Origin of the sequence: Amycolatopsis bullii (assembly GCF_014654205.1) — a bacterium.
Lineage (GTDB): Bacteria > Actinomycetota > Actinomycetes > Mycobacteriales > Pseudonocardiaceae > Amycolatopsis > Amycolatopsis plumensis.
This window is the reverse complement of the sequence record NZ_BNAW01000062.1, coordinates 1-51,474: the sequence shown is the minus strand read 5'-3', so window position 1 is coordinate 51,474 and position 51,474 is coordinate 1. Positions and strand designations below refer to the sequence as shown.

General features: G+C 72.0%; 53 protein-coding genes and 1 pseudogene. 39 read left to right on the top strand and 15 right to left on the bottom strand.

Translation table 11 applies throughout. The features are described 5' to 3' along the window. From mltG to IE317_RS39625, 4 genes and pseudogenes are all read left to right on the top strand, one after another. The coding region (gene mltG / locus IE317_RS39640) for an endolytic transglycosylase MltG (protein WP_373309229.1) at nucleotides 1-1,415 on the top strand (1,415 nt) is incomplete at its 5' end. A gap of 16 nt (nucleotides 1,416-1,431) precedes the next feature. Continuing rightward, nucleotides 1,432-2,259, top strand: a complete 828-nt coding sequence (locus IE317_RS39635) for a shikimate dehydrogenase (protein ID WP_229903162.1) — start codon at nucleotides 1,432-1,434, stop codon at nucleotides 2,257-2,259. Nucleotides 2,260-2,316: 57 nt separating this feature from the next. Continuing rightward, nucleotides 2,317-2,898, top strand: a pseudogene (locus IE317_RS39630) (GrpB family protein); the annotation flags it as partial. Between the two features lie 73 nt (nucleotides 2,899-2,971). Beyond that, complete coding sequence (locus IE317_RS39625) at nucleotides 2,972-3,184, top strand: hypothetical protein (RefSeq protein WP_229903158.1); 213 nt, start codon at nucleotides 2,972-2,974, stop codon at nucleotides 3,182-3,184. Nucleotides 3,185-3,208: 24 nt separating this feature from the next. Here the strand turns inward: IE317_RS39625 and IE317_RS39620 are convergent, their stop codons facing one another. The 3 genes from IE317_RS39620 to IE317_RS39610 are packed head-to-tail and all read right to left on the bottom strand — an operon-like array spanning nucleotide 3,209 to nucleotide 5,594. Then, a complete protein-coding gene (locus IE317_RS39620) occupies nucleotides 3,209-3,868 on the bottom strand; it encodes a TetR/AcrR family transcriptional regulator (protein WP_191316506.1) in 660 nt (219 codons plus the stop codon). 19 nt (nucleotides 3,869-3,887) lie between these two features. Next, the gene (locus tag IE317_RS39615) at nucleotides 3,888-4,301 is read right to left on the bottom strand and encodes a hypothetical protein (protein ID WP_191316505.1); all 414 of its coding nucleotides are present in this window, start codon (nucleotides 4,299-4,301) and stop codon (nucleotides 3,888-3,890) included. A gap of 57 nt (nucleotides 4,302-4,358) precedes the next feature. Next, nucleotides 4,359-5,594 (bottom strand): alpha/beta hydrolase, encoded by a 1,236-nt coding sequence (locus tag IE317_RS39610; RefSeq protein WP_191316504.1) that lies wholly within the window; start codon nucleotides 5,592-5,594, stop codon nucleotides 4,359-4,361. Between the two features lie 59 nt (nucleotides 5,595-5,653). Between IE317_RS39610 and IE317_RS39605 the strand changes: the two genes are divergently transcribed. Next, entirely contained in the window at nucleotides 5,654-6,193 is a 540-nt protein-coding gene (locus IE317_RS39605; RefSeq protein ID WP_191316503.1) for a helix-turn-helix domain-containing protein, read from the top strand. Nucleotides 6,194-6,214: 21 nt separating this feature from the next. Further along, the gene (locus IE317_RS39600) at nucleotides 6,215-7,147 is read left to right on the top strand and encodes a D-2-hydroxyacid dehydrogenase family protein (protein ID WP_191316502.1); all 933 of its coding nucleotides are present in this window, start codon (nucleotides 6,215-6,217) and stop codon (nucleotides 7,145-7,147) included. Nucleotides 7,148-7,348: 201 nt separating this feature from the next. Here IE317_RS39600 and IE317_RS45230 read toward each other — a convergent pair whose 3' ends face one another. The 5 genes from IE317_RS45230 to IE317_RS39575 form a co-directional block, all read right to left on the bottom strand. After that, a complete protein-coding gene (locus IE317_RS45230) occupies nucleotides 7,349-8,143 on the bottom strand; it encodes an alpha/beta hydrolase (protein WP_268246959.1) in 795 nt (264 codons plus the stop codon). A 681-nt stretch (nucleotides 8,144-8,824) separates the two neighbouring features. Beyond that, complete coding sequence (locus IE317_RS39590; RefSeq protein WP_191316501.1) at nucleotides 8,825-9,640, bottom strand: serine hydrolase domain-containing protein; 816 nt, start codon at nucleotides 9,638-9,640, stop codon at nucleotides 8,825-8,827. Nucleotides 9,641-9,713: 73 nt separating this feature from the next. Then, nucleotides 9,714-9,980, bottom strand: a complete 267-nt coding sequence (locus IE317_RS39585) for an HPr family phosphocarrier protein (RefSeq protein WP_191316500.1) — start codon at nucleotides 9,978-9,980, stop codon at nucleotides 9,714-9,716. A 41-nt stretch (nucleotides 9,981-10,021) separates the two neighbouring features. Further along, nucleotides 10,022-11,254, bottom strand: coding sequence for a PTS transporter subunit EIIC (locus IE317_RS39580; RefSeq protein ID WP_191316499.1), 1,233 nt, complete (start codon nucleotides 11,252-11,254; stop codon nucleotides 10,022-10,024). Next, nucleotides 11,251-12,039: a GntR family transcriptional regulator gene (locus tag IE317_RS39575; protein WP_191316498.1), complete on the bottom strand. Its 789-nt coding sequence runs from the start codon at nucleotides 12,037-12,039 to the stop codon at nucleotides 11,251-11,253. The genes IE317_RS39580 and IE317_RS39575 overlap by 4 nt, the downstream gene beginning before the upstream one ends. Nucleotides 12,040-12,131: 92 nt before the next feature. On the opposite strand from IE317_RS39575, the gene IE317_RS39570 reads away from it, so the two are divergent. Both IE317_RS39570 and IE317_RS39565 read left to right on the top strand, forming a co-directional pair. Then, nucleotides 12,132-12,521 (top strand): PTS glucose/sucrose transporter subunit IIB, encoded by a 390-nt coding sequence (locus IE317_RS39570; RefSeq protein ID WP_308443422.1) that lies wholly within the window; start codon nucleotides 12,132-12,134, stop codon nucleotides 12,519-12,521. After that, a complete protein-coding gene (locus tag IE317_RS39565; protein WP_191316497.1) occupies nucleotides 12,518-12,973 on the top strand; it encodes a PTS sugar transporter subunit IIA in 456 nt (151 codons plus the stop codon). Before IE317_RS39570 ends, IE317_RS39565 begins: the two co-directional genes overlap by 4 nt. Before the next feature lie 70 nt (nucleotides 12,974-13,043). Here IE317_RS39565 and IE317_RS39560 read toward each other — a convergent pair whose 3' ends face one another. Beyond that, nucleotides 13,044-13,481, bottom strand: a complete 438-nt coding sequence (locus IE317_RS39560; RefSeq protein WP_191316496.1) for a QcrA and Rieske domain-containing protein — start codon at nucleotides 13,479-13,481, stop codon at nucleotides 13,044-13,046. Between the two features lie 105 nt (nucleotides 13,482-13,586). Between IE317_RS39560 and IE317_RS39555 the strand changes: the two genes are divergently transcribed. The 9 genes from IE317_RS39555 to IE317_RS39515 all read left to right on the top strand — a co-directional run bounded on the left by IE317_RS39555 (nucleotide 13,587) and on the right by IE317_RS39515 (nucleotide 21,438). Next, nucleotides 13,587-13,955, top strand: coding sequence for a hypothetical protein (locus tag IE317_RS39555; RefSeq protein WP_191316495.1), 369 nt, complete (start codon nucleotides 13,587-13,589; stop codon nucleotides 13,953-13,955). A gap of 9 nt (nucleotides 13,956-13,964) precedes the next feature. After that, nucleotides 13,965-14,477: a sigma-70 family RNA polymerase sigma factor gene (locus IE317_RS39550; RefSeq protein ID WP_191316494.1), complete on the top strand. Its 513-nt coding sequence runs from the start codon at nucleotides 13,965-13,967 to the stop codon at nucleotides 14,475-14,477. Further along, on the top strand, nucleotides 14,474-15,127 hold the full coding sequence (locus IE317_RS39545) for an anti-sigma factor family protein (RefSeq protein WP_191316493.1): 654 nt from the start codon (nucleotides 14,474-14,476) through the stop codon (nucleotides 15,125-15,127). Before IE317_RS39550 ends, IE317_RS39545 begins: the two co-directional genes overlap by 4 nt. Nucleotides 15,128-15,553: 426 nt before the next feature. Continuing rightward, nucleotides 15,554-16,741 (top strand): chorismate synthase, encoded by a 1,188-nt coding sequence (aroC, locus tag IE317_RS39540; RefSeq protein ID WP_191316492.1) that lies wholly within the window; start codon nucleotides 15,554-15,556, stop codon nucleotides 16,739-16,741. Then, on the top strand, nucleotides 16,738-17,262 hold the full coding sequence (locus IE317_RS39535) for a shikimate kinase (RefSeq protein ID WP_191316491.1): 525 nt from the start codon (nucleotides 16,738-16,740) through the stop codon (nucleotides 17,260-17,262). Before aroC ends, IE317_RS39535 begins: the two co-directional genes overlap by 4 nt. Nucleotides 17,263-17,270: 8 nt before the next feature. Beyond that, nucleotides 17,271-18,395, top strand: a complete 1,125-nt coding sequence (aroB, locus tag IE317_RS39530) for a 3-dehydroquinate synthase (protein ID WP_191316490.1) — start codon at nucleotides 17,271-17,273, stop codon at nucleotides 18,393-18,395. After that, complete coding sequence (gene aroQ / locus IE317_RS39525; RefSeq protein ID WP_191316489.1) at nucleotides 18,392-18,823, top strand: type II 3-dehydroquinate dehydratase; 432 nt, start codon at nucleotides 18,392-18,394, stop codon at nucleotides 18,821-18,823. Before aroB ends, aroQ begins: the two co-directional genes overlap by 4 nt. Next, nucleotides 18,820-19,728, top strand: coding sequence for a GNAT family N-acetyltransferase (locus tag IE317_RS39520; RefSeq protein ID WP_191316488.1), 909 nt, complete (start codon nucleotides 18,820-18,822; stop codon nucleotides 19,726-19,728). Before aroQ ends, IE317_RS39520 begins: the two co-directional genes overlap by 4 nt. 231 nt (nucleotides 19,729-19,959) lie before the next feature. Then, nucleotides 19,960-21,438 carry a beta-xylosidase gene (locus tag IE317_RS39515; protein ID WP_191316487.1) on the top strand — a complete coding sequence of 493 codons (1,479 nt, stop codon included), beginning with the start codon at nucleotides 19,960-19,962 and terminating at the stop codon, nucleotides 21,436-21,438. 70 nt (nucleotides 21,439-21,508) lie between these two features. Here IE317_RS39515 and IE317_RS39510 read toward each other — a convergent pair whose 3' ends face one another. Then, a complete protein-coding gene (locus IE317_RS39510; protein WP_191316486.1) occupies nucleotides 21,509-21,916 on the bottom strand; it encodes a B-4DMT family transporter in 408 nt (135 codons plus the stop codon). Between the two features lie 62 nt (nucleotides 21,917-21,978). Between IE317_RS39510 and IE317_RS39505 the strand changes: the two genes are divergently transcribed. The 3 genes from IE317_RS39505 to nusB are packed head-to-tail and all read left to right on the top strand — an operon-like array spanning nucleotide 21,979 to nucleotide 24,131. Next, nucleotides 21,979-23,067: a M24 family metallopeptidase gene (locus IE317_RS39505; RefSeq protein WP_191316485.1), complete on the top strand. Its 1,089-nt coding sequence runs from the start codon at nucleotides 21,979-21,981 to the stop codon at nucleotides 23,065-23,067. 45 nt (nucleotides 23,068-23,112) lie between these two features. Next, on the top strand, nucleotides 23,113-23,676 hold the full coding sequence (gene efp / locus IE317_RS39500) for an elongation factor P (RefSeq protein ID WP_191316484.1): 564 nt from the start codon (nucleotides 23,113-23,115) through the stop codon (nucleotides 23,674-23,676). Continuing rightward, nucleotides 23,676-24,131: a transcription antitermination factor NusB gene (gene nusB, locus IE317_RS39495; protein ID WP_003096361.1), complete on the top strand. Its 456-nt coding sequence runs from the start codon at nucleotides 23,676-23,678 to the stop codon at nucleotides 24,129-24,131. The genes efp and nusB overlap by 1 nt, the downstream gene beginning before the upstream one ends. A gap of 122 nt (nucleotides 24,132-24,253) precedes the next feature. On the opposite strand, the gene bldD is transcribed toward nusB, so the two are convergent. Next, nucleotides 24,254-24,742 (bottom strand): transcriptional regulator BldD, encoded by a 489-nt coding sequence (gene bldD / locus IE317_RS39490; RefSeq protein ID WP_003096372.1) that lies wholly within the window; start codon nucleotides 24,740-24,742, stop codon nucleotides 24,254-24,256. A gap of 248 nt (nucleotides 24,743-24,990) precedes the next feature. Here bldD and pyrR point away from each other — a divergent pair, with 248 nt between their 5' ends. The 15 genes from pyrR to IE317_RS39415 all read left to right on the top strand — a co-directional run bounded on the left by pyrR (nucleotide 24,991) and on the right by IE317_RS39415 (nucleotide 41,478). Then, on the top strand, nucleotides 24,991-25,608 hold the full coding sequence (pyrR, locus tag IE317_RS39485; RefSeq protein ID WP_191316483.1) for a bifunctional pyr operon transcriptional regulator/uracil phosphoribosyltransferase PyrR: 618 nt from the start codon (nucleotides 24,991-24,993) through the stop codon (nucleotides 25,606-25,608). Beyond that, a complete protein-coding gene (locus IE317_RS39480) occupies nucleotides 25,605-26,537 on the top strand; it encodes an aspartate carbamoyltransferase catalytic subunit (protein WP_191316482.1) in 933 nt (310 codons plus the stop codon). The genes pyrR and IE317_RS39480 overlap by 4 nt, the downstream gene beginning before the upstream one ends. Continuing rightward, nucleotides 26,534-27,820: a dihydroorotase gene (locus IE317_RS39475; RefSeq protein ID WP_191316481.1), complete on the top strand. Its 1,287-nt coding sequence runs from the start codon at nucleotides 26,534-26,536 to the stop codon at nucleotides 27,818-27,820. The genes IE317_RS39480 and IE317_RS39475 overlap by 4 nt, the downstream gene beginning before the upstream one ends. Then, nucleotides 27,820-28,314, top strand: coding sequence for a PH-like domain-containing protein (locus IE317_RS39470; RefSeq protein ID WP_191316480.1), 495 nt, complete (start codon nucleotides 27,820-27,822; stop codon nucleotides 28,312-28,314). The genes IE317_RS39475 and IE317_RS39470 overlap by 1 nt, the downstream gene beginning before the upstream one ends. After that, nucleotides 28,311-29,432, top strand: a complete 1,122-nt coding sequence (gene carA / locus IE317_RS39465) for a glutamine-hydrolyzing carbamoyl-phosphate synthase small subunit (RefSeq protein WP_191316479.1) — start codon at nucleotides 28,311-28,313, stop codon at nucleotides 29,430-29,432. Before IE317_RS39470 ends, carA begins: the two co-directional genes overlap by 4 nt. Beyond that, the gene (locus IE317_RS39460) at nucleotides 29,429-30,592 is read left to right on the top strand and encodes an AAA family ATPase (protein ID WP_191316478.1); all 1,164 of its coding nucleotides are present in this window, start codon (nucleotides 29,429-29,431) and stop codon (nucleotides 30,590-30,592) included. Before carA ends, IE317_RS39460 begins: the two co-directional genes overlap by 4 nt. After that, the gene (locus IE317_RS39455; RefSeq protein ID WP_229903157.1) at nucleotides 30,589-31,200 is read left to right on the top strand and encodes a DUF4276 family protein; all 612 of its coding nucleotides are present in this window, start codon (nucleotides 30,589-30,591) and stop codon (nucleotides 31,198-31,200) included. Before IE317_RS39460 ends, IE317_RS39455 begins: the two co-directional genes overlap by 4 nt. Next, on the top strand, nucleotides 31,200-34,514 hold the full coding sequence (gene carB / locus IE317_RS39450) for a carbamoyl-phosphate synthase large subunit (protein ID WP_191316477.1): 3,315 nt from the start codon (nucleotides 31,200-31,202) through the stop codon (nucleotides 34,512-34,514). The genes IE317_RS39455 and carB overlap by 1 nt, the downstream gene beginning before the upstream one ends. Next, the gene (pyrF, locus tag IE317_RS39445) at nucleotides 34,511-35,359 is read left to right on the top strand and encodes an orotidine-5'-phosphate decarboxylase (protein WP_191316476.1); all 849 of its coding nucleotides are present in this window, start codon (nucleotides 34,511-34,513) and stop codon (nucleotides 35,357-35,359) included. Before carB ends, pyrF begins: the two co-directional genes overlap by 4 nt. Before the next feature lie 107 nt (nucleotides 35,360-35,466). Then, on the top strand, nucleotides 35,467-35,784 hold the full coding sequence (gene mihF / locus IE317_RS39440) for an integration host factor, actinobacterial type (protein WP_003096398.1): 318 nt from the start codon (nucleotides 35,467-35,469) through the stop codon (nucleotides 35,782-35,784). Beyond that, nucleotides 35,781-36,434 (top strand): guanylate kinase, encoded by a 654-nt coding sequence (gene gmk / locus IE317_RS39435; RefSeq protein ID WP_191316475.1) that lies wholly within the window; start codon nucleotides 35,781-35,783, stop codon nucleotides 36,432-36,434. Before mihF ends, gmk begins: the two co-directional genes overlap by 4 nt. Next, nucleotides 36,431-36,700, top strand: a complete 270-nt coding sequence (gene rpoZ / locus IE317_RS39430; protein WP_072480291.1) for a DNA-directed RNA polymerase subunit omega — start codon at nucleotides 36,431-36,433, stop codon at nucleotides 36,698-36,700. The genes gmk and rpoZ overlap by 4 nt, the downstream gene beginning before the upstream one ends. After that, nucleotides 36,693-37,913 (top strand): bifunctional phosphopantothenoylcysteine decarboxylase/phosphopantothenate--cysteine ligase CoaBC, encoded by a 1,221-nt coding sequence (coaBC, locus tag IE317_RS39425; protein WP_191316474.1) that lies wholly within the window; start codon nucleotides 36,693-36,695, stop codon nucleotides 37,911-37,913. Before rpoZ ends, coaBC begins: the two co-directional genes overlap by 8 nt. A gap of 93 nt (nucleotides 37,914-38,006) precedes the next feature. Continuing rightward, nucleotides 38,007-39,218, top strand: coding sequence for a methionine adenosyltransferase (metK, locus tag IE317_RS39420; protein ID WP_191316512.1), 1,212 nt, complete (start codon nucleotides 38,007-38,009; stop codon nucleotides 39,216-39,218). Nucleotides 39,219-39,381: 163 nt separating this feature from the next. Further along, entirely contained in the window at nucleotides 39,382-41,478 is a 2,097-nt protein-coding gene (locus IE317_RS39415) for a primosomal protein N' (protein ID WP_191316473.1), read from the top strand. Here the strand turns inward: IE317_RS39415 and IE317_RS39410 are convergent. Further along, on the bottom strand, nucleotides 41,475-42,506 hold the full coding sequence (locus IE317_RS39410) for a hypothetical protein (RefSeq protein ID WP_191316472.1): 1,032 nt from the start codon (nucleotides 42,504-42,506) through the stop codon (nucleotides 41,475-41,477). The genes IE317_RS39415 and IE317_RS39410 overlap by 4 nt on opposite strands. A 155-nt stretch (nucleotides 42,507-42,661) precedes the next feature. Between IE317_RS39410 and ggt the strand changes: the two genes are divergently transcribed. The 4 genes from ggt (at nucleotide 42,662) to IE317_RS39390 (ending at nucleotide 47,808) form a co-directional block, all read left to right on the top strand. Further along, the gene (gene ggt / locus IE317_RS39405) at nucleotides 42,662-44,458 is read left to right on the top strand and encodes a gamma-glutamyltransferase (RefSeq protein WP_191316471.1); all 1,797 of its coding nucleotides are present in this window, start codon (nucleotides 42,662-42,664) and stop codon (nucleotides 44,456-44,458) included. Nucleotides 44,459-44,966: 508 nt separating this feature from the next. Then, nucleotides 44,967-45,893: a methionyl-tRNA formyltransferase gene (gene fmt, locus IE317_RS39400; RefSeq protein ID WP_191316470.1), complete on the top strand. Its 927-nt coding sequence runs from the start codon at nucleotides 44,967-44,969 to the stop codon at nucleotides 45,891-45,893. Next, nucleotides 45,890-47,314, top strand: a complete 1,425-nt coding sequence (locus IE317_RS39395) for an RsmB/NOP family class I SAM-dependent RNA methyltransferase (protein ID WP_191316469.1) — start codon at nucleotides 45,890-45,892, stop codon at nucleotides 47,312-47,314. The genes fmt and IE317_RS39395 overlap by 4 nt, the downstream gene beginning before the upstream one ends. Then, a complete protein-coding gene (locus IE317_RS39390; RefSeq protein WP_191316468.1) occupies nucleotides 47,311-47,808 on the top strand; it encodes a flavoprotein in 498 nt (165 codons plus the stop codon). Before IE317_RS39395 ends, IE317_RS39390 begins: the two co-directional genes overlap by 4 nt. Before the next feature lie 147 nt (nucleotides 47,809-47,955). Here IE317_RS39390 and IE317_RS39385 read toward each other — a convergent pair whose 3' ends face one another. The 3 genes from IE317_RS39385 to IE317_RS39375 all read right to left on the bottom strand — a co-directional run bounded on the left by IE317_RS39385 (nucleotide 47,956) and on the right by IE317_RS39375 (nucleotide 51,363). Further along, on the bottom strand, nucleotides 47,956-49,050 hold the full coding sequence (locus IE317_RS39385) for a serine hydrolase domain-containing protein (RefSeq protein WP_229903156.1): 1,095 nt from the start codon (nucleotides 49,048-49,050) through the stop codon (nucleotides 47,956-47,958). A gap of 102 nt (nucleotides 49,051-49,152) precedes the next feature. Next, on the bottom strand, nucleotides 49,153-50,547 hold the full coding sequence (gene phoA, locus IE317_RS39380) for an alkaline phosphatase (RefSeq protein ID WP_191316467.1): 1,395 nt from the start codon (nucleotides 50,545-50,547) through the stop codon (nucleotides 49,153-49,155). Nucleotides 50,548-50,703: 156 nt separating this feature from the next. Next, a complete protein-coding gene (locus IE317_RS39375; protein WP_191316466.1) occupies nucleotides 50,704-51,363 on the bottom strand; it encodes a response regulator transcription factor in 660 nt (219 codons plus the stop codon). Between the last annotated feature and the right edge of the window lie 111 nt (nucleotides 51,364-51,474).

Sequence of the window (51,474 nt, the reverse complement as noted above, 5' to 3'; positions counted from 1 at the left end):
GGCGGCCCGGCCAGCCGGGTGACCGCTCCGCAGGCGTGCCCGAACCCGGCGCCGAGCCGCGCCGCCGCCCGCCCGCCTCGCCCGTGCGCGAGGAGCCGGTGACCGACGTCCTGCCCGCGCTGGCTCCGTCGCCCCCTGCCGAGTCGCCGCGTGCGCCGCAGGAGGAGTCCGAGCTCTTCGCCGAAGACGACGAGTACGCGGACTACGACGAGTACGGCGACTACGAGGACTACGACGAGTCGGAGTACGACGAGGAGTACGACGACTACGACGAAGAGCCCGGACGGCCGCGGAAGAAGAAGGGCAAGCGCGCCCTCGGCTGGATCGCCGCGATCGCGGTGATCGCCCTGCTCGCGGGCGGTGCCTGGTACGGCTTCAACAAGTTCTTCGGCTACGAGGACTTCGACGGGGCCGGCACCGACGATGTGGTGTTCCAGGTCGACGACGGCGACACGACGTCGGCGATCGGCGCGAAGCTCGCCAGCGCGGGCGTGGTCGCCAGCACCAAGGCGTTCGTCAAGGCGGGCGAGGGCAACCCCAAGCTCGCCCGGGTCCAGCACGGCTTCTACGTCATGAAGTCGCACATGTCCGGGGCCAGCGCGGTCGACCGGATCACCGACGCGGCCGCCCGCGTCGGCCAGCTGGAGATCCGGCCGTACACGCAGTTCGACGACATCACCCAGCCCGACGGCAAGGTCACGCCCGGCGTGTACAGCCTGATGGCGAAGGCGTCCTGCGCGCAGCTCAACGGCAAGAGCACCTGCGTCTCGGCGGACGACCTGCGCAAGGCCGTCGACGCGGCGGACCTCAAGCAGCTCGGCGTGCCGGACTGGGCGATCGAGCCCGCGAACAAGGCCGACCGCAAGGACCGCAGGCTGGAGGGCCTGATCGCGCCCGGCGTCTACGACGTCAAGCCCGGGTCCACCGCGCAGGAGATCCTCACGCAGCTGGTGCGCAGCTCGGCCGAGGCGATCCAGAACGCCGGGCTGACCCCGCAGTCGGCCGGTCCCGAGATGACGCCGTACCAGACGCTGATCATCGCCTCGATCATCGAACGCGAGGCGGTGAAGGCCGACTTCGGCAAGCTCTCGCGGGTCATCTACAACCGGCTGAAGATCAACATGCGGCTGCAGATGGACTCGACCGTCAACTACGTGCTGGACCGGCCGACGCTGCTGACCGACGAAGGCGAGCGGGCGAAGTCCGGTGCCTACAACACCTACAAGAACACCGGGCTGCCGCCGACGCCCATCGCGGTGGCGAGCGTGGACGCGATCAAGGCCGCGGTGAAGCCGCCGGACGGCGACTGGGTGTACTTCGTCAAGTGCGAGAAGAACGGCTTGTCCTGCTTCGCGGTCACCAACGACGAGCACAACCGCAACCGCGACCTGGCCCGGCAACGCGGTGTCATCTGAACCCCGCAAGGCCGCCGTGCTCGGGAAGCCGGTGGCGCACTCGCTGTCCCCGGTGCTGCACGGCGCCGCGTTCGCCGCGCTCGGCCTGACCGGCTGGACCTACGAGCGGATCGAGACGAGCGCCGAGGAGCTGCCGGCCCTGGTCGGCGGCCTCGGCCCGGAGTGGGCCGGGGTTTCGGTCACCATGCCGGGCAAGCGCGCGGCACTGGACCACGCGGACGAGGTGACGCCGCGCGCGGCCGCCGTCGGCGCGGCCAACACGCTGGTCCGCACCGCGCGGGGCTGGCTCGCGGACTGCACTGACGTCGAGGGTGTCACCGGCGCGCTGCGTGCCGCGGGCGGCTACGAGCCGTCCCCGGCGGACACCGCGGTGGTGCTCGGCGCGGGCGGCACCGCGGCGGCGGCGGTCGTCGGCCTCGCCTCGCTCGGTGTCCGGCAGGTGCGGCTGGTCGTGCGCGAACCCGCCCGGGCCGGCGAAACCCTCGACGCGGCGAAGCGGGCCGCGCTCGACGTCGACGTCCTGCGCTGGGCCGACACGGACTTCGCGGCCCTGGGGTCCGCGGCGGTGCTGGTGAACACCGTCCCGCCGGACGCGGTCGGGGCGCACGCGGCCGAGCTCGCGGAGGTCGAGCACGTCCTCGACGTCATCTACCACCCGTGGCCGACACCGCTGGCCGAAGCGGTCGCGGCGCGCGGCGGCCGGCTGGCGACCGGGCTGGACATGCTGCTGCACCAGGCGTTCGGCCAGGCCGAGCACTTCACCGGCCGCCCGGCCCCGCGGGCGGCGATGCGCGACGCGCTGCGCGAAGCGACCGGGAACCTGCTGCCGCTGCCGATCGAATAAATCGGTTGCGTGCGTTGATAATCTGGTCGACTGCCTTACTGAAGGGGGTCTACCGGAATGACCAGTCAAGACGCGTTGAGCGACGAAGAGGTCCAGAGTGCGTGGGTCGGCGAAGCACCGAAGCTGAACTCGACCGTCACGCTCGCGGACTACGACCCGGAGTGGCCGCGGCTCTTCGAACGGGAAGCCGAGCGGATCCGGGGGGTGCTGGGGGAGCGGGTGCTCGTGCTGGAGCACGTCGGCTCGACGTCGGTACCCGGCCTGTGCGCCAAGCCGATCGTCGACATCCTGCTGGAGGTCCCCGATTCCGGCGACGAGGACGCCTACGTCCCGGACCTGGAGGCGGCGGGCTACCGGCTCGTCATCCGGGAGCCGGACTGGGAGAAGCACCGCTGCTTCAAGGGCCCGGACACGAACATCAACCTGCACGTCTACTCGCCGGGCAACGGCCAGACCCCGCGCTACCGCCTCTTCCGCGACCGCCTGCGCTCGCACCCGGAGGAGCTGGAGCTGTATGCGGCGAAGAAGCGAGAGCTGGCCGCGAAGACGTGGAAGTACATCCAGCACTACGCCGACGCCAAGACGGAGGTGGTCGAGGAAATCCTCGAACGCGCCCGCGCGGCGCAGCGGGACGGGTTTGAAACCGGGTGATACCGGGCACTCATCCCGCGGTTCTCACTTTCGCGGAACTTTACTGAACTGGGGTGGGTGAATGTCGTCTTTCCGAGTGAAGCCGTCCAAACCCGTGGCGATCTTCGGGGCCGTCTTCGGTGTGGCAATCCTGGTGTTCGGGTTCGTCAACGCGAACAAGTCCGGGGGTTTCATCTGGTTGTGGCTGATTGCCGGGGTGGCGATCATCGGTTTCAACCTGTGGGCCGCGTTCAGCAAGAACGGGGCCACCGAGGTGATTTCCCGCAAGGAATGACGAGCCGGGAAAAGGCCGTGGGGTTCATTCCCGCTTGGCCAGTTCCCGGATCAGGTCGGCGATCTCCCGGCTGACGGGCCGGAACACCCGCAGCCGGGAGAGCGCGGCCAGCCGGGCCAGCAGCGGGACGCTGCGCTCCACCAGCAGCCGGCTGCGTTTCGTGCCGGCCGAGCGATCGTGGACCCAGAACAGCACCACGCCCATCTGGAACAGCCAGAGCAATTCCGGCAGCTGTTTCCGCAGCTCCGGGTCGAGCTTGACGTCGGAGCCCTCGACGACCTCGCGCATGAGGCCGATCGATGCCTCGCGGGCGGGCGCGGAGTCGGCGCTGAACGGGCTCAGCGGCGACTCCGGGTCGGCCGCGTTGACGAAGAACTGCGTGCCGAAGCGGTGGTAGGGCTCGGCGACGTCGAGCCAGCACAGCAGCACGGCCTTCAGCCGGGCCGCGAAGCCGGTTTCGCCGTCCAGCAGCCGCCGGGCCGTCGCCAGGTGCTGCCCGGCCATCTCGTCGTAGAAGCCCTGGATCAGCTGTTCCTTGGACGAGAAGTAGTAGTAGGCGTTCCCGACGGAGACGCCCGCCTCGGCGGCGATCGCGCGCATCGTCGTGCGGTCGTAGCCGTTCTCGGTGAACAGCCGCATCGCGGTCGTGACGATCAGGGACCGCGTTTCCTCGCTCTTGGCCACGCACTGCACGTTAGCGCCGTCAGGGAGCCGGGAAGGGCGGGGCCTGCGGCACGCCCGGGTGGGCGAGCGGCACCGGGGCCGGCTTCGGGGCCAGGTGGCGGCGCCGGATGCCGTTGAACACCAGCACGTTGAACAGGTGCATGACGCCGAGCACCAGCGCGACCGTGCCGATCTTGACCGACAGCATCTCGAAGACGTCCCGGGCGCTGACCACGAAGCTGCTGCTGGTCAGGAAGAGCGTCACGAAGCCGAGGCTGACCAGGTAGAACCCGACGACCAGCAGCTGGTTGACGGCGTTGGCCAGGCCGGGGCTGTCGGCGAAGACCTCGGTGAGGAAGGTGCGGCCGTGCTTGCTCAGCGTCCGGGCCACGAGGACGGTCAGCGGGATGCTGATCAGCAGGTAGAGCGCGTACGCGAGGACTATCGGGTCCATGGTTCCTCCAGTTTTGAACGTGTTCAAGACTGACGGTAGCGCGGTTTTTGAACACGTTCAAGAAATCCAGTCCGCGACGTCGGTCACCACGGCCGGATCGACGTGCTGAGGTGCCTCGTAGGCGGCGGGGGTGGACGGCCCTTCGCCGCGGAAGAAGAGGTGGTCGTCGGCCTCATGGACGCGGATGGTGACGTCGGACCGCCGGGCCAGGCCCGCCCGCCAGCGCGCGAGGTCGCCGGTCACCGTCACCTGGTAGTCCCGGCCGCCCTGCAGGATGAGTATCGGCTTGTCCAGCGCGGCGGCGGTGGCGACCGGGTCGTAGTCGCGCAGGTCCAGCCAGTACGAGGCGGGCCAGCCGAACAGCAGGTCCGCCGCCGGCGACAGGCCGGGGCTTTCGACCAGCGCCGCCTGCCGCGCGACCGACTCGGCCACCGCCGTGGTGGCCGGACCGGGGTCCAGTTCGGCCAGGTAGCGGGCGACCCGGACGGCCGCCTGCGGCAGCGGCAGCGTGTCACCGGCCAGGCTGATCACCCCGGCGATCGACGGCTCGGCGGCCGCGACCCGCGGCGCCGCCTTGCCGCCGCCGCTGAGCCCCAGGACGAACACCCGCGCCGGGTCCACGTCCGGCCGCTCCTGCAGCAGGCGGACGGCGGCGGTCGCGTGCGGCACGTACTCGTCGGCCATCGTGAAGCCGGGTGCGGAACCGGTTTCCGGGTGGACGTGGGTCACCTTGTCGAACCGGGCCACCGCGACGCCCCGGGAAGCCAGCCCCCACGCCAGGTCCCTGAACGGCTTGTTGGGCCCGGTCGTCAGGTCGCGGTCGGCGGGCCCCGACGCCAGCAGCACCAGCCCCGGCCACGGGCCCCGCCCCCGGGGAACGGTGAGCGTGCCGGGTACCGAGAGCGGGCCGGTGCCGACGGTGACCTCGTGCTCGGTGAACCGGTCCGGCTCGGCGTAGGGCGGTGGCTCCCAGGACGTGGCGGACGGCGGCGCGAGCCGCAGGCCGTGCAGCAGGCCGGCGTCGTCCACCGACATGATCACCGTGAGGCCCCCGCGCTCGCAGGTCACCGGCACGCTCACCCGGACCAGTCCCGCCGCGGGCGGCTCGCTCACCGGGGTGCCGACCGCGCGGACCGGCCCGGTTTTCGCGATCTCCGTCTCCCAGCCCACCCGGAGCGTCCCCGCCGACGCCGCCGCCCGCAGCCGCGGCGCGAACCGCTCCTCGACCTCCGTGAAGCGCCCCGCCGCCGTCAGGTCGACGACCGCCCGGGCGACCACTGCTGTGTCCGTCATTTCCGACCCCCACCGTTCTCGTGTTTTGCAAACGGTATCACTTAATGAGAACATTGAGCGTGGACACTTTGGAACTCCTGGGCCACCCGGTGCGGCTGCGGATCGTGCACGCCCTGCGCGGCGAACGGACCCTCACCACCGCCCAGCTCGGCGCGCTCCTGCCGGACGTCTCGAAAGCCATGCTCTACCGGCACGTCGACCTGCTCGCCGCCGCCGAGGTCCTGGAGGTGGCCGAGGAACGCCGGGTCCGCGGCGCGGTCGAGCGCCACTACCGGTTGCGCCGGGACCGGGCGTCGGTCGACCCCGGCACGGTCGCGGCGATGTCGGCCGAGGACCACCGGCGCGGGTTCGCCGTGGCGGTCGCCACCCTGGTCGCCGAGTTCAACGCCTACCTCGACCGCGACGACGCCGACCCCTCGGCCGACCCGGTCGGCTACCAGCAGCACGCGGTCTGGCTGACCCGGGACGAGCTGCTCGCCCTGGTCGGCGAACTGCGGGCCGCGATCCTCCCGCGGCTGGCCAACCCGGCCACCCCCGACCGCACGCGGTACCTGCTCAGCCCCATCCTCTTCCCCGGGGAGCCGCCCGCCGCCGGGTGAGGCAGCCACTACGGTGAGGCCATGCGGATCGCGATTCTCGACGACTACCAGAACGTCGCCCTCACCTTCGGGGACTGGGACTCGCTGAAGGCCGACATCACGGTCTTCACCGAACCCCTCACGGACGTCGTCAAGCAGCTGCAGGGCTTCGATTGCGTCGTCGCGATGCGCGAGCGCACCCGGTTCCCGGCCGAGGTGCTCGGCGCCCTTCCCGATCTGAAGCTGCTGGTCAGCACGGGCAAGCGGAACGCGGCCATCGACGTGGCCGCCGCGCGGCGGGGCGGCATCGTCGTGTCCGCCACCGGCTACATCGGGGAGCCGACCGCCGAGCACACCTGGGCGCTGATCCTGGCCGCGTCGCGGAACCTGCCGCAGGAGTTCCGGTCCATGCGCGAGGGCGGCTGGCAGACCGGCGTCGGCACCATGCTGCACGGCAAGACGCTCGGCCTGCTCGGCCTCGGCAGGCTCGGCGCCGGCGCGGCGAAGATCGGCCAGGTCTTCGGGATGGAGACCATCGCCTGGAGCCAGAACCTGACGCAGGAGAAGGCGGACCCGCACGGCGTCACCGCGGTGACCAAGGACGAGCTCTTCGCGCGCTCGGACGTGCTGTCCGTCCACTTGGTCCTCAGTGAGCGCACCCGCGGCCTGGTCGGCGCGGCCGAACTCGCCGCGATGAAGCCGACGGCGTTGCTGGTGAACACCTCGCGCGGCCCGATCGTCGACGAAGCCGCGCTGGTGGACGCGTTGCGGCGCAAGGAGATCCGCGCCGCCGCGCTGGACGTCTACGACACCGAGCCGTTCCCCGCCGACCATCCACTGCGGACACTCGACAACGCGGTCCTGACGCCGCACATCGGCTTCGTCACCCGGGAGGTCTACGAGATCTTCTACGGCGACGCGGTCGAGGACATCGCCGCCTACCAGGCGGGATCGCCGATCCGCGTCATGGAGTGAAGAAGGCGTGCGGCCCGCCGGGGCCCGAGGTCCCCGCACCGGCCCTGCGGCGGGCCTGCACCCTTCGATGACACCACCCGTGCCCGGCCGTGGGCAGGGTCTTTGGACCCTGCCGGCGGGGTCCGTTCGGCTGAACCCCCTGCCGCGGCTGGTCGTGAGTGAGAAACAGTGTTCCAACCCGGTTTCCCACTCACGAGGGGGTCAGGGGAACGGCAGGGTGTCCGGTGGGCAGGTGGTCCCGGGCGCCGGGGCGGCCAGGTCCGTCAGGTACCGCACCACGGCCGCCGAAGCGCACGCGCTCGGGGCGTCGAGCGAGGTGTGGCCGTAGCCGTCGACGACGAGCACCCGGCCGTCGCCCAGTTCCGCCGCAGTCGCCTCGGCGTTGTGCAGGGGTGTCGCCGGGTCGAACCGGTTGTTCAGCACCAGGACCGGGTTCGTCCGCGGCCGGTTCCACGGCCCGGTGTACCGGTCTTCGTCGCGCGCCGGCCAGCCGACGCACTGCGCCATCGAATAGACCGCGCTCAGCCCGAAATACGGCTGGCGCGCGCTTTCCCGGGCGGCGAGGGCGGCGTAGTCCCCAGGGGACTGCGGGTTGTCGCTGTCGACGCACTGGACGGCCAGGAACCCGGGGGAGTGCGCCGGCACGGCCGGGTCGAGCACCGGCACCGCCGGCCCGGGGTCCGCCGGCATCGCGGCGAGGGTCTGCGCGAGCCGCTTCCACCGGCCGGACTGGTACAGCGCGCTGCCGACCGTCTTCATCAGGGAAGCCACCTCCGGCCCCCGGGACGCGCGGGCGAAGATCCCGGCGAACTTCTGCTTCGGGTCGCCCGCGGAGAAGGCGCACTTCGGCCCGGCCGCGGCGCACACCGCGAAGAACTGGTCCAGCTCCTGCTGCTGGGCCCCGGCGACGTCGGCCCGCACGTCCACCGGCTGCTGCTCCTGCCCCGGCTTCCCGGTGGCGTTGGCGACCAGGTCCAGCGTGCCGTCGAGAGTCATCGCGCGGACCCGGTCCGGGAACAGGTTCGCGTACGTGCCGCCCAGGTACGTGCCGTAGGGAGTAGCCGTAGAAGTTCAGCGAGGCGTCCCCGACGGCCTGGCGCAGCAGCTCCAGATCGCGGGCCACGTTCGCCGTCGAGAGGTGGCTCAGCAGGGCCCCCGAGGCCGCGCAGGCCCGGCCCGTCGCGGCGCTCGCGGCGAAGAACGCGTCCGGGTCCCGCAGCGGCGACCCGGCCGGCGGCAGGTGGTCCGCGCCCGGGCAGCTGATCGGCGCCGACCCGCCGATCCCGCGCGGGTCGAAGCTCACCAGGTCGAACCGGGCCCGCAGCTCCGGCGGGTAGCGGGCGGCGAACCGGGTCAGCTCGCCGACGCCGTCCGTGCCGGGGCCGCCGAAGTTGAAGAACAGCGAGCCGAGCCGCCGTCCCGGGTCGGTCGCCGGCAGCCGGATCACCGACAGCGTGATCGTGGCGCCCTTCGGGTCGCGGTAACTCAGTGGCACCGCCGCGCCCGCGCACTGGAACGACCCGTGGCAGGGCGCCCAGTGCAGCACCGGGACCGCGGCGCCGTTCGTGCCGAGCGCCCGGGGAGCCGCGGGTGCCGGCGGGGACGACGTCGGCGCGGGCGCCGCCCGGGGTGCGCTGCAGGCGGTGAGCAGCAGGAGAGCGGCGAGGAAAGCCCGCTTCACGCGCCGAGGTCCGCCAGGACGGCGTCGGTGTAGCGCGGCCAGACCTCGGCGGCCCACGGGCCGAACGCCCGGTCGGTCAGTGCGACGCAGGCCGCGCCCGCGTCCGGGTCGACCCAGAGGAACGTGCCCGACTGGCCGAAGTGGCCGAACGTCCGCGGCGAGCTCCGCGCACCGGTCCAGTGCGGGCTCTTGTGGTCGCGGATTTCGAAGCCGAGGCCCCAGTCGTTGGGCTTCTGGTGCCCGAACCCGGGGAGCACGCCGGACAGGCCGGGGAACACGACGTCCGTCGCCGCGGCCACGGTGGCCGGGTCCAGCAGCTTCGGAGCCTGCAGTTCGGCGGCGAAGGCGACCAGGTCGTCCACAGTGGACACCGCGCCGGACGCGGGCGAGCCGTCGAGGGCCGTCGAAGTCATGCCGAGCGGGGTGAACAGCGCTTCGGCCTGGTACTGCGCGAAGGGGATGCCGGAGTGCTCGGCCAGCGCGTCGGCCAGCTGCTCGAACCCGGCGTTGGAGTAGAGCCGCCGCGTGCCCGGCGCGGCCATCGCCTTGTGCGCGTCGAAGGCGAGCCCGGAGGTGTGGGCCAGCAGGTGCCGCACGGTCGAGCCCTCGGGCCCGGCCGGGGTGTCGAGCTCGACCACGCCTTCCTCGACCGCGATGAGCGCGGCGTAGGCGGTCAGCGGCTTGGAGACCGAGGCCAGCCGGAACTTCCGCGCGGTGTCGCCGTGGCGGCCCAGGACGCTCCCGTCCGCCGCCACCACGGCCGTCGCGGCGTCGTCCACCGGCCACTCGTCGATCAGGCGCACGCTCTCCATGCGCCCACCCTACGAAACGAAGGCCCCCGCACCGGTGTCGGGGACCGGTGCGGGGGCCTTCGCGGGGTGTTCGTCAGGCGTCGAGGTCGGTGGCGACGAGCTGGGCGACCGCTTCCACGGCCTGCTCGGCGCCGTCGCCCTCGGCGCTGATGATGACCTCGTCACCGTAGCCGGCGGCCAGCGTCATCAGGTTGAGCACGCTGCCGGCGGCCACCGGGTCCCCGCCGGCCTTGGCGATCTGCACCGCGACGGGCTGCGCCGCGGCCGCCTTCGCCACCAGCGCGGCCGGCCGGGCGTGCAGCCCCACCTTGCTGGCCACGGCGACGCGTTTCTCCGGCATGTTCGTCCTCTCGCTCAACAGGTACTACGTCGGTGGGGATGTTACTTCGCGGAAGTCCGCTCGAGGTCCGCCTCGATCGAGTCGTCCTCACGACCCGGCGTGCGCAGGTTCCACTTCGTGATGACGATCCGGAACACGAAGTAGTAGATCACCGCCAGGACCAGGCCGATCGGGATGAGCAGCCACGCCTTGTGCGCGGTGTCCAGGCTCGAGTTGAGCGCGAAGTCGATCGCGCCGCCGGAGAACGAGAAGCCGAGCTTGATGCCCAGGGCGTTCACCACGGCGAGGGTGAGGCCGGTCATGATCGCGTGGAAGATGTACAGCGGCCACGCCACGAACATGAACGAGAACTCGATCGGCTCGGTGACACCGGTGATGAACGAGGTCAGCGCGGCCGCGATCATCACACCGCCGACGACCTTCTTCTGCGCCGGGCGGGCGGTCTGCCAAATCGCCAGCGCGGCGGCGGGCAGGGCGAACATGAACACCGGGAAGAAGCCGGTCATGAACGTGCCCGAGCCCTGCACGTGGTTGAAGAAGTTGGTCAGGTCGCCGCCGCCGAAGATGAACCACACCGGGACGTTGAGCAGCTGGTGCAGACCGACCGGGATGAGCAGGCGGTTCAGGAAGCCGTAGATCCCGCCACCGACGACCGGGGAGCCGACGACGACTTCGCCGATGTTGTGGATGCCCGCGTCGACCCACTTGAAGACGATGCCGAAGACGACACCGAGGATGATCATCGCGAACGCGGTGACGATCGGCACGAACCGGCGGCCGCCGAAGAAGGCCAGCCAGGCGGGCAGCTTGATCCGGTAGAAGCGCTGCCACAGCAGGGCCGCGACGATGCCGGAGACGATGCCGGTCAGGACGCTGTAGGGCCAGTGGATCGGGGCCAGGTCCCAGCCGGGCTTGTAGCCTTCCTGGCTCTTGATCGGGGCGATGGCCTGGATGACCTTGTTGAACACGACCCAGCCGACGGCCGCGGCGACCGCCGTGGAGCCGTCACCCTTGCGGGCGAAGCCGACCGCGATACCGATCGCGAACAGCAGCGGGAGCCAGTCGAAGAGGCCACTGCCCGCCGCACCGATGACATCGGCGACCTTGTCCCAGCCCAGGCCGTCCGCCCCGAGGACGTCCGGCTGGCCCAGCCGGCTGAGCAAGCCGGCCGCCGGGAGGGTGGCGATGGGAAGCATGAGGCTGCGGCCGAAGCGCTGAAGACCGGCGAGGCCTCCGCCGCTCTTCTTCGCCCCCTCCGCGGTGGTGGTGCTCATCTGGTTCCTCCATAGTGGGGTGGTTGACCGGGCTCCGGGGTGTTCCGGTCCAACTGCATGGTCACCTGGTAGTGGTCTCCCCGGTACCAGGACGTGATGTCTTCGATGGGGTCGCCGTTCGCGCTGGAGACCCGCCGGAACACGAGCAGCGGGCTGCCGGCACGCATGCCGAGCAGCCGGGCCGTCTCGCGGTCCGCGCCTTCGGCCCAGACCGTCTGCCACGCCCGGTCGGGACGCACACCGTACGTCTCGGCCAGCTGCGCGTAGATGGACTGGGTCAGGTCGAGCCCGAGCAGGCCGGGGGCCCGGCCCGCGTGGTACCAGCCACGTTCGACGGCCAGTGGCACGCCGTCGGCGTGGCGCAGGCGCACCAGGTGGTGCGCGGACGCGCCCTCGGCCAGGCCGAGGGCGTGCGCCGAGGCGGTGGGCGGCACCTCGGTGGCCGCCGAGACCACCTCGGTCGTCGGGGTCAGCCCCCGCCTCCGCATGTCGTCGGTGAACGACATCAGGTAGAGCTGCAGCTCCATCCGCCGGGCCGCGGTGAAGGTACCCTTGCCGCGGACCCGGGCGAGCAGGCCTTCCTCGACCAGCTTGCCGATCGCCGACCGGACCGTGAGCCGCGACACGCCGTAGCGCTGGGCCAGCTCGCGTTCCGACGGGATCGGCGCACCCGGCGGGAGCTCGCGCTCCACCGTGCGGCGGAGGATTTCCCGCAGCTGGGCGTGCTTGGGCGTGGGCCCGTTGACAACCTTGTCGGGCGGCGGGACGTGCGCGGCCGCGCTCATCGGCGTCACCCTCCTCGTTCTCACGTCACCGGGGACCGGTGCTCGCGTCCGGCCCGGAACATTGGTACGTTCCGGTCTAGACCAATGATCTGATGGGGCAGGATGCTCCGCCGTGCGGACGGGTGTCAACCACCGTTATCCGTTCGTGGCCCGCGGCGGGGTGCATGCCGACGATCGGCGTAGTACAGGTGGACACGCGGTTCGCGTCAGGTTGGGAACAAACAGCGATCAAGGAGACCGCGATGGCGGATGACAGGCCCGAAAAGATCCTGGCGGCACTCGGTGGCGCGGGCAATCTCACCGAGGTCGAGGGCTGCATCACGCGGCTGCGCTGCGAGGTCGAGGACATGAGCCTCGTCGACGAGGGTGCGCTCAAGAAGGCCGGCGCGATGGGCGTGGTCAAGATGGGGTCGACGGCCCTGCAGGTGATCGTCGGGCCGGAGGCGGACACGATCGCCAGCGACATCGAGGACCTGCTGTGAGCTTCGACATCCTCAGCCCGGTCGCCGGGCGCGTGGTGCCGATCACCGAGGTCCCCGACCCGGTGTTCGCGCAGGCCATGGTGGGTCCGGGCATCGCGGTGCAGCCCGCGGGCGGCCGGTCGGACGCGGTCGCGCCGGTCGACGGCACGGTGGCGACGCTGCACCCGCACGCCTACGTCATCGCGACCGAAGACGGCAAGGCCGTGCTGGTCCACCTGGGCATCGACACGGTCAAGGAAAAGGGCGAGGGCTTCACGCTGCACGTCGTCAAGGGCGAGCAGGTGCGGGCCGGCCAGCCGGTCGTCAGCTGGGACCCGGAGGCGGTGACCGCGGCGGGCTACTCGGCGATCGTCCCGGTCGTCGCGCTGGACGCCTCGGCGGAGGTTTTGTCCGGTTTGGACACCGAGCGCGAGGTCGCCGCCGGCGACCGGCTGTTCTCCTGGGACGCCTGAGTTCTCCCCGGCGCGCGAACGGGCCCTTGTGGATCATCGTCCACAAGGGCCCGTTCGTGCGCCCGGCTCGTCAGCCGGTCACGACCTTCCCGTTCTCGACCTTGACCGGCACCGACGGCAGCGGCTTGTTCGCCGGGCCCTGCTTGACCTCGCCGGTGAGGGCGTTGAACACCGAACCGTGGCACGGGCAGACCAGGTCGGCGCCCTTCGGCGTGACGGTGCAGCCCTGGTGCGTGCACACGGCGCTGAACGCGGCGCAGGCCGATTCGGACGTCCGGGCCACGATCACGTCGGAACCGTCCGGGGCCTTCGCGGCCTTCGCCTGCCCGACCGGGACCTCGGCGAGCGCGACCAGCGGCGTCCCGGCGGCGATCGGGGCCTGCGCGGTGCCGGACTTGCCGTTCGAATCCGACGAGCAGGCGGTGAGGGCGACGGCGCCGACGGCGGCACCGGCGACGGCGGCACCGGTGGTCAGGACGGTGCGGCGGGAGTGCAGTTCGGCTGTCATGACCTAAAGAACGAGAGCGCCCCCCGTTCGGTTCAATTTCCGGTGAACCGGATCGCCCCCTGTTCCGTGTATCTACCGGAGTGGGTGTGGAGTGGAGGAACGATCATGGTGAGTTGGGTTCTACGCATCGTCGTGGCGGCCGCGCTGCTCGGCTCGGCGGGCGTGCACTACTTCTTGTGGACGCAGGGGTACTCGGGCATCACCGGCACGCTGTTCCTGCTCGACGCGATCGCCGGGCTGGTGCTCGCGATCGCCGTCCTGGCCTGGCGGCACTGGCTCCCGGCGCTGGGCGCGGTCGGGTTCGGGGCGCTGACGCTCGGCGCGTACGTGCTGGCCGCGACCGTCGGGTTCATGGGCAACCACGACCAGTTCAACAGCCAGCCGGAGTACTGGGGTGTCATCACGGAGGCGGTCTGCATCGTGGGCGGCCTGGCGCTGATGTTCGTGAAGGACCGGCGCCGCGCGACGGTCTGAGGCCCGCCGGTGAAGGACGTCGCCGAAGAGGCGCTCATGCGTGCGCTGCACGAGGAACACGCGGCCGCGCTGTGGTCCTACGCCCTGCACCTGACCGCCGGTGACCGGATCCGCGCCGAGGACGTCGTCCAGGAGACGCTGCTGCGGGCCTGGCGGTCGCCGTCGGTGCTGGACCAGTCGCAGGGCTCGGCGCGGGGGTGGCTGTTCACCGTCGCCCGGCGGATCGCCATCGACGGCTGGCGGTCGGCGTCGGCCCGGTCGGAGGTGCCGACCGACCGGCCGCCGGACCGCGTGGTCGCCGACGGCACCGACCGCGCGGTGCAGGGCTGGCTGGTCGCCGAGGCGCTGGCCGAGCTGTCGGAACGGCACCGCGAGGTGCTGCTGCTGTGCTACTTCCAGGGCTATTCGGTCGCCGACGCGGCGCTGAAGCTGGGGGTGGCCGAAGGGACGGTCAAGTCGCGCACGCACTACGCGTTGCGCGCACTCCGCCTGGTGCTCGAGGAGAGGGGAGTGACCCAGTGAGCGAAGACCCCTTCGCGACGTTCGACGCCGCATACGTGCTCGGGGCGCTCGCCCCCGAAGACCGGCAGCGCTTCGAGGAGCACCTGCGCACGTGCGACCGGTGCGCGGCCTCGGTGCGCGAGCTGGCGGGGCTGCCCGGGCTGCTGGCCAGGGTGGACACGCCGGTTTCGCTGCCGGACGGCGGTCCGCCGCCGCCGGACCTGCTGCCGGCGGTGCTCCGCCGCGTCCGGCGCGGCCGCCGGCTCCGGGTCGCGGTGACGTCCGCGTCGGCCGCCCTGGCGGTGTCGGCCTGCGTGGCGCTGGCGGTGGTGGCCTCGTCCCGGCCGCCCGCGCCGTTGCCCGTGCCGCCGCCCGCGGTGGCGATGACGGCGCTGGGCCAGTTCCCGGTCCGCGCGGACGCCCGCCTGGCGGCGTTCGACTGGGGCACCCAGGTCGACATGTCGTGCAGCTACACCGGCGGCCGCAGCGGCGGGGAGTACCTCCTGGTGGCGATCTCGCGCTCCGGAACGGAGACCCAGCTGGCGACCTGGAAGGCGATCCCGGACAACACGGCCCGCCTTTCGATCGGCACGGCGTTGCGCCAGTCGGACCTGGCGGCCCTGGAAGTCCGGCTGGCGAACGGCCTGCCCCTGCTCCGGCTGAACCTCTGAGCCGGTGGCTCATCCGGGCCGCAGGGGGCCCCGGATGAGCCACCACCCCATGCCCGCCCGGCCCCCGCCCGTGCCCCAAGGGGCATCACCCGTGACTGGAGGGGCATCACCCGTGATTGAGCGGGCATTACCTGTGATTGAGCGGGCATTGGCGTGATGCCCCGCCAATCACGCGTGATGCCCGCCCAATCACGTGAGATGCCCCGCGAATCACGGGAGATGCCTGCCCAATCACGCGGGCCGACCCTCTGGGTACGCAGGCCGACCTTCGGGGTACGCGGGCCGACCCTCTGGGTGCGCAGGCCGACCCTGTGGGTACGTGGGCCGACCCTCTGGGGACGGGAAGGGGGCGGGTGGGTCTTCCGCGGTGCGGGATGAGCGGAGGCATGTCACGGCCCCGACCGCGCCCGTGACAGGATTGAGCCCATGTTGCGCTGGATCACCGCAGGTGAATCGCACGGACCCGCGCTGGCCGCCGTGCTCGAAGGGATGCCCGCGGGCGTTGCCGTCACCACCGCCGACGTCACCGAGCAGCTGGCCCGGCGCCGCCTCGGGTTCGGCCGGAGCCCGCGGATGGGCTTCGAGACCGACCACATCGAGTTCCTCGGCGGCGTCCGGCACGGCCTCACCCAGGGCGGCCCCGTCGCGGTCCACATCGAGAACGCCGAGTGGCCCAAGTGGGAGCAGGTCATGGCGGCCGACCCGGTCGACCCGCAGGTCCTCGAAGGCCTCGCGCGCAACGAACCGCTCACCCGGCCCCGCCCCGGCCACGCGGACCTGCCCGGCATGCAGAAGTACGGCTTCGACGAGGCCCGGCCCATCCTGGAGCGCGCGAGCGCCCGCGAGACGGCGTCGCGGACCGCTCTCGGCACCGTCGCGCGCAACTTCCTCCAGCAGCTGCTCGGCGTCGAGATCCTCAGCCACGTCGTCTCGATCGGCGGCGCGGACGCGCCCGAGGGCCCGCTCCCGCAGCCGGGGGACCTGGCCGCCATCGACGAGAGCCCGGTGCGCTCCTTCAGCCAGGAAGGCACCGACGCGATGGTCGCCGAGGTCGACGCCGTGCGCAAAGCCGGCGACACCGTCGGCGGCGTGATCGAGGTCCTCGCCTACGGCCTCCCGCCGGGCCTCGGCTCGCACGTCCACTGGGACCGCCGGCTCGACGCCCGGCTCGCCGGCGCGCTGATGGGCGTCCAGGCGATGAAAGGCGTCGAGGTCGGTGACGGCTTCACGACCGCACGCCGCTGGGGCAGCCAGGCCCACGACGAGATCGACCGCGGCACCGGCCCCGTCGGCGTCACGCGCCGGTCCAACCGCGCGGGCGGCCTCGAAGGCGGCATCACCAACGGCGAGCCGCTGCGCGTGCGCGTGGCCATGAAGCCGATCTCGACCGTCCCCAAAGCACTGTCCACAGTAGACGTCAAGACCGGCGAGCCCGCGGTGGCCATCCACCAGCGCTCCGACGTCTGCGCGGTGCCCCGCGCCGGGGTCGTGCTCGAGTCCGTCGTCGCACTCGTCCTCGCCGACGCCGCGCTCGAGAAGTTCGGCGGCGACTCGCTCGCCGAGAGCAAGCGCAACGCCGAGGCGTACCTCAAGGCCCTCGAGGAGCGGTGGTGAGTCCTCGCGCGGTGATCGTCGGCCCGCCCGGCTCGGGCAAGAGCACCGTCGGCCCGCTGCTCGCCGAGGCGCTCGGCGTCGCGTTCCGGGACAGTGACGACGACATCGTGGCCCGCGCCGGCCGCAGCATCTCCGACATCTTCGCGGAAGACGGCGAACCCGCTTTCCGTGCCCTGGAAGAAGAAGCGGTCGCCACCGCGCTGGCGGAGCACGAGGGCGTGCTCTCCCTCGGCGGCGGCGCGCCGCTCACCCCGGGCACCCGCGCCCGGCTGGCCGAGCACACCGTCGTGTTCCTCAACGTCGGCCTCGCGGCGGGGGTGCAGCGCACCGGCCTGTCGAGTGCGCGGCCGCTGCTGGCCGGGGTGAACCCCCGCGCCACCTTCAAGAAACTGCTCGACGAGCGGGTGCCCGTCTACCGCGAGGTCGCCACCGTCGAGATCGTCACCGACGACCGGACGCCCCCCGAGATCGTCGCGCACCTCGTGGCGGAGCTCGCCGCTCCCGCCGAAGCCAAGGAGTGAGTCAACCGGTGTTTGATTCGGCGCAGTCGGATCCGGTGCGGATCACCGTCGCCACCGCCCAGCCCTACGACGTCGTGATCGGCCGCGGCCTGCTCGGCGACCTCACCGAGCACCTGGCCGACGCCTCGAAGATCGCGCTGATCCACCCGCCGACGCTGACCGCCACCGCCGAGGCCATCCGCGACGAGCTCAACGCCGCGGGCCTCGACGCCCACCGCGTCGAGATCCCGGACGCCGAAGACGGCAAGGCGCTGACCGTCGCCGGTTTCTGCTGGGAGGTGCTCGGCCGGATCGGGCTGGACCGCCGCGGCGCCGTGGTCGGCCTCGGCGGCGGCGCGGTCACCGACCTCGCCGGGTTCGTCGCCGGCACCTGGATGCGCGGGGTCCGGCTGGTCAACGTGCCGACGACGCTGCTCGGCATGGTCGACGCCGCGGTCGGCGGCAAGACCGGCATCAACACCGAGGCCGGCAAGAACCTCGTCGGGGTGTTCCACGAGCCGAGCGCGGTCTTCGTCGACCTCGCGACGCTGGAGACGCTCCCGCCGAACGAGCTCGTCGCCGGGATGGCCGAGGTCGTCAAGGCCGGCTTCATCGCCGACCCGCGGATCCTCGAGCTGATCGAGGCCGACCCGGCCGCGGCACTCGACCCGGCCGGCGACGTCCTCGCCGAGCTGGTGCGCCGGTCCATCCAGGTCAAGGCCGACGTCGTCGCCGCCGACCTGCGCGAGTCCGACCTGCGGGAAATCCTCAACTACGGCCACACCCTCGGCCACGCCATCGAGCGCCGCGAGCGCTACCGGTGGCGGCACGGCGCCGCGGTCAGCGTCGGCCTGGTGTTCGCCGCCGAGCTGGCGCGGCTGGCCGGGCGCCTCGACGACGCCACGGCCGAGCGCCACGCGGCCGTGCTGAGGCTGCTCGGCCTGCCGACGTCGTACGACGCCGACGCGCTGCCGCAGCTGCTGGAATCCATGAAGGGCGACAAGAAGACCCGCTCCGGGGCGCTGCGGTTCGTCGTCCTCGACGCCCTCGGCAAGCCCGGCCGGCTGGAGGGCCCGGATCCGGCGCTGCTCGCGGCCGCCTACTCGGCGATCGCGGCGGAGCCGACCCCGAGCGGCGGGAGCGTGCTGCTGTGAAGGCGTTCGTGTTCAACGGCCCCAACCTCGGCCGGCTCGGCAAGCGCGAGCCGTCGGTCTACGGCTCGACCACCCACGACGACCTCGTGGCGCTGTGCGTCAAGACCGGCGCCGAGCTGGGGATCGAGGTGGAGGTCCGGCAGACCGACCACGAGGGCGAAATGGTCGGCTGGCTGCACGAAGCCGCCGACGGCGGGCACCCGGTGGTGCTCAACGCCGGCGCGTGGACGCACTACTCGATCGCGGTGCGCGACGCCGCGGCGCAGCTGACCGCGCCGCTGATCGAGCTGCACATCTCCAACGTGCACAAGCGGGAGGAGTTCCGGCACCACAGCGTGCTGTCGGACATCGCGACGGCGGTGATCGCGGGCCTCGGCGTGGACGGCTACCCGCTCGCCCTGCGCTGGCTCGCCACCCACGCGGGATGACCCTGCTCGCGACGGCCCGGCTGACGCTGCGGCCGCTGACCGAGGCCGATCGCGAAGCCGTGGTGAAGGTGTTCGCCGACCCGGCAATGAGCCGGTACTTCGCGGCGGATTTCTCCGACCCGGCCGTGGCGAGCGAGATGGTGGACCGCCGCCTGGCCCACCGCGGCCCCGCGGGCCAGGGCCACTGGGTGATCGAGCGCGACGGCGAGGTGGTCGGCGTCGCGCACCTGCGTCCGTCGTGGGAGCTGCCGGGCGAGGTGCCCGAGCTGGGTTACTACGTCGCGAGCGCGCACGCGGGACAGGGCCTGGCCACCGAGGCGGCCCGCGCGCTGCTGGACCACGGGCTCGGCACGCTCGGGCTCCCGGCGGTGTGGGCGCTGGTCCACGAGCGGAACGCGGCGAGCCGGAAAGTCGCGGAACGCCTGGGTTTCCTCGACGTCGGCAGCGGCGTGCACTACGGCGACCGGCACCGCGTGCTGGTCGCGCTGCCGTCGGTCCACGGGCGGCCGCACCACATCGAGCTGTGGGTGCCGGACCTCGCTGAAGCTTCGCGAAGCTGGGGCTGGCTGCTCGGGGAGCTCGGGTGGCGCGAGTTCCAGCGCTGGCCCGCGGGCGTCAGCTGGCGGCTGGGCGGGACGTATCTGGTGGTCGAGGAGTCACCGGCGCTGAGCGCGGCGGGGCACGAGCGCACGCGACCGGGCCTGAACCACCTGGCGCTGCACGTGGGGACGCGGGCGGAGGTGGACGAGCTGGCGGCCCGGGCGGGGGGCCACGGCTGGCGGCCGCTGTTCGCGGAGAAGTACCCGCACGCGGGCGGCCCCGCCCACTACGCGGCGTACCTGGAGAACGAGGCCGGGTTCGAGGTGGAGCTGGTCGCGGCGGAAGGTCCCGCGGCAGCGGAGTGACCGGCGGACGGGCTCGGTCCAGGCAGCACGGGGTGCAGTGAATGACTCATTCCTGGCATCGGACCCCAGGAATGAGTCATTCACTGCGTTCGGGGACGCGGGCTGACCGCGGGGCGCCACGAGTGGGGGACCGCCGCGCCGGACCGCGGTCGCTCGGACGGGTGAAGGTGCTCGCTACACTCCGGTGCCGTGCACCCGTTTCGTCGTGGGGGTCGGCGACCCGCTCGTGCCTTGCTCGCCAGTGTGCTGGCGGGGCTGCTGCTCGCCGGGTGCACCGAGGGTTACGCCCAGCCGCAGGCGGCCGGCGAACACCCGGCGATCGCGGGCGGGAAGACCGTGGCGCCGCGGCGGCCCGCCGATGTCGAACTCCCTTCGGGTGACTCCCGGCAGAGTGACGGTGTCGTCGCCGCCGGTGGGGCCGATTCCGTCTACAACTACGGGCCGTCCGTCATGCTCGACCGGGGGCAGACCCGGATGTGGTGGTGCAGCCAGTACGGCGGCGCCGGGCCGCCCGGGGACGACGTCCTCTACGCGCAGGCGCCGTCGTTCGACGGGCCGTTCACCGGGCCGGACGGCGGGATCCCGGCCGCCGTGTTCTCCGGGGCGCCCGGGCAGTTCGACGGCATGCACACGTGCGATCCGTCCGTGCTGCGCGTCGGCTCGACGTACTACCTGTACTACACCGGCGCCGCCGGGGACCACGCGCTCGGCAACTCGATCGGGCTCGCGACCAGTCCCGACGGGATCCACTGGACCCGCGCGGCCGGCGGACGGCCGATCCTCGGGCCGTCGCACGACGTGCACCGCGAGAACGTCTACGGCGCGGGCCAGCCGTCGGTCGTCTATCTCGACGGCTGGTTCTACCTGATGTTCACCGACACGACCGGCCGTGCCGCGGGTGCCAACGGCGCGGGGCAGTTCCTGCTCCGCTCGCGGGACCCGGCGTTCGGGGCCGGGGTGCAGGCCCTCGACGTCGGCGGGTTCGTGCCGGTGGCCTCGACCGCGGCGCCGCGGGCCCGGTCGATCGTCGACGGGTTCAGCGCGGACCTGATGTGGGTGGGCGCGCTCGCCGCGTTCGTCGTCGCGCACGAGACCGACGGCGGGACGACGCTGACGTTCTGGACCGCGGACTTCACCGAGCACCCGTACCGGCCCGTGCTCGTCCCCGGGCCGTGGCGGGAAGGCCCGGACCTGGTGCGCCGTCCGGACGGCCACGCGCCGCTGTCGCCGGCCGACCCGTGCGACCGGGTGCCCTTCGACCTCGTGCGCGCGACGACGAACGGCGGCGCGAACGCCCCGACCGACCTGCGGCACTTCGGGCTGGACCTGCTGGGGAGCCAGGCCTGCGCGAACCCGGGCCGGACGGCGGCGACGTTCGACGGCGTGACGGCACCTTCGCCGGAACGCACGATGGACCTGGTCCGCGCCGGTGGCCGCGTCCGCGTGGACCGCCGCGCGGTGGCGGTGGCGCTGGCGGGCGAAGTCCTCGACAAGGCGCCGCCCGCACTGGCGGCCCTGCCCCTGACGACCCGGCTGCGCTCGGGCGCGGAAGCGGTCCAGGCACCGGACCGCGGCTTCGCCTTCGTGCTGGACGGCCGCCGCTGGCCGGTCCCCGACCCGGCCGCCGTGGGCGACAACGGCTCGACGGCCCGCCCGGTGCCCCCGGCCCAGTGGGACGGCTACCCACCGGGCCCGTCCCTGGTGGGCTGACCACCGCCTCGTGAGCGAGAAACAGTGTTCTGACCCTGTTTCCCACTCACGACCGGCTGCGGGAGAGCGGTCAGGCGTCGGTGTCCGGGGACTTTCCGATCCGGCCGCCCACGAACAACCCCAGCCCCGCCGGGATCAGGACCAGCAGGGCCGAGAAGGCCGCCCCGCCGGTGAGCGCTCCGCCCAGCTCGGCCACCCCCGTCTGGTCCACGAACACCGCGCGGCCGATCACGTACAGGATTCCGGACACCACGCCCGCCACCAGCGCGGCGATGAACCACGCCCGGCCGCGGTCGGGCAGGCCACGCCACGCGTCCAGCGCGGCCCACAGCGCCGCCGCGCCGACCAGGACCGCCAGGGCCAGCGAAGTCATCAGCGTCTGGTCCGTCGGGTGGTAGACGGCGTACTTGGCCAGCAGCGTCAGCGCCACGCCGTGCAGCAGCGCCATGCCGAGGCCACGGATCACCCAAGCGCTCATCCTGCGGAGTGTAGGCCAGGTTACCGACGAGTTGCCCCGGTGGCGCGCACTAGGGTGGACGGGTGCCTGAAACCCATGGACGACGTCGCGGCGCGCTGCGCGAGCTCCTGACCGGGGCCGGTGTCGACGCGCTGCTGATCACCGATCTGCTGAACATCCGCTACCTGACCGGGTTCACCGGCTCCAACGCCGCTGTCCTCCTGCACGCCGGCGGCGACGACAAGACGCTCTTCTGCACCGACGGCCGCTACACGACCCAATCGGCCGCCGAGGTGCCCGACCTCGAGACCGTCGTCGACCGGGCCAGCGCCGCCGCTCTCGTCGCCCGGGCGGCCGAGGACGCCAAGACCTACGGGCGGCTCGGGTTCGAGAGCCAGCACGTCAGCGTCGAGACCTACGAAGCCCTCAAGCAGCAGGTGACCCTGACGCGGACCCCCGGTCTGGTCGAGCGGCTGCGCGAGGTCAAGGACGAAGCCGAGATCGAGGCGCTGCGGCAGGCGTGCGCCGCCGCCGACCGGGCGCTGGACGACCTGGTCGCCGCCGGCGGGCTGCGGCCCGGGCGGACCGAGCTGGACGTCGCCCGTGACCTGGAGAACCGCATGCTGGAGCACGGCTCGTCCGCGCCCAGCTTCGCCTCCATCGTCGCCGCCGGCGCGCACTCGGCCATCCCGCACCACCAGCCGACGCACGCCGAGCTCAAGCGCGGCGACTTCGTCAAGCTGGACTTCGGCGCGACCGTCGACGGCTACCACTCCGACATGACCCGCACCTTCGTCCTCGGCGAGCCCGCGGACTGGCAGCGGGAGGTCTACGAGCTCGTGCACGCCGCCCAGGCAGCCGGGGTCGCCGCCGTCGTGCCGGGTACCGAGGTGTCCGATGTGGACGCCGCCGCGCGGACGGTGATCGCGGACGCGGGCCACGGCGAGCACTTCGCGCACGGCCTCGGGCACGGCGTCGGCCTCCAGATCCACGAGGCGCCCAGCTTCGCCGCGACGGGCGTCGGTACACTGGCCGCCGGTATGGCGGTCACCGTCGAGCCCGGCGTGTACCTCGCGGGGCGCGGTGGCGTGCGCATCGAGGACACGCTCGTCGTGCGGGCTGGGGAGCCCGAACTCCTCACCCTGAGCACCAAGAACCTCGTGGTCGTCTGACAGCGGCCCCGAACCCGAAGATTCGACACAGGAGACTGCAAGCTCGTGGCCACGACCAACGACCTGAAGAACGGGCTCGTCCTCAACCTGGACGGCCAGCTCTGGACCGTCACCGCGTTCCAGCACGTCAAGCCGGGCAAGGGTGGCGCCTTCGTGCGCACCACGCTCAAGCACGTGCTCACCGGCAAGGTGGTCGACAAGACGTTCAACGCGGGCACGAAGGTCGAGACGGCCACGGTGGACCGCCGGAACATGACCTACCTCTACAAGGAGGGTCAGGACTTCGTGTTCATGGACGGTGACACCTACGACCAGATCACCGTCCCGGCCGAGGTCGTCGGCGACAACGCCAACTACATGCTCGAGAACACCGAGGTCCAGGTCGCGGTGCACGAGAACGAGCCGCTGTACGTCGAGCTGCCGACGTCGGTCGAGCTGGTCGTCCAGCACACCGACCCGGGCCTGCAGGGCGACCGCTCCACCGGCGGCACCAAGCCGGCGACGCTGGAGACCGGCGCGGAGATCCAGGTCCCGCTGTTCCTGTCGACCGGCGAGAAGATCAAGGTCGACACCCGCGACGGCCGTTACCTGGGCCGCGTCTCCAGCTGATGCCGACGTCGAAACCCCACCCGAACCGCGGCGGCGCGATCAGCCGCCGTCAGGCGCGCCGCCGCGCGGTGGAAATGCTGTACGAGGCCGCGCAGCGCGACACCGACGCGGTGACGCTGCTGGCCGACCGGGTCGGCGCGACGGACGTCGACCCGATCGCGGACTACACGATCAGCCTGGTCGAGGGCGTGACCGGCCGGAAGGCCCGGATCGACGAGCTGCTGGCCGAGCACGCGCAGGGCTGGACCCTGGAGCGGATGCCGAAGGTCGACCTCGCGGTGCTGCGGGTCGGGGTCTACGAGCTGCTCTGGGCCGAGGACGTGCCGGACCCGGTCGCGATCGACGAGGCCGTCGGCCTGGCGAAGGAACTGTCCACGGACGACTCGCCGCGGTTCGTCAACGGCGTCCTGGGCCGGATCGGCACGATCGCCGACCGCCTGCGCGCCGTTCTGTAGTGCACCCCGGTCAGGTGACCGCGGGGCAGGCTCGCCCCCGAACGAGCCCCCCGACGAATCAGTGAGCGTCTCCGGTGCCCCACCGAGGGACGCTCACTGCGTCGGTACCGCACCACCCGGAATCAGTCCTCCTTGGAAGGACGCGCCTCCGGCGGCAGGACGCCCCAGTCGATGAGCTGCTCGGTCAGCTCGCCAGGGGTCATGTCGTAGATGATGGCCAGGGACCGCAGGTCCTCGGTGCGGATCGAGAGCACCTTGCCGTTGTAGTCGCCGCGCTGGCTCTGGATCGTCGCCGCGTAGCGGGCGAGCGGGCCCACCTTCTCGGCCGGCAGCTGCTGCAGGCGCTCCAGGTTGATCACGATCTTGGTGGCGGGCTCGGCACCGGAGGGGACCCGGCCCTCGGGCAGCAGCTCGACCACCGGCACACCGTAGAAGTCGGCCAGCTCGGCCAGCTTCTGCACGGTGACGGCGCGGTCGCCACGCTCGTACGAGCCGACGACGACGGCCTTCCAGCGCCCACCGGACTTCTGCTCGACCCCGTGCAGGGACAGGCCCTGCTGCTGGCGGATCCCGCGGAGCTTGGCCCCGAGCGCCTTGGCGTAATCGCCCATCTGGTCGTTCTCCGTTCTTCACCCCCTCCCGGTCGGGGTGACCGGGCCGGGGGACTCGCTGAGTCGAATACTCAGAGTAATGGTTACGCATTGTTGTCACCAGGTCAAGCGCGAGCTTGTCGCGAATCACCTCACACCACCCGGAAGACTGAGCAAAGTCCCTGCTACTGTCGGTGGGAAAGCCCCGACCAGCAGGGGAACAGACGTCCTTTAAGGACCCGTCCGGTGAGGCGGGGAAGGAGTCCGGTTTGTCGTCACGCCCGCGTGACGCGGCTGGTTCGGCCGGGGAGCGAGAGCTCCTGACGGCCGGCGATGTCGCGCGCACGATCGCCCGAATGGCCCATCAGGTCATCGAAAAGACCGCGAACGGTGCGGAGAGCACTACCCCGCCCGTGTTGCTCGGGATTCCCAGCCGCGGCACCCCCCTGGCCGTCCGCCTGGCCGACAAGATCGGCGAGTTCTCCGGCGTCCGCCCGCCCACCGGCGCCCTCGACGTCACCCTGTACCGGGACGACCTCCGCCGCCGCCCGCCGCGCGCGCTCGAGCAGACGCAGCTGCCCGCCGACGGCATCGACGACCGCGTCGTGATCCTGGTCGACGACGTGCTCTTCTCCGGCCGGACCATCCGGGCCGCGCTCGATGCCCTGCGTGATCACGGCCGTCCCCGCGCGGTGCAGCTGGCCGTCCTGGTCGACCGCGGTCACCGCGAGCTGCCGATCCGCGCCGACTACGTGGGCAAGAACGTGCCGACCGCCCGCACCGAGGGCGTGTCCGTCCTGCTGGCCGAGATCGACGGCCGCGACGCGGTCCTGCTGCGTCCATCGGAAAGCGGCCCGTCGGACACTGCTGCTGGAGAGGACTCGTGAAGCACCTGCTCGCCACCGACGGCCTGGACCCGGCGCTGGCCACGGCCGTGCTCGACACCGCCGACGAGCTCAAGCACACGCTGCTCGGCCGGGAGGTCAAGAAGCTGCCGACGCTGCGCGGCCGCACGGTGATCACCCTGTTCTACGAGAACTCGACCCGCACCCGGGTGTCGTTCGAGATCGCCGGGAAGTGGATGAGCGCGGACGTGATCAACGTCTCCGCCTCCAGCTCCTCGGTGAACAAGGGGGAGTCGCTGCGGGACACCGCGCTGACGCTGGCCGCCGCGGGTGCCGACTGCGTGATCGTCCGGCACCCCGCCAGCGGCGCCGCCCAGCGCCTGGCCGGCTGGCTGGCCGAGCCGGGCACCTCGGTCGTCAACGCCGGTGACGGCACCCACGAGCACCCGACGCAGGCGCTGCTCGACGCGGCCACCCTGCGGGAGCGACTCGGGTCGCTCAAGGACCGTCGCATCGCGATCGTCGGGGACGTCCTGCACAGCCGGGTCGCCCGCTCGAACATCCACCTGCTCTCGGCCCTGGGCGCCGAAGTCGTGCTCGTCGCACCGCCGACGTTGCTGCCTTACGGTGTCGAAAGCCTTCCGGTGACCGTTTCGCACGATCTCGACGCCGAGCTGCCCGCCGTGGACGCGGTGATGATGCTGCGCGTGCAGGCCGAACGCATGCACGGAGGTTTCTTCCCGTCCGCGCGGGAGTACTCCATCGCGTACGGCCTCTCGGAACGGCGTCAGAAGCTGCTGCCGAACCACGCGGTCGTGCTGCACCCCGGCCCGATGCTGCGCGGGATGGAGATCGCTTCGGCGGTCGCCGACTCCCCGGCGTCGGCCATCACCGAACAGGTCCGCAACGGCGTCCACGTGCGCATGGCGGTCCTCTACCACCTGCTGGCCAGCGAAGGAGCCGCCGCGTGAGCACCGTGATCAAGGGCGCCCGGCCCTACGGCGAAGGCGACCCCGTCGACGTCCTCATCGAGGACGGCGTGATCACCGCGATCGGCGCCGTCGACGTCCCCGAGGACGCGGAAGTCATCGAGGCGAACGGCCAGGTGCTGCTGCCGGGCTTCGTCGACCTGCACACCCACCTGCGCGAACCCGGCCGCGAGGACACCGAGACCATCGACACCGGCTCGGCCGCGGCGGCGCTCGGCGGCTACACCGCGGTGTTCGCCATGGCCAACACCGACCCGGTCGCCGACAACGCCGTGATCGTCGACCACGTCTGGCGGCGCGGCCAGGAGGTCGGCCTGGTCGACGTCCACCCGGTCGGCGCGGTCACCGTCGGGCTCAAGGGCGAGAAGCTCGCCGAGCTGGGCACGATGGCGAACTCGCAGGCGCGGGTGAAGGTGTTCTCCGACGACGGCCTCTGCGTCGCCGACCCGCTGCTGATGCGCCGCGCGCTGGAGTACTCGACCGCGCTCGACGTCGTCATCGCGCAGCACGCGGAGGAGCCGCGGCTGACCGTCGGCGCGCAAGCCCACGAGGGCGAGCGCGCGGCCCGGCTCGGCTACACCGGCTGGCCCGCCGCGGCGGAGGAGTCCATCGTGGCCCGCGACTGCCTCCTCGCGCTGCACGCGAACGCCCGGCTGCACGTCTGCCACGTCTCGACGTCGGGCACCGCGGACGTGCTGCGCTGGGCGAAGGACCGCGGCACGAAGGTGTCGGCCGAGGTCACGCCGCACCACCTGCTGCTCACCGACGAGCGCCTGGCCACCTACGACCCGGTGAACAAGGTGAACCCGCCGCTGCGCACCGAGTCCGACGCGGAAAAGCTGCGGGCCGCGCTGGCGGAAGGCGTGATCGACTGCGTCGCCACCGACCACGCGCCGCACGCGGTGCAGGACAAGGACACCGAGTGGACCGCGGCCCGGCCGGGCATGCTCGGCCTGCAGACGGCCCTGTCGATCGTGACCGAGACGATGGTCCGCACCGGCCTGCTCGACTGGCGCGGCGTCGCCCGCGTCCTGAGCGAGCGGCCCGCCGAAATCGGCAACCTCGCCGACCAGGGCCGTCCGATCGCGGTCGGCGAGCCGGCGAACCTGGCCCTGGTCGACCCGGACGCCGAGTGGACCGTCCGGGGCGCCGAGCTGGCCAGCATCGCGGCCAACACCCCGTACGAGGGAATGCGGCTGCCCGGCGTGGTGACCGCGACGCTGCTGCGCGGGCGGACCACCGCGCGGGACGGGAAGATCTGCTGATGGAGCGCTTCTGGCTCGTGCTGGCGATCGTCGCCTTCTTCCTGCTCTGCCTCTGGGGCATGTACGCGGGCTGGCGCCGCAAGGCGCGCTCGCAGAGCGTGCAGGTGCCGCCGTTCCCCGAAATCCCCGCGGACCGGGGTGCCGTGCTGCTGGAGTCCACCGGCGTCTACCTCGCCACGACGTTCGCGGGGGAGTGGCAGAACCGGGTCGTCACCCGCGGCGCGGGGCTGCGGACTTCGGCTTCCTGGCGGCTGCACGACGGCGGTGTCGCCGTCGAACGCGGGGGAGCGCCCGACTTCTGGATCCCGCGGGACGCCGTCACCGGTGTCCGGCGCGACACGAAGATCGCCGGGAAGGTGATGGGCACGGACGCCCTGCTGGTCGTCACGTGGCGGCTCGGCGACGTCGAGCTCGACACCGGCTTCCGCGGCGACGACCTCGACGACTATCCACAGTGGATCGAACAGCTCAAGATCAAGGGAGGTGCCCAGTGAACGCGCGCGCGCAGGCCGCACTGGTACTCGAAGACGGCCGGGTGTTCCGCGGCGCTGCCTACGGCGCGCAGGGGCGAACCCTCGGCGAGGCGGTGTTCTGCACCGGCATGACCGGGTACCAGGAGACGCTGACCGACCCGTCCTACCACGGCCAGATCGTGGTGCAGACGGCCCCGCAGATCGGCAACACCGGCTGGAACGACGAGGACGACGAGTCCTCGAAGATCTGGGTCAACGGCTACGTGGTGCGCGACCCCGCGCGCACGCCGTCCAACTGGCGCTCCAAGCGCTCGCTGGACGACGAGCTGGTGCGCCAGGGGATCGTCGGCATCGCCGAGGTCGACACGCGGTCGCTGACCCGTCACCTGCGCGAGGTCGGCGCGATGCGCGCGGGGGTCTTCTCGGGCGACGCGCTCGGCACGGTCGACGACATGGTCGCATCGGTGCTGGCGAGCCCGAAGATGGAAGGCGCGGACCTGGCCGGTCAGGTGACCACGCCTCAGCCGTACGTGGTCTCGCCCGACGGTGAGCCGCGCTTCCGGGTGGCGGCGCTGGACCTGGGCATCAAGTCCAACACCCCGCGCCAGATGATCAAGCGCGGCATCGAGGTGCACGTGCTGCCCTCGACGTCGACGCTGGACGAGCTGCTGGCGGTCGAGCCGGACGGCGTGTTCCTGTCGAACGGCCCGGGCGACCCGGCCACGACGACGCACGCGACCGAGCTGACCAAGCAGGTCCTGGAGCGCGAGATCCCGCTGTTCGGCATCTGCTTCGGCAACCAGGTCCTCGGCCGCGCGCTGGGCTTGGGAACGTACAAGATGCGCTACGGCCACCGCGGCATCAACATCCCGGTGATCGACGTGGCCACCAGGTCGGTGGCGATCACGGCGCAGAACCACGGGTTCGCACTGGAAGGTGAGCCGGGCCAGCGGTTCGAGTCCCCGTTCGGCGCGGCGCAGATCAGCCACTACTGCCCCAACGACGACACGGTCGAGGGCGTCCGGGCGCTGGACGTCCCGGCGTTCTCGGTCCAGTACCACCCCGAAGCCGCGGCCGGCCCCCACGACGCGGCGCCCCTGTTCGACGAATTCGTTTCGCTCATGGAGAAGCGGTCGTGACCCTCACGACCGGCATCGAGCGGCTCCGGATCCGGAACTTCCGGGTGCTCCGGGACGTCGAGCTGGACGGCCTGACGCCGGTGACGGCGTTGCTCGGGCCGAACGGAAGTGGCAAGTCGACGCTGCTCGACGCCATCGGTTTTGTTGGTGAAGCCCTTGGCGGTGGGTTGACGACGGCCTGGGGGAACCGCGGTGGGCTGGCTGAACTCCGCAGCCGGGAAACCATCGGCCCGGTGGAGATCGAGCTGATCTGCCGAGTGGACGGTGAGCGTTTCGAGTACCGGTTGGTCGTCGATGAGGAGGACGGTGCCCCGGTCGCCGCCGAAGAACGGCTGACCTGGTCTCCCGACAACCCTGCTGCGCAGGTGACCCTCGTGTCGTTCCGGCGTGGCGCGGGAACGATTCGCCGTCCCGGACTCGAAGGGCGTACGGAGGAGCTGACCTCTCCCGGGCTGCTTGCTGTGGGAACTTTCGGGACCCTTTCGGACAATGCGCACATCGCGGCTTTCCTGGGGTTCGTCGGGCGGATCCAAGTGATGGACCTCGCGCCCGCGCAGATGCGGTCCGGGGCGAGAGGACCGCTTCGTGGCGCCGGGCTTGACGGAAACGGCGCCAATATCGCCATGCGGGTGCGGTCACTGAAAGACGACCGGCCGGATGCGTGGGACGAAATCCTTCGATCATTGCGTCAGTACGTGCCACGGCTGGAGGATTTCGAGCCTGCCCGGCTCGGAGACGGGAGCTGGATCATCCGGCTGAAGGAGCAGGGGATCGCGGAGCCGATCTTGCCCGAGAACATCTCCGACGGGACTTTGCTGCTGCTCGGGTATCTTATGGCCCTCCGGAACCCGCTCTCAGTCCTGCTGTTCGAAGAGCCGGAGAACCAGGTGCACCCGCGTCTGCATTACCTCTTGGGCGAGGAGACGCGTGGAGCTGAAAGCGACCAGATCATCGTCGCGACCCACGCACCTCGGTTCGTCGACGCGTTGCGCCCGGACGAGGTCTGGACGTTCGCCCGCGGGAACGACGGCTACGCCGAGACCAAACGTGCTTCCGCCGAAGCACCGGTCGTCCGCATGGTCGAGTCCGGCGGGGCGCTCGGCGATCTGTGGACCGAGGGGTACTTCCGGTTCGGCGACCCGCTCGGGGAGCGGCCGTGACCGTGCTCGCTCCCTGCCGCCTCGAAGTGCTCGTCGAGGAGCCGTCTGCGGAAGAAGCCTTGAAAGCTCTTCTCCCGAAGATCGTCCCCGGCGTCGACTTCCGGATCGTCCCCTTCAACGGCAAGACCGATTTGCTGCGCCAGCTCCCCGTCCGGCTCCGTGACTACACCTACTACTGGGCCGAAACGGGCTTGCGCATCGTCGTGCTGCTCGACCGGGACAACGACGACTGCGCCGAGCTCAAGAACCGCCTCGTCGAGATCGCTCGAGAAGCCGGACTGCCTGGCGAGGCGACGCTGTTTCGCATCGTGATCGAGGAGCTCGAAGCATGGTTCCTCGGGGACATCCCGGCGCTGAACGCGGCTTACCCCAGGCTGCCGCTCAGCCTGGACAGCCAAACCAAGTTCCGCGACCCGGAGAACGTTCCCGGCGGTGCGTGGGAGGGCTTGGAGCACGCGCTGCAGAAGCACGGCTACCACAAGAAGGGCCTCCAAAAGGTCGGGGCGGCGCGTGAGATCGCGCCCCACATGGACATCGAGAACAACCGATCCAAAAGCTTTCAGGTCTTCCGCGACGGTCTGCGGCGCCTGGTGAAAGAAGGAAACTGATGCCGAAGAGGACGGACATCCAGCACGTGCTGGTGATCGGCTCCGGGCCGATCGTGATCGGGCAGGCCGCGGAGTTCGACTACTCCGGCACCCAGGCCTGCCGGGTGCTGCGCAGCGAAGGCCTGCGCGTCTCCCTGGTGAACTCGAACCCGGCCACCATCATGACCGACCCCGAGTTCGCCGACGCCACCTACATCGAGCCGGTCACGCCGGACTTCGTCGAGAAGGTCATCGCCGAAGAGCGGCCCGACGCGCTGCTCGCCACCCTCGGCGGGCAGACCGCGCTCAACTGCGCCGTCGCGCTGCACGAGCGGGGCGTGCTCGACAAGTACGGCGTCGAGCTGATCGGTGCCGACATCGACGCCATCCAGCGGGGTGAGGACCGGCAGAAGTTCAAGGACATCGTGCGCACGGTCGGTGCCGACGTCCCGCGCTCCCGCGTCTGCCACGACATGGACGAGGTCCGCGACACCGTCAAGGAACTCGGCCTCCCGGTCGTCATCCGGCCGTCGTTCACCATGGGCGGCCTCGGCTCCGGCATGGCGCACACGCCCGAGGACCTCGAGCGGCTCGCCTCCACCGGCCTCGCCGAGTCTCCCGTCACCGAGGTGCTCATCGAGGAGAGCGTGCTCGGCTGGAAGGAGTACGAGCTCGAGCTGATGCGCGACAAGCACGACAACGTCGTGGTCGTCTGCTCGATCGAAAACATCGACGCGATGGGCGTGCACACCGGCGACTCGGTCACCGTCGCGCCCACCATGACCCTCACCGACCGCGAGTACCAGGTGATGCGGGACGTCGGCATCGCCGTGCTGCGCGAGGTCGGCGTCGACACCGGTGGCTGCAACATCCAGTTCGCGATCAACCCGCGCGACGGCCGGATGGTCGTCATCGAGATGAACCCGCGTGTCTCGAGGTCGAGTGCGCTGGCGTCCAAGGCCACCGGCTTCCCGATCGCCAAGATCGCCGCCAAGCTCGCCATCGGCTACACCCTGGACGAGATCCGCAACGACATCACCGGCGAGACGCCGGCCGCGTTCGAGCCCACTTTGGACTACGTCGTCGTCAAGATGCCGCGGTTCGCCTTCGAGAAGTTCCCGGGCGCGGACCCCACGCTGACCACGACGATGAAGAGCGTCGGCGAGGCGATGTCGTTCGGCCGCAGCTTCCCCGAGGCGCTCGGCAAGGTGATGCGCTCGATCGAGACCAAGGCGACCGGCTTCTGGACGCTGCCCGACCCCGAAGGCGTCACGCTGGAGTCTACTTTGGACTCGCTGCGCACGCCGAAGGAAGGCCGGCTGTACGAAGTGGAGCGTGCCCTGCGGCTCGGTGCCTCTGTCGAGCAGGTGCACGAGGCCTCCGGCATCGACCCGTGGTTCATCGACCAGATCGCCCTCATCGGCGAGGTCGGCGCCGAGGTCCGTGACGCGCCGGTCCTGGACGGCGACCTCCTGCGGCGGGCCAAGCGCACCGGCCTGTCGGACCGGCAGATCGCCGCGCTGCGGCCGGAACTGGCCGGCGAGGACGGCGTCCGCGCGCTGCGCCACCGCCTCGGCGTGCGGCCGGTGTTCAAGACCGTCGACACCTGCGCGGCCGAGTTCGCGGCCAAGACCCCGTACCACTATTCGGCTTACGAGTCCGACCCCGACGCGCAGTCCGAAGTGGTCGTCCAGAGCGACAAGCCGAAGGTGCTCATCCTCGGCAGCGGCCCGAACCGGATCGGGCAGGGCATCGAGTTCGACTACTCCTGCGTGCACGCGGCGATCGCGTTGCGGGAGGCCGGGTTCGAGGCCGTCATGGTCAACTGCAACCCGGAAACGGTCTCCACCGACTACGACACCTCCGACCGGCTGTACTTCGAGCCGCTGTCGTTCGAGGACGTCCTCGAGGTCGTGCACGCCGAGCAGGCGTCCGGCACGGTCGCCGGCGTGATCGTCCAGCTGGGCGGCCAGACCCCGCTGGGCCTGGCGAAGCGCCTCGCCGACGCCGGGGTCCCGGTGGTCGGCACGCCGCCGGAGGCGATCCACCTGGCCGAGGACCGCGGCGCGTTCGGTGAAGTGCTCACCGACGCCGGCCTGCCCGCCCCCCGCTACGGCACGGCGACGTCGTTCGACGGCGCCAAGCGGATCGCCGACGAGATCGGCTACCCGGTGCTTGTCCGGCCGTCCTACGTGCTCGGCGGCCGCGGCATGGAAATCGTCTACGACGAGGAGACCCTGGCCGGCTACATCAGCCGCGCCACCGAGATCACCCCCGAGCACCCGGTGCTCGTCGACCGGTTCCTCGACGACGCCATCGAAATCGACGTCGACGCGCTGTTCGACGGCGAGGAGCTCTACCTCGGCGGCGTCATGGAGCACATCGAGGAAGCCGGTATCCACTCCGGCGACTCCTCGTGCGCGCTGCCGCCGATCACGCTCGGCCACACCGACCTGCAGGCCGTCCGGCGCTCCACCGAGGCGATCGCCCGCGGTGTCGGCGTGCGCGGGCTCCTGAACGTCCAGTACGCGCTCAAGGACGACGTCCTGTACGTCCTGGAGGCCAACCCGCGTGCGTCGCGGACGGTGCCGTTCGTGTCCAAGGCGACGGCGGTGCCGCTGGCCAAGGCCGCCGCGCTGATCATGACCGGCTCGACGATCAAGGACCTGCGCGCGAGCGGGGTCCTGCCGGCCGAGGGCGACGGCGGCCGGATGCCGGCCGACTCGCCGGTCGCGGTCAAGGAAGCCGTGCTGCCCTTCCACCGCTTCCGCACCCCGGAAGGCCACGGTGTCGACTCGCTGCTGGGCCCGGAGATGAAGTCCACCGGCGAGGTGATGGGTGTCGACGTCTCCTTCGGCAAGGCGTTCGCGAAGTCCCAAAGCGGCGCGTACGGCTCGCTGCCGACGTCCGGGCGCGTGTTCGTCTCGGTCGCCAACCGCGACAAGCGCTCGCTGGTGTTCCCGGTGAAGCGGCTGGCGGACCTCGGCTTCGAGGTCCTCGCCACGTCCGGCACCGCGGAAGTGCTGCGGCGCAACGGTATCCCGTGCACCGTGGTGCGCAAGCACTACGAGGGTTCCACCGAGGCCGAGCCGAACATCGTGGACGTCATCCTCAACGGCGACGTCGACATGGTGATCAACACGCCCTACGGGAACAGCGGTCCGCGCGTCGACGGCTACGAAATCCGCACCGCGGCGGTGTCGCGGGACATCCCGTGCGTGACCACCGTGCAGGGCGCCGCGGCGGCCGTGCACGGCATCGAGGCGCTGATCCGGGGCGACATCGGGGTCAAGTCGCTGCAGGAGCTCCAGGCGGCGCTGAAGGCGAAGGCGTGAGCGGGCGGGAGCGGTTCGGGGCGCGGCTGGCCAAGGCCGTCGCGGCCCGCGGCCCGCTGTGCGCCGGGATCGACCCGCACCCGGGCCTGATCGAGGCCTGGGGGCTGCCGGTGGACGCCTCGGGCCTGGAACGGTTCGCGCTGTCGGCCACGGAGGTCCTGGCGGCCCAGGCAGCCGTCGTGAAGCCGCAGTCGGCGTTCTTCGAAAGTTTCGGGGCGGCCGGTGTCCGGGTGCTGGAACGGGTGGTTTCGACCGCCCGCGACGCCGGCGCGCTGGTTCTCCTGGACGTCAAGCGGGGCGACATCGGCTCCACGATGGGTGCCTACACCGCCGCGTACGTCGCCGAGGGTGCGGCGATCGCCGCCGACGCGATCACCGTTTCGCCGTACCTCGGCTTCGGCTCTTTGGCCCAATGCGCCGAAACGGCCGTCTCGGCGGGGCGCGGCATCTTCGTGCTTGCCCGGACTTCGAACCCGGAAGCGGGCGAAGTGCAGAACGCGAAGCTGCCCGACGGGCGCACGGTCGCGCAGGCGATCGTCGACTCGGTGGCGGCGCTCAACGCAGGCGCGGAACCGCTCGGCGATGTGGGTGTCGTCGTCGGAGCCACCGTTCCGCCGGGAGAACTCGACCTTTCCCGGCTGAACGGTCCCGTGCTGGCGCCCGGTTTCGGGGCCCAGGGAGCCACTGTGGCCGATTTGCGGGCCCTGTTCGGTGCGTCCCTGCCGGGCGTGCTGCCCGCCTCGTCCCGGGACATCCTGAAGCACGGTCCGGAGCAAGCGGCTTTGCGCCAAGCGGTCGAACGGGTCGCCGAAGTGCTGGCCGACCCGCAGGAAAACGGCCAATAGCAGGGCCCGGAACGGGCCCCCACCAGGCACCCCCGCATTGTGGCCGGTGCTCACGGGTGGGTACCGTCGCGTCACCCACCCAGTTTTGAGAACTACCGGAGGAAAACGTGGCACTTCCCCAGCTGACAGAGGAACAGCGCGCTGCGGCGCTGGAGAAGGCCGCCGCCGCCCGCCGCATCCGTGCTGAGCTGAAGGAGCGGCTGAAGCGGGGCGGTACCACTCTGGTCGACGTGCTGAAGCAGGCCGAGGAGAACGAAGTCCTCGGCAAGATGAAGGTTTCGGCTCTGCTCGAGGCTCTGCCCGGCGTCGGCAAGGTCCGCGCCCAGCAGACCATGGAGCGACTGGAGATCGCCCCCAGCCGTCGCCTTCGCGGCCTCGGCGACCGGCAGCGCAAGGCGCTGCTGGCCGAGTTCAGCGGCGAGTGAACGGCGCCGGTCGTGACTACCCGGTGAACCGGGGCGCCGACCGCGGCAGTGAGCCGGTGACGGGGGATCTCCCCCGGCACCGGCTCACCGTCGTATCGGGGCCTTCGGGGGTCGGGAAGTCGAGCGTGGTGGGCGAGCTGCGGAAGCTCGAGCCCGACGTCTGGTTCAGCGTCTCGGTCACCACGCGCAAGCCGCGTCCCGGCGAAGTCGACGGGGCGCACTACCACTTCGTCGACCGCGCGGAGTTCGACGCGATGGTCGCCGACGGGCGGCTGCTGGAGTGGGCCGAGTTCGCCGGCAACTGCTACGGCACCCCGCGCGAGCCGGTCGAGAAGGCGCTCGCCGAGGGCCGCCCGGCCGTCCTGGAGATCGAACTGCAGGGCGCTCGCCAGGTCCGCGTCGCGATGCCGGAGGCCCGGCTGGTGATGCTGATGCCGCCGTCGTGGGAGGAACTGGTCGGCAGGCTCACCGGGCGCGGCACCGAAACCGAGGCCGCCGTGCAGGCCCGGCTGGCCGAAGCGGAGCGCGAGCTGGCGGCGGCGGGGGAGTTCGACCACCGCGTCGTCAACGCCGACGTGCGGGAGGCGGCTGAGCACTTGCTAAACTTGATTACCGAACAGTCTTCCGAAGATGTGGAGCACCACGAGTGACCAGCCAAGTGGCCTTGACCGAAGAGCTCGAGGGCATCACCAACCCGCCCATCGACGACCTGCTCGAGAAGGTCAGCTCGAAGTACGCGCTGGTGATCTACTCGGCCAAGCGCGCCCGCCAGATCAACGACTACTACGCCCAGCTGGGCGAGGGCCTGCTCGAGTACGTCGGCCCGCTCGTCGAGCCGGGCCCGCGCGAGAAGCCGCTCTCGATCGCGCTGCGCGAGATCCACGGCGGCCTGCTCGAGCACACCGAGGGTGAGTAAACCCCGCGTCGTCCTGGGCGTGGGCGGCGGGATCGCCGCCTACAAGGCCTGTGAGGTGCTGCGCGGGCTGACCGAATCCGGTCACGACGTCCGCGTGGTCCCCACCGAAGCCGCGCTGAACTTCGTCGGCGCGGCGACCTTCGAAGCCCTCTCCGGGCACCCGGTGCACACGGGCGTGTTCACCGAGGTGCCCGAGGTCCAGCACGTCCGCGTTGGCAAGGAAGCCGACCTCGTCCTGGTCGTGCCGGCCACGGCGAACCTGCTCGCCAAGGCCGCCCACGGCCTGGCGGACGACCTGCTGACCACCACGCTGCTCACCGCCCGGTGCCCGGTCGCCTTCTTCCCGGCGATGCACACGGAGATGTGGGAGCACCCCGCGACCCGCGACAACGTGGCCCTGCTGCGCTCGCGCGGCATGGTCGTCACCGAGCCGGCCTCCGGACGGCTGACCGGGGTCGACACCGGCAAGGGCCGCCTGGCGAACCCGGCCGAGATCGTCGACCTGGCCCGGCTGCTGCTGGCCCGCCCCGAGGCCCTCCCGCGCGACCTCGAAGGCGTCCGCGTGGTGGTCTCGGCCGGTGGCACCCGCGAGCCCCTCGACCCGGTCCGCTACCTGGGCAACCGCTCGTCCGGCAAGCAGGGCTACGCGCTGGCCCGCGTCGCCGCCCAGCGCGGCGCCGACGTCACCCTGGTCACCGCGCACACGGTCGCCCTCCCGGACCCGGCGGGCGCGGCGGTCGAGCACGTCTCGACGGCGGAGGAACTGCGGCAGGCGGTGCACGCCGCGGCCGCCTCCGCGGACGTGGTCGTGATGGCCGCCGCGGTCGCCGACTTCCGGCCGGCCAACCGGGCCGAGCACAAGATCAAGAAGTCCGACGACCAGCCGGACCCGGTGATCGAGCTCGACCGCAACGCCGACATCCTGGCCGAATTGGTGCAGAACCGGCGTCCCGGGCAGGTCGTCGTGGGATTCGCCGCGGAAACCGGCGACGCGCAGGGTAGCGTGCTCGACCACGCCCGCGCGAAGCTCAAGCGCAAGGGCGCGGATCTCCTGGTGGTCAACGCCGTCGGCGACGGGAAAGCGTTCGGCACGGAGGACAATTCGGGCTGGCTGCTCGGGTCCGACGGTACGGAAATCCCTATACCTCTCGGCGCGAAGGCTGAACTGGCGTCCACGTTGTGGGACGCTGTTGTGAGCTTCATGAAGCGTTGACCGTCCCCCGAGCGATAGTCAGTACGCTTGCATAGCTAAGGGGTGCCTAACTTTCGGGGCATCCGACGACTAGGTGAGGAAGTGACGGCCACCGTGACCGCGTCCAGCAGCAGATTGTTCACCTCGGAGTCGGTGACCGAAGGGCACCCGGACAAGATTTGCGATGCCATCAGCGATTCGATCCTCGACGGCCTGCTGTCGAAGGACCCGCGCAGCCGCGTCGCCGTCGAAACCCTGATCACCACCGGCCAGGTGCACGTGGCCGGCGAGGTGACCACCGAGGCGTACGCCGACATCCCCACGATCGTCCGCGACGTCATCCTCAAGATCGGGTACGACTCCTCCGCCAAGGGCTTCGACGGCAACTCGTGCGGCGTCAACGTCGCCATCGGGTCGCAGTCGCCCGACATCGCCCAGGGCGTCGACACCGCGTATGAGGCACGCGTCGAGACAGGGTCCTCGGTCGAAGACGAGATCAACCGCCAGGGCGCCGGCGACCAGGGCCTGATGTTCGGCTACGCCTGCTCGGACACCCCCGAGCTGATGCCGCTGCCGATCGCGCTCGCGCACCGGCTGTCGAAGCGGCTGACCGCGGTCCGCAAGGACGGCGTGCTGCCGTACCTGCGCCCGGACGGCAAGACCCAGGTGACCATCGAATACGCCGGCGACCAGCCGGTCCGCCTCGACACGGTCGTCGTGTCCTCGCAGCACGCCGACGGCATCGACCTGGACCGGATGCTCAGCGTCGACGTCAAGGAGCACGTCGTCGGCCCCGAGCTCGAGAGCCTGGGCATCGACACCTCGAACGCGCGCCTGCTGGTCAACCCGACCGGCCGGTTCGTCATCGGCGGCCCGATGGGCGACGCCGGCCTGACCGGGCGCAAGATCATCGTCGACACCTACGGCGGCATGGCCCGCCACGGCGGTGGCGCGTTCTCGGGCAAGGACCCGTCCAAGGTCGACCGGTCCGCGGCGTACGCGATGCGCTGGGTGGCCAAGAACGTCGTCGCCGCGGGCCTGGCCCAGCGGACCGAGGTCCAGGTCGCCTACGCGATCGGCAAGGCGGCCCCGGTCGGCCTGTTCGTCGAGACGTTCGGCACCGAGACGGTCGACCCGTCGAAGATCCAGCAGGCCATCACCGAGGTCTTCGACCTCCGGCCGGCGGCGATCATCCGCGACCTCGACCTCCTGCGCCCGATCTACGCCCCGACGGCGGCGTACGGCCACTTCGGCCGTCCCGAGCTGGGCCTCCCCTGGGAGAGCACGGCCCGCGCCGAGGCCCTCAAGGCCGCAGCCGGCGCCTGACGCACGCTCCGCCGAAGGCCACCTCGGGTACTCCCCGAGGTGGCCTTCCGCGTGTCCCGGCAGGCATCTCGGGTGATGCCCCTCCAGACACGCGTGATGCCTCTCCGATCACGCGAGATGCCTCTCCGGTCACGGTGTCGGTGGGGTCTGGTAGAGATCAGGCGTGAGCAGTTCCGAGCCCGCCGCTCTCTGGGACCTCCCGGAGCAGCCGCCCGCACCCCGGGCGGCACCCTCGCGCGCCCGGAAGAAGCCGAAGCCGGGGGAGAAGGCCAAGGGTGCCCAGTCGCCCGCGCCCGAGCGGCCGGTCGCGCGGATCGTCGTCGACATCCCGCTGGCCCACCTGGACCGCACCTTCGACTACCTCGTCCCGGAGAAGCTGCACGAGACCGCCGTGCCGGGGTGCCGCGTCCGCGTCCGGTTCGCCGGGCAGCTGGTCGACGGCTACCTGATCGAACGCGGCGAGACCAGCGACTACGGCAGCAAGCTGGCGTTCCTGGACCGCGTGACGTCGCCGGAGCCGGTGCTGCCGCCCTCGCTGCACGCCGTCTGCCGGGCGGTCGCCGACCGCTACGGCGGCACGCTGTCCGACGTCCTGCGGCTCGCGATCCCGCCCCGGCACGCGAAGGCCGAGGGCGAGCCGCCACCGGCGCCGTCGGCTTCGCCGGACGCGCCCGACACCACGGCCTGGGCGCGCTACCAGCGCGGTCCGGCGTTCCTGGAGGCGCTGGGCGAGGGGAAGCCCGCGAACGCCGTCTGGCAGGCCCTGCCGGGCGAAGACTGGCCCCGCCGGCTGGCCGAGGCGGCCGGGACGGTGGCGGCGTCGGGCCGGGGGGCCGTGCTGGTGGTGCCGGACCACCGTGACCTGACCCGGGTGCACGCGGCCTGCGCGGCGGTCGTGGGCGAGGACGCCGTGGTCGCGCTGATCGCCGGGCTCGGGCCGGCCGAGCGGTACCGGCGCTGGCTGGCCGTGCTGCGCGGCGCGGTGCGGGTGGTCGTCGGCACGCGGGCGGCGATGTTCGCGCCGGTCCACGACCCGGGGTTGTTCGCCGTCTGGGACGACGGCGACGACCTGCACCTCGACCAGCACGCGCCGTACCCGCACGTCCGCGACGTCCTGATGGACCGCGCGCACGCGGCGAAGGCGTCCCTGCTGGTCGGCGGCTTTGCCCGGACGGCCGAAGCCCAGCTGCTCGTCGAGTCCGGCTGGGCCGCACCGGTGCTGGCGGACCGCGCGACGCTGCGGTCTTCGGCCCCGCGCGTCACACCGGTCGGTGAGGACTTCGACGTCGCCCGCGACGAGGCCGCCCGGGTGGCGCGCCTGCCGGCGGTGGCGTTCGAGGCGGCGCGTCAGGCGTTCGCCGCGGACCTCCCGGCGCTGGTCCAGGTCCCGCGGCGGGGATACGTCCCCGGCCTGGCCTGCGGAAACTGCCGGACACCCGCGCACTGCCGCCGCTGCGCGGGCCCGCTGGCCCTGCCGGGCGGCTCGCTCGACGGGCAGCCGAAACCCCCGGCGTGCCGCTGGTGCGGCGTCCCGGAAACGGCGTTCCGCTGCACGGCGTGCGGCTCGGTCCGGCTGCGCGCGGTGATCGTCGGCGCCAAGAGGACGGCGGAGGAGCTCGGCCGCGCGTTCCCGGGCGTCCCGGTCCGCACGTCGGGCGCGGCGGAGGTCCTGGAGTCGGTGCCGGGCAAGCCGGCGCTGGTGGTGTGCACGCCGGGAGCGGAACCGGTGGCGGAAGGCGGCTACGGCGCGGCCCTGCTGCTGGACGGCTGGGCGCTCCTGGGCCGCCAGGACCTCAGGGCGGGCGAGGAGACCCTCCGCCGCTGGATGGCGGCGGCGGCCCTGGTCCGCCCGGCATCCGCGGGCGGCCGCGTGATCGTCGGCGCGGAGGCGGGGCTGGCGGTGGTCCAGGCCCTGGTCCGCTGGGACCCGGCCTGGCACGCGGCCCAGGAGCTGGCGGAACGGCGGGAGCTGGGCTTCCCGCCGGCGATGCGGATGGCGAGCGTGGAGGGCAGCCCGGACGCGGTGGCGGGCCTGCTGGCGGACCTTCCGCTCCCGGAGTCGGGCGAGGTGCTGGGGCCGGTCCCGATCGGCGAGGTCGACGAAGAGGGCAACGCTGAGCGTGAGCGGGCCTTGGTCCGCGTGTCCCGCACTGAAGGGAAGGCGTTGTCGTCGGCCATCCACGCGGCCGCGGCGCGGCGGGATGCCCGGAAGGCCACGGAACCGATCCGCATCCAGGTGGACCCGCTGGACCTCATCTAGGCGGGAGGCGGGCCCGCGACGTAGACCGCCTTCTCGTCGGGTGTTTCGAAGCTGCCGCGGAACCACCACGGGTCCGGGTAGAGGCGCACGTAGTCCCCGCGGGTGCCGGAGACCTTCGGACGCCGGTCGGGCAGGCCCGTGGTGCGGAACGGGCCGGAATCCAGGTTGCCGATCGTGACGGTCTGCGCGAGCCCGTCGGCGACGACGTCGACGCCGATCCGCCACACGACGGCGAACCGGGTCGCCGAGGCGCGCACGTCCAGGACGGTGCTTTCCCCGGGCTGCAGCGAAATCGTCTTCTGGGCGAACACGGGTGCCGCCGGGTGCTGCGCGTCGAGGTCGAGATCGGCTTTCTCGACTTCGTCGGACCCGTCGGGCGGCGTGTAGAGGATCGTCGCGGACAGGGGAGCGCTCTTCTTTTCCACGAGCGCCTTCACCCCGACGACGCGGACGGGCTGGTCGATGGCCTGCACGACGACCGTGGCCCGGATGGCTCCGACGTCGAACGACCCGTGGGCGCGCATCCACGCGAGCGCGGTGTCGTCCGGGCCCGAGTTCCCGAAGGACTCGGCGGCGACCACCCGGTTGAGATCGGCCATCTCGGCGGCGGACAGCTTCGTGGGGAACGCGAAGGCGTTGTACACGGTGGGCACGCCGGTCTCCCGGGTGGATCCGGTCGCGTTCGTCGCCGGGGCCGCCGGGGCCGCGGTGGACGGCGGAGGTGAGGCGGGGGCCGTCGAACTCGTCGGTGCCGAAGGTGGGGTGGAGGCCGGAGTGGCGCCCGTCGGCGGCGAAGTGGCGACGACGGTCGCCTTGACCACCGGCCTCGACGGGTCGATGGCGTTGAGCACCCGCGGGATGTAGAGGACACCACCCCACGCGAGCAGGGCGCCGAATACCGCGGTGACCGTGAAGACGACCGGTTTCGAAGCCAGTTTCAGCGCTTTCGCGCCGCGCGATTCCTGCGGTTCCGGCGCCTCCTGTGCCTTCGGGTGGCGCCGATTCTTTCGTTTGTTCCTGGAGTTCACTTCCGCCCCTCCGCGGCCGCCGGAAATCGGAATCGGCCGCCTCGTTCCCCGAGGCGCGATTCTGCGGCAGATCGAAGATCATGTCGAGCGTCCATCCGGCGGGCGCGTCCCGCCGGCGCTTGTAGCCGGGCGGGGCAAGGGGCAGACTCGCCCGCATGCCCGCGCACTGGAGCCGCACCACGCTCGTCCTGGCCGCCGCCGCCGCGCTTACCGCCGGTGTCGCCGTGCCCGCCACCGCCGCCACGCCCACGCCGAAGTCGCCGGTCGCCGTCGGCTTCGGAGGTGCTGTCGCCAGCATCGACGCCGACGCCACCGCGATCGGCACGCAGGTCCTGCGCGACGGCGGGAACGCCGTCGACGCGGCCGTCGCGGTCGCCGCCGCGCTCGGCGTCACCGACCCGTTCTCCGCCGGGGTCGGCGGCGGCGGGTTCTTCGTCTACTACGACGCCAAGACCCACCGCGTGCACACGCTCGACGGCCGGGAGACCGCCCCGCAAACGGCCGACGAGAACCTCTTCCTCGAGAACGGGCAGCCGCTCCCGTTCGCCGACGCCGTCACCAGCGGCCTCAGTGTCGGCGTGCCCGGCACGCCCGCGACCTGGGCCGAGGCGCTGCGCAAGTGGGGGACGCGCTCGCTGGCGAAGTCTCTGAAGCCGGCGGAGAAGCTCGCGCGCGACGGGTTCGTCGTCGACCAGACGTTCCAGACGCAGATCGCGAACAACGCGGCGCGGTTCTCCGCGTTCCCGTCGACGCGGTCGCTGTACCTGCCGGGCGGCGCGCCCCCGGCGCCGGGGACGGTGTTCAAGAACCCCGACCTCGCGGCCACGTACGCGCAGCTCGAGCGTTCCGGCGTCGACGCGCTGTACCGCGGCCCGATCGGCGCGGACATCGCGAAGACGGTGCAGAAACCGCCGGTGGACCCGGCGTCGACGCTGAAGGTCCGGCCCGGGAACCTCACCACGGGCGACCTCGCCGCCTACCGCGCCATCGAGCGCGACCCGACCCACGCCCGGTACGAGGGTCTCGACGTCTACGGCATGCCGGCGCCGTCGTCCGGCGGGCTGACGGTCGGGGAAGCGCTCAACATCCTGGAGAACTTCGACCTGAAGCACGCGAGCAAGGCCGACTACCTGCAGTACTTCCTGGAGTCGACCCGCTTCGCCTTCGCCGACCGCAACCGCTGGATCGGCGACCCGGCGTTCGTCGACGTCCCGGCGCGCGAGCTGCTGCGCCAGCGGTTCGCGGACACCCGGGCGTGCCTGATTTCGAAGGACAAGGCGGCGACGAGCCCGGTGGCCCCGGCCGACCCCCGTTATCCGACCCCGTGCGCCGCGGGGACGACGGCCGCGCCGACGCCGTACGAGGGCGAGAACACGACGCACCTGACGGTGGCGGACAAGTGGGGCAACGTCGTCGCGTACACGCTGACGATCGAGCAGGAGGGTGGCAGCGGCATCGTGGTGCCGGGTCGCGGGTTCCTGCTGAACAACGAGCTGACGGACTTCTCGTTCACGCCGGTGACGCCGGGCGTGCCGGACCCGAACCTCCCGGGCCCGGGCAAGCGGCCGCGCTCGTCGATGGCCCCGACGATCGTCCTGGACCACGGCCGCCCGTTCTTCGCGACGGGCTCGCCGGGCGGAGCGTCGATCATCACGACGGTGCTCCAGGTGATCCTCGGCCGCCTCGACCGCGGCTTGTCCCTCGAGCAGGCGATCGCGGCCCCGCGCGCATCCCAGCGCAACTCGGCGGCGGCGCAGGTGGAGCAGGCATTCCTGGACCAGCCGGAGACGGCGGACCTGAGGGCACGCGGCCAGGGCTTCTCGACGGCCCCGGCGGAGATCGGCGCGGCGACCGGAGTGGAGCGCCTGCGCGACGGCCGCTGGCTGGCCGCGGCAGAACCGGTGCGGCGCGGCCAGGGTGCGGCCCAGGTGGTGTGGCCCACGCGCTGGTAGGTCGGAAACGTCGCGAACGACTCATTCGCGACGCCGGGGCCGGGACCTTCGGCTCGCCCCCGGCAGAGGACGCCCACCAACCACACCCCCTGCCGGACCGATACGCAGCCACCTCAGCGGCCGTCAGGCCGTGTCAAGGCACGCTTTCCCGCCTTGACACGGTCTGGCGGCCGTTGAACAATCCGGTGTTCGGGCCGGCGGGGAAACCCCGGCAGAGTTTCCAGCGAAGCAGCTTTCCGGCAGCCAAAGCCCGGCGATGTCGCCGAAAAACATCCCCACGCCTCGGGGGCGCCCCCCGGGTCCAGCGTATCGCCGGAGTCCGACAGAAAGCCGGGAAAAGCCCCCGCAACCCACCCGGTCGTCCCCATCCCAACCCCCCTGTGGACAACCCCCGCCAACCTGCTGATCGGCACATCGGGGCACTGGCGCGCCCGGCCCGACGGCGCCTTCTAGACTCGGCCCCGATGTTCCAGCCACCTGAAACCCTGCTTCCGCCGGGGGTGGGCCGATGAAGCTCGTCTTCGCCGGCACCCCCGACCCGGCGGTCCCCGCCCTGCGTGCCCTGCTCGAGTCCGGGCGGCACGAGGTCGTCGCCGTCGTCACCCGCCCGGATGCGCAGGCCGGGCGCGGCCGTCGCGTCGTGCGGTCGCCCGTCGGCGCCCTCGCCGACGAACACGGCATCGAAGTCCTCACGCCCGCGCGCGCCGGTGATCCGGCCTTCCTCGCGCGGCTGGCCGAGCTCGCGCCGGACGCCTGTCCCGTCGTCGCCTACGGGGCGCTGCTGCCGCAAGCCGCCCTGGACATCCCGCGCCTGGGCTGGGTGAACCTGCACTTCTCGCTGCTGCCCGCGTGGCGGGGCGCCGCGCCCGTGCAGGCCGCGATCCGCGCCGGGGACGAGATCACGGGCGCCTCCACCTTCCGGATCGTCAAGGAACTGGACGCCGGCCCGGTCTACGGTGTCGTCACCGAGGCGATCGGGGCCACCGACACCGCCGGCGAGCTGCTCGGGCGGCTCGCGGAGTCCGGGGCCAAGCTGCTGCTGTCCACCATGGACGGTCTGGCCGACGGCAGCCTCGTCGCGCGCGAGCAGCCCGCCGAGGGCGTCAGCTACGCGCCGAAGGTGACGGTCGAGGACGCGCGGGTGTCCTTCGCCGACCCGGCGTCGGCGGTCGACCGGCAGATCCGGTCGGTCAGCCCGGACCCGGGCGCGTGGGCGGAGTTCCGCGGGGAACGCTTCAAGCTCGGCCCGGTCACGGTGCTCGACGAACCCGGCCCGCCGCCGGGCGAGATCGTGGTCGAACGCAAACGGGTGCTGGTCGGGACGGCGACGAAGCCGTTGCGGCTCGGCGAAGTCCAGGCACCCGGCAAGAAACGGATGGCGGCCACCGACTGGGCGCGCGGTACGAGGATCGACCAGGGAGAGCGCCTCCGGTGAACGACCACAGGGAACGACGTCCGTCACGGCCGCAGCGGGGCCGTCCGGCACCGCGCAAGGAAGGGCCGCGCCGCCCGCCGGAGGTCGATCCGGCCCGCCAGGCCGCGTTCGACGTGCTCGCGGCCGTCCGGACGAAGGACGCCTACGCCAACCTCGTCCTGCCGGACCTGCTGCGCGAGCGGCGGATCACCGGCCGGGACGCCGCACTGGCCACCGAACTCGCCTACGGCACCTCGCGGGCGCAGGGCCTGCTCGACGCGATCATCGAGTCCTGCGCCGAGCGCCCGCTCAAGCAGACCGACCCGGCGGTGCTCGACGCGCTGCGCCTCGGCGTCTACCAGCTGCTGCGCACCCGCATCCCCGAGCACGCCGCCGTGACGTCCACTGTGGACTTGGTGCGGGCGGAAGCCGGTTCGTGGGCCACGGGTTTCGCGAACGCCATCCTGCGCAAGGTGTCCGAAAAGGACGAAGCGGCGTGGCTCGACGAACTGGCGCCGGACGAGGCCGCCGACCCGATCGGGGCCTACGCGCTGCGCACGGCGCACCCGCGCTGGATCGCCCGCTCGTTCGCCGAGGCGCTCGGTGACAAGGGAGCCGGCCTCAAGGCGGCCCTGGAAGCCGACGACGCGCGCCCCGAGGTGCACCTCGTCGCCCGCCCCGGCGAAATCAGCGCCGACGAGCTCGCCGCGATCACCGGCGGCGACCCGGCGCCGTACTCGCCCTACGGCGTGCGCCTGCCCGCGGGCGCCGGCGACCCGGCCGACGCCGAACCGGTCCGCGAGCGGCTGGCCGCGGTCCAGGACGAAGGCAGCCAGCTCTGCGCGATCGCCGCGACGAAGGTGCCGCTCGAAGGTTCCGACGAGCGCTGGCTCGACCTGTGCGCCGGCCCCGGCGGCAAGGCGGCGCTGCTCGGCGCGCTGGCCGCGCTGAGCGGGGCGACCGTCGACGCCGTCGAGAAGGCGCCGCACCGCGCGAGGCTCGTCGAGAAGGCCACGAGCGGCCTGCCGGTGAAGGTGCACGTGGCCGACGGACGGGAGAGCGGTCTCGAACCGGGCTACGACCGGATCCTCGTCGACGCGCCGTGCAGCGGCCTCGGCGCGCTGCGGCGGCGGCCGGAGGCGCGCTGGCGGCGTCAGCCGTCCGACGTCGCGGACCTGACGAAGCTGCAGGGCGAGCTGATCACCGCGGCCTACGAGCTGCTGCGGCCCGGCGGCGTGCTGACCTACGTCGTCTGCTCGCCGCACCTGGCCGAGACCGAAGGCGTCTTCGCGGAGACGGCGCGCCGGCTGAAGGCCGAGGTGCAGGACGCGCGCGAGTTCTTCCCGGGCGTCCCGGAGCTCGGCGACGGGCCGTACGTCCAGCTGTGGCCGCACCGCCACGGCACGGACGCGATGTTCTGCGCCGTGCTGCGCAAACCGTGAGGGACCTCGGGCTGGTCGCCGGCTCGTGCGGCGGGCTGGACACACGGTTCGCCGCCGAGCTGGCCCGCCCGGCGGCCGACCGCGGCTGGCGGACGGCGATCACGCTGACGCCGACCGCGCACCGCTGGCTCGAGGCAACCGGTGCGCTCGCCGAGGTCGCCGCCTGCACGGACCTGCCGGTCCGCAGCGTGTCCCGGCTGCCGGGCGAGCCGCGGCCGCACCCGGACCCGACGGTGTTCCTGTTCGCGCCGGCGTCGGCGAACTCGGTGGCCAAGCTGGCGCTGGGGATCGCGGACAACCAGGCCTTGACGATGCTCGGTGACGTGCTGGGCGCGCCCGGGATCACGATGGTGGTGGCGTACCAGATCCAGGACACCCGGGTTCACCACCCGGCGTGGCAGCGCCACCTCGACACCCTGGAGGGCGCCGGGGTGACGCTGCACCGCCTGGACGTGCGGCGGCCGTGGACCGAAGCGCTCGACCTGCTGCCCTGAGCTAGCCGCGGGGGCGCCCCCCGAATTCCACGCTACCGGTCACCACCGACAGTTTCGCGCGGCCCGCGGTCGCCGAACACCCGGCCCGCGGGGGCGCCCCCCGTCTTCCACGCTACCGGCCACCACCGACAGGTTCGGGTCGTCGGCCTAGGAACAGAACGCTGCATCCACAGCCGCGACCAGATGCTCGTTCGTGTCGGCCGGGGTCGGGTTTTCGTTCAGCACCACCGTCGCCCGCCGGTCTTTCGGACCCACTCCTGCGAAGTTCGTGAAGCCGATGATGCCCCCTTCGTGCCCCCACACCACTCCGCACGACAGCGGGATGCTGCCCAGGCCCAAGCCGTAGTCCGCGCCCGGGATGCCGAGGTCCGCCGGAACCGTGCGGCGCATCTCCGCCAGCTCGGCCGGGCGCAGCAGCCGGCCGCTCAGCAACGCGCCGTAGAAGCGGTTCAGGTCCGCCGGGGTCGAGACCAGGCCGCCCGCCGCCCAGGCGATCGTCGCGTCGAAGTCGCTGAAGTCGACCAGCTTCCCGGCGAACGGCAAGTAGCCCACCGCGTGCGGGGACGGCAGCCGCTCGTCGCCGCGGCGAGGCAGGTACGTGTCGTGCAGGCTCAGTGGCCGGGTGATCCGGCGGGCGATCTCCGTGTCGAGCGCATGGCCGGTCGCCTTCTCCACGAGCATCCCCGCCACGATGTAGTTCGTGTTGGAGTACGACCACTTCGTGCCCGGCGGGAACAGCGCCGGGTGCTTCACCGCCAGCGCCACCAGCTCGGCGGGCTCGGCGCCGCGGTGGCGCAGCGCCTCCGGGTCGCTCAGGTCGAAGTCCTGCAGGTAGTCCGGCACCCCGCTCGTGTGCTGCAGCAGCTGCCGGACCGTGATCCGCTCGTCGGGAAGCAGCCCCGGCAGGTACCGCGCCACCGGCGCGTCCAGCCGGACCCGGCCTTCCGCGACCAGCTGCAGGACCACCGTGGCGACGAACGTCTTCGTGACGCTGCCCGCCCGGTAGGAACCGTTGCGCGGGAACGGCTTCCCGGTGGTGACGTCACCCTGGCCGCTGCGGGTGACCTGCGTCCGCCGGCCGTCCTGGACGACCGCCACCGCCCCCGGTACGCCGTCCTGGACCGTCAGCACGTCCAGGCTCTCCTGGACCGGGTTCGCCGCCGCCAGCGCCGGTGCCGCCGTGGTGGCCGCGAGCAGCGCGACGAGCGTGCCGGCGGTGACGGCCCGCAATGACTTCCGCATGAGAAAACCCCCTGGTGTCTCGGTGTTCCCCACGCTAGGGACACCGGACATCAGGGGGTATCGGGGAGACCACCGGAAAGTCCCGGGGGTGTACCCCACCACTCAGCGCAGCTTGAGGGCCCGCTTCAGGGTGCCGAACAGGTCGGTCTGGTTGGTCAGGCCGACGATGTTGGCCGCCTGCGGGCCGAGGCCCGCGATGCGCACCTGGGTGCCCGTGTGCGACTGCGAGCCGCCCGCTTCCGCCGTGCCGTAGGCCAGCGTCATGTTCGCGCCCTCGTTGGTGATCAGGGTCGCGGTCAGGCCCGGCGTGGCGGCAGGCTCGACGATCTGGCTGCTGTGGCCGTGGTCGGCGGTCACCAGCACCAGCGTGTCCGGGTGGCTGCGGGCGAACGCCGTGCCCGCCGCGATCGCCGCGTCGAAGTCGACCGTCTCACCGATCTGGCCGCACGGGTCGGCCGCGTGGTCCTGCTTGTCGATGCTCGCGCCCTCGACCTGCAGGAAGAAGCCCTTGTCACTGCGGCGGTCGTCGAGCAGCTCGAGCGCCTTGCGGGTCTGGTCGGCCAGCTTCGGCTGGGTCGCCGGGAGCTTCGGGTTCGGCGCGCAGCGCGTGGGCGCGGTGCCGCCGTGCACGGCCGCCGGGCCGGTCCAGTTCACCGGCATGTTGCCGTCGGCGAACAGGCCGAGGACCGGCTTGCCCTTCTTCGCCGCCGCCAGGTCGGCCGCGGTGTTGACGACGGTGTAGCCGGCCGCCTTGGCCTGGTCCAGGACGGTCTTGCCCTTGAATTTGCCCGCCGTCACCTGCTGGTTGAAGTACTTCGCGCCGCCGCCCAGCAGGACGTCGGGTCGGGTCTGCACCAGCTGCTCGGCGATCGAGCCGAGGCCGCCGTTCTCCTTGGCGTTCTTCGCGCACTTCGCGGTCGTCTCGACCGGGCCCTTGCAGTCGCGGTTGACGACGTGCGCGCCGAGCACGGCCGGAGTCGCGTCCTGGACCTCGGCGGTGGTGACGTCGCCGGTGCGCAGCCCGTTGCGCTTGGCCAGCTCCAGGATCGTCGGGACGTCGTTGCCGTAGGCGTCGACGGAGATCGCGCCGTTGTAGGTCTTCGTGCCGGTGGCCCAGCCGGTGCCGGACGCGGCCGAGTCGGTGACGTAGTTCGGCTTGGCCGGGTTGTTCTGCTCGACCGCGTAGGTCGTGTAGTCGCCGGTGAGCGGCAGCTCGTCCATGGCGAGCCGGCCCGCGGCGCCGCGCTCGTAGTTGCGGGCGGCGGTGATCTCCGACTGGCCCATGCCGTCGCCGATGAACAGGATGACGTTGCGGGCGTGGCCGCCCTGGACCGCGGCGCGGACGTCGGCGGTGCGGTCACCGGTGCCGGCGGACGAACGCGCGTCGGCGTTGTCGGAGCCGTTGGTGGCCAGGGCGACCGGCGCGGCGGCGACCAGGGCGGCGCCGAGCGCGCCCGCGACGAGCCACCGGCGGCGGCCGGCGAACAGCGAAGCCATGTTTCTCCTCATTCACGAACTTCGGGGATAACGGCCCGGATTTCGGACACGGGCTATTAGTCCTCGTGCATGTGTGTCACGGGGAGACTGAAGGCGACCGGGGCATGACCGCCTGCCGAACTCCTGACTTCCCGCCGGTGACGGGGAGCACGTCGGTTATTGACCGGCGAGGTGTCCCGGCTTGACGACCCCGGCTTCGTACGCGATGACCACGGCCTGGCTGCGGTTCCCGGCGCCGAGCTTGGTGAAGATGTTGCCCACGTGGGTCTTCACCGTCTCCAGGCTGATCACCAGCGCCGCCGCGATGTCCTGATTGGACAGTCCGGTGGCGATGAGCCGCAGCACCTCGGCTTCGCGGCGGGTGAGCCTCTTCGCCGCCCGCGCGTGCTCGCCGCCCGGGACCCGCCCGCTCACCAGCCGCCGGATCGCCTCCGGGAACAGCAGGGACTCGCCGGCGGCCACCGTCCGCACGGCGTGCGCGATCTCCTCCTTGCGCGCCCGCTTCAGCAGGAACCCGCTGGCCCCGGCCAGCAGCGCTTCGTGCACGTAGTCGTCGTTGTCGAACGTCGTGACGACCAGGATCTTCGGGGGTTCCGCCAGCGCCGCGAGCACCTGCCGGGTGGCCTCGATGCCGTCCGTGCCGGGCATCCGGACGTCCATCAGCACCACGTCCGGCCGGGTCCGCCGCACCGCGTCCAGCACCTCGCCGCCGTCGGCCGCCTCGCCGACCACCGGCAGGCCCTGCTGCTCCAGCAGCGCCCGCAATCCGGTCCTGACCAGCGGCTCGTCGTCGGCGAGCAGCACCGTGGGCGTCACGCGCCCGCCCGCAGCGGGATGGACGCGCGCAGCCGCCACTGCTGCCCGTCCGGCCCGGCGTCGAGCTCGCCGCGCAGGGCTTCGACGCGCTCGGCGAGCCCGGCCAGCCCG

Excerpts from the sequence above, each read along its gene's own strand:
- IE317_RS39625 (WP_229903158.1), top strand. The coding sequence starts at position 2,972 with ATGTCGTCTTTCCGAGTGAAGCCGTCCAAACCCGTGGCGATCTTCGGG.
- fmt (WP_191316470.1), top strand. The coding sequence starts at position 44,967 with ATGAAGCTCGTCTTCGCCGGCACCCCCGACCCGGCGGTCCCCGCCCTG.
- IE317_RS39610 (WP_191316504.1), bottom strand. The coding sequence starts at position 5,594 with ATGACGGACACAGCAGTGGTCGCCCGGGCGGTCGTCGACCTGACGGCG.
- carB (WP_191316477.1), top strand. The coding sequence starts at position 31,200 with ATGCCGAAGAGGACGGACATCCAGCACGTGCTGGTGATCGGCTCCGGG.
- IE317_RS39555 (WP_191316495.1), top strand. The coding sequence starts at position 13,587 with ATGGTGAGTTGGGTTCTACGCATCGTCGTGGCGGCCGCGCTGCTCGGC.
- IE317_RS45230 (WP_268246959.1), bottom strand. The coding sequence starts at position 8,143 with ATGACTCTCGACGGCACGCTGGACCTGGTCGCCAACGCCACCGGGAAG.
- IE317_RS39600 (WP_191316502.1), top strand. The coding sequence starts at position 6,215 with ATGCGGATCGCGATTCTCGACGACTACCAGAACGTCGCCCTCACCTTC.
- IE317_RS39575 (WP_191316498.1), bottom strand. The coding sequence starts at position 12,039 with ATGAGCGCGGCCGCGCACGTCCCGCCGCCCGACAAGGTTGTCAACGGG.
- IE317_RS39570 (WP_308443422.1), top strand. The coding sequence starts at position 12,132 with ATGGGGCAGGATGCTCCGCCGTGCGGACGGGTGTCAACCACCGTTATC.
- phoA (WP_191316467.1), bottom strand. The coding sequence starts at position 50,547 with ATGGCTTCGCTGTTCGCCGGCCGCCGCCGGTGGCTCGTCGCGGGCGCG.
- ggt (WP_191316471.1), top strand. The coding sequence starts at position 42,662 with ATGCCCGCGCACTGGAGCCGCACCACGCTCGTCCTGGCCGCCGCCGCC.
- IE317_RS39580 (WP_191316499.1), bottom strand. The coding sequence starts at position 11,254 with ATGAGCACCACCACCGCGGAGGGGGCGAAGAAGAGCGGCGGAGGCCTC.
- IE317_RS39510 (WP_191316486.1), bottom strand. The coding sequence starts at position 21,916 with ATGAGCGCTTGGGTGATCCGTGGCCTCGGCATGGCGCTGCTGCACGGC.
- IE317_RS39585 (WP_191316500.1), bottom strand. The coding sequence starts at position 9,980 with ATGCCGGAGAAACGCGTCGCCGTGGCCAGCAAGGTGGGGCTGCACGCC.
- IE317_RS39470 (WP_191316480.1), top strand. The coding sequence starts at position 27,820 with ATGGAGCGCTTCTGGCTCGTGCTGGCGATCGTCGCCTTCTTCCTGCTC.
- aroC (WP_191316492.1), top strand. The coding sequence starts at position 15,554 with ATGTTGCGCTGGATCACCGCAGGTGAATCGCACGGACCCGCGCTGGCC.
- IE317_RS39520 (WP_191316488.1), top strand. The coding sequence starts at position 18,820 with ATGACCCTGCTCGCGACGGCCCGGCTGACGCTGCGGCCGCTGACCGAG.
- nusB (WP_003096361.1), top strand. The coding sequence starts at position 23,676 with ATGCCGACGTCGAAACCCCACCCGAACCGCGGCGGCGCGATCAGCCGC.
- IE317_RS39560 (WP_191316496.1), bottom strand. The coding sequence starts at position 13,481 with ATGACAGCCGAACTGCACTCCCGCCGCACCGTCCTGACCACCGGTGCC.
- bldD (WP_003096372.1), bottom strand. The coding sequence starts at position 24,742 with ATGGGCGATTACGCCAAGGCGCTCGGGGCCAAGCTCCGCGGGATCCGC.
- IE317_RS39615 (WP_191316505.1), bottom strand. The coding sequence starts at position 4,301 with ATGGACCCGATAGTCCTCGCGTACGCGCTCTACCTGCTGATCAGCATC.
- IE317_RS39590 (WP_191316501.1), bottom strand. The coding sequence starts at position 9,640 with ATGGAGAGCGTGCGCCTGATCGACGAGTGGCCGGTGGACGACGCCGCG.
- IE317_RS39385 (WP_229903156.1), bottom strand. The coding sequence starts at position 49,050 with ATGCGGAAGTCATTGCGGGCCGTCACCGCCGGCACGCTCGTCGCGCTG.